Consider the following 57671-nt stretch of genomic DNA (forward strand, 5'->3'; position numbering starts at 1 on the left):
GTGTCCGAGTGTTTGAACAAGATGTTGTCATCTTCTGACAACTGCCATTCTCGACTAACAATTTTTCCTCTTACGGCAAAGGTCAATCGCTTGAAGTATTTGTTTTTAATCCATTTTGTGTTCTTGTTGGAATGTCTCCTTTTACACCAAGCCCATAGCTTTATCCATATCATGTGGTCAAGTTTTCCAAAGATGACCTTGGAACATACCCATTAGACATCTCCATAATACTATAAAATCGACAAATATGCTATAATCATAGAAATTTAGACAGGAGTAACTATGCCTGAATACATCTGTATGTGGGCTTATATTCAAAAACAGCCTCAAGAAACAAAGAGGTTGTTAGGAATAGAGTACACAAAATTATTAGAGCTTATAACCTATGGCAAATTACTTAAAAAAGAATTTGAAGAAAGCAAAACCACACTGATTAAAGCAGGTGGTGGAAATAAACCGAAATTATCAGAGGAGGAGCAAATAGTTTTAATGCTAGTTTACTTAAGGCATTATCCGACCTTTCAGCTACTAGGAATAATGTTTGAAATAAGTGAATCGTCTGCCCATAATATATTCAATTATTGGCAGTCACTATTCGGAGAAAATTTACCAGCAAGTCTATTTGAACAACTAAAAAAGTTGCCAGAAGAAATAGAAAAAGTTAAAGAGGAGCTAATCCAACATGAACTAATAGTGGATGCGACAGAACAACCAGTAGAAAGACCTTTAGGGCAGGAGGCACAAAAACCATACTACTCAGGTAAACAAAAAAGGCATACCTCAAAAAGCCAAATAATCATTTGCCCAAAAATCAAGGAGATTGTGGATGTTGTGATAGGAGAAATAGGTTCAAAGAGCGATGTACAAATATTACGTCAAAGATTGGCTAAATTCCATCAAGAACAAGGCTTTCTAGGTGATAAAGCCTACGAGGGAGAATTCCAATTAACAACACCAAAAAAGAAACCAAAGGGGCGAGAATTAAGCAAAGAAGAAAAAGAAAGAAATAGTTGGTTATCGTCTCGACGAGTAGTGGTTGAACATATGATTCGATTGCTCAAAGTATTCAAAGTGATGCAAGAAAAATTTAGACTAAGAAAGGGAAGATATAAGTCATTAATCTCAACAGTATGTGGATTGGTGAGACTAAGGATAAATGCGCTGATATTAAGCATTATAAAATGTAGCGAATCAGGGCAGGTAATTGAGGTAAAGATGAGTCATTGTTTTTTGCCAGAATTGAATTTGGAGGTCTGAAAGCCCTGTAAACTCGTCTATGTACCAAGAAGTCTACTGAGTCTAGATTTAGCTACACTGCTTGCTAGACTAGGCTTTCCAGTTTTTGGAGATGTCTATTGATAGTAGTTGCACCAGCCAGTGATGACTGGATTAAGTTCTTTGATAAGCGGCTCTCCTGAATAAAGAGTTATAATCAAAACTTATCACGAAAAGCAAGCTAAAAAGCGACTTCGCATATTATCAAAGTTAACAAATCCATAAGCTTGACGCTTAATTAGCTTCAGACGATTATTAATTCCTTCCATCGCCCCATTCGTTGTTCGACTTAAAAAGTAATTAGGGCTTGCTGAAAAAGTCAAAAAACGAAAGAAATGTGGGTTAGGGAAGTATGGACTGAAAAAGCATAGATAACTTATCCTTATGGAAACAAATCAAAATACAGATTTTGTTTAATATATTGTTCCTTTCTGTCTAAAAAGGTCAACACAAATCACTCCTCACAAAAGAGAGGAAAATTAACACCATTTTTCACAAGAAAAACGACTCTACAACTTTTTACTTTTTGTTTTCTGAAGTAGAGTATACCTCGCACGGTGATAATTTGCGTTTTTTAGTTCAGCCCCCCTAGCCCCCCAAGTTTTGGGGGAACCATTCTCTATTTAGGGCTTGCTGAAAAAAGCTGAAACCTTTACGGAGAAAAATAGTAGGCGAATTAAGAACCGCTAGAATGCACGAAAATAGGGTAGAATGCCTCAAAACCATTGCATTAAGAAGAGAGAAAGCAGATGTACCGAAAGCAACAGTACTCAATTGAAACACCAGAAAACTTGAAAAATCTGTTCGGCGGGCAGTTAGACGAAGAAAATCGTTGGATAGAAATGTCAAAAATGATTCCCTGGGAAGAATATGAGGAAGAATATGCAAAAAACTTCACAGAAAAAAAAGGAGCCCCAGCCAAATCATTTAGAATGGCATTAGGAGCATTAATTATCAAAGAAATTTCAGGAAAAAGTGACAGAGAAACAGTAGAACAAATAAAAGAGAACCCTTATTTACAGTACTTTATAGGAATGGAAAGCTATAGTAGCAAAGAAGCATTTAATGCGTCAATGATGGTTCATTTTCGTAAAAAAATAGGAATGGAATTAATAAATAAATAAAATTAATAAAGAAATAGAAAAAAAAGCGACGGGTGTAGCGTCAGAAAAAAAAGAAAATGAAGGAAAGTTATTGTTAGATGCGACTTGTACACCAGCAGATATAAAATATCCAACGGATATAGGAATATTGAATGATGCCAGAGAAAAAACAGAAAAAATAATAGATAAGCTGTATGAAGAAATAAAAGAGAAAAGGAAAGAAAAGCCGAGGACTTATAGGGAAGTGGCAAGAAAAGAGTACTTAGCCATAGCAAAAAAACGTCGTGTGTCAAAAAAAGAAAGAAGAAAAGGAACAAAAAAACAACTAGGATATATAAAAAGAAACTTGTCTCATATAGAAAAAATGATAGAAGAGGGAGCAAAGTTAGAAAAACTAACGAAAAAAGAGCAAGAAGAGCTTGTAACGATAGGAAAAGTGTATGAGCAACAGTTAGAAATGTATGAAAAAAAGACAAATAAAGTAGAAAACAGAATCGTGAGTGTAAGCCAACCTCACGTGCGTCCAATAGTGCGTGGAAAAGCGGGAAAAGCAGTAGAGTTTGGAGCTAAAATATCGGCAAGTAATGTGAATGGCTTTGTCTTCTTAGACAAATTAAGTTGGGATAATTACAACGAATCGGGAGATTTACAAGCGCGAATAGAAGAATATAAAAGGGAAACAGGATGTTATCCGGAATCGGTTCATGTGGATAAAATCTATCGAACAAAAGCGAATCGAGCTTATTGTAAAGAAAGGGATATAAGAATGAGTGGTCCCCGATTGGGAAGACCGCCGAAAGAGGTGAGCAAAGAAAAAAAGAAAGAGGCACGCTCAGATGAAAGAGTGCGTAATGCCATTGAGGGTAAATTCGGACAGGGAAAGAGGAAATTTAGTCTTGGTCGAGTGATGGCCAAACTACCTGAGACCTCGGAAACGGTAATTGCGATGAACTTTTTGGTAATGAATCTTTCTACTCTACTTCAGAAGACAAAAAGTAAAAAGTTGTAGAGTCGTTTTTCTTGTGAAAAATGGTGTTAATTTTCCTCTCTTTTGTGAGGAGTGATTTGTGTTGACCTTTTTAGACAGAAAGGAACAATAGATTAAACAAAATCTGTATTTTGATTTGTTTCCATAAGGATAAGTTATCTATGCTTTTTCAGTCCATACTTCCCTAACCCACATTTCTTTCGTTTTTTGACTTTTTCAGCAAGCCCTATTTATCGGTTTCAAAGTCCCCCAGCATTGGGGGATTCAGGGGGCGAAAATCTCAATCCATGACCGTGCCAAGTATAGAAAGATTCATTACCAAAAAGTTCACCGCAATTACCGTTTCCGAGGTCTCAGGTAGTTTGGCCATCACTTGACCAAGACTAAATTTCCTCTTTCCCTGTCCGAATTTACCCTCAATGGCATTACGCACTCTTTCATCTGAGCGTGCCTCTTTCTTTTTTTCTTTGCTCACCTCTTTCGGCGGTCTTCCCAATCGGGGACCACTCATTCTTATATCCCTTTCTTTACAATAAGCTCGATTCGCTTTTGTTCGATAGATTTTATCCACATGAACCGATTCCGGATAACATCCTGTTTCCCTTTTATATTCTTCTATTCGCGCTTGTAAATCTCCCGATTCGTTGTAATTATCCCAACTTAATTTGTCTAAGAAGACAAAGCCATTCACATTACTTGCCGATATTTTAGCTCCAAACTCTACTGCTTTTCCCGCTTTTCCACGCACTATTGGACGCACGTGAGGTTGGCTTACACTCACGATTCTGTTTTCTACTTTATTTGTCTTTTTTTCATACATTTCTAACTGTTGCTCATACACTTTTCCTATCGTTACAAGCTCTTCTTGCTCTTTTTTCGTTAGTTTTTCTAACTTTGCTCCCTCTTCTATCATTTTTTCTATATGAGACAAGTTTCTTTTTATATATCCTAGTTGTTTTTTTGTTCCTTTTCTTCTTTCTTTTTTTGACACACGACGTTTTTTTGCTATGGCTAAGTACTCTTTTCTTGCCACTTCCCTATAAGTCCTCGGCTTTTCTTTCCTTTTCTCTTTTATTTCTTCATATCGCTTATCTATTATTTTTTCTGTTTTTTTTCTTGCATCATTCAATATTCCGGTTCTACCAGAGTTGCTAGGTAAAATTAAGAAACAGAAGCAAAACTTAGCTCACATCGTAGCACAAAGTTGTCGAAGTTTCTAAACCCATAACTGCGTCTCTTAATTACCTTTAGCTTATTATTTATTCCTTCTACAACCCCTTGAGTTGTTCTATTATCAAAATAAGCCACTATCTCCCCTAACCATCTTCTTATTACCCCACAACTCTTCGGTAAATAGTATATCGCTTTTCGCATCCAGTTGGTTATTCTTAATAAACCATCCGCCCAGTTTTCACAGGTGTTAAATATCTGTCTTAGCTTTTCTTTTAGGCGATACGTACTCCCCAGCTCCTCATAATTTTTTAGGATATCATCCATTTTTTTCACCTCTTCTTCTTCCAAGTCTTCCCGATTTTTCAGTAAGACATATTTGCTATTTTTAAGTATTTCTAACTGGCTTTTTAATTCCTGTTTCTTCTTTTTGTTTTTTGCTTTTTTGATCCTTAATTCCATTTCTCTTTTCGCACTTCTTCTCGCTTTATCTAACTCCTCATTAATCTGCTTCATTACATGAAATCTATCCACCACTACCTCCGCTTCTGGCATCATTTCTTCCGCCACTTTTTGATAGGGTCTCCACATATCTATGCTTACCTCCTCAATACCTAAAAGCACTTCTTCCCCCCATTCTTTCATGTATTTTATCAATTCTTCCTTGTTTCGCTTTTCTAATATCCCTAACAGCTCGGAACTGGTATCGTCTGATCAAAGTTGGAAAAAGTTATGGTGTAAGGCTTTGAGAAAATAGAAAAATAGTTTAAGACTAGACATCGGCCCGTTTTTATTATACTATTATTATTGTCATTATATCAAAGAAGAAGGAAACAGAAAACAATGTCAATATTAAAGAAAAGCTCTATGGAAATCCTGAATGATGTTGGCTTGTGCCAAGAGAAAGAGGATGCCTTATTCAAGAAAAACTGTCCTCATTGCTATAGTGAAAAAGTAAAAATACATTCTCATTATCAAACGAAAGGTAACGGGGAACGTAAAATGTTCATTTGTCAAGAATGTAGTTCTTGTTTTGCTGAGACTTATGGTAGCGTAATCGCTGGCTTAGAAACCCCATTAAGTGAAATTGTAAAAGTATTAAAAGCCAGAATGGAAGGAATAGGATTAAATGCAGCAGCCCGAGTATTCGGCTACGCGAAAACAACAATATTGAATTGGGAAAAGAAATTATCAGGATTACAAGAGACATTATTTTTATACGCCTTAGTGAATGAATTTGTTAAATTAGTAATAGAAGGGGATGAACTATACACAAAAGTTGGAAAAAATAAAGAAGCAAGTGCCTCTGAGGGGTGGACAATCGTCCTCATGGACAGGGCTAGCCGCTTTATTTGGCATTTAAAATGTGGTCGAAAAGAGCAGAAATTATTTCTAGAAGCAATGATGACGGTAGCGGAATTATTTGAAAGGAGTGCAGAATCTCTCCAGTTATTTACAGATGGAGAAAAGCGATATAGTCAACTGCTATTTAATATTTGTCACGAAGTATTAAGGACTGGAAAGCGAGGTCGTCCCACCAAAGTATTACCGAAGGGTCTTGTGGTAAGACTAAAAAATAAGAGTAGTAAACGTCGAGATTCTGAGGGTAAACTAAAGAAAGTAGAAACTCCGAAACCAGAACATCCAGAGACAACAGAAAAACCAGAGAAAAGGACATCCATGCCAACCACGTTGAGGCATTTAATAGTGCTATCCGACGCTATTTAGCCGCCTTTCGTCGTCGTACAAATACTTATGCTAAATCTGTTGTGGGATTACAGCGAGTCCTAGATATTTTCTGGATGGTTCATAACTTTGTTCGCAGCCATTTTACGACTAGAGAAGTTCCTGCTGTAGCTCTCGGTATAATTGAAAAAGGGTTAACTTGGGAGGACTTACTCCAAATTCGCCTGATTTCTTGAACCTCTCGTATTGCAACGTTTGTAGCTTCTAGCTAGACGATACCAGTGCCAACAGCTCCCCCGTTTCTATATTTACTAATACTGCACAATAATTCTGCTTACCTTTTTCTAACGCTATTTCATCTATCCCTAACTTTTTCAGCCCTACTGGCTTCCCCTTTTTTAGTTCTTCTCCTTTGTCTTTTAGCATTGTTTGAATTTCTTGCTCACTCACTTCATTATTGAGCGCTGTATTTTTTATGTCACTATTGATGACTTCTTTGATAATCTTCTCTACCATTCTATTGGTAAATTTTCTGTTTTTCTTCACATAGCTTAATTCTTCGACAAATTTATGACCGCACTTTTGACATCTCATTTGACGACGATTAATATTTAAATGAACCATTTTACCCATCATCGGTAAATCTCTAATCAACTGGCTATCATTTCTATTTACTCTACCCGTTTTGCTTTAACATTTAGGGCATTCTACTATTGGACATTTATTCTCCACTGAAATGACTAGACCGAACTCAGGTATGAATCCAAAATTGATGACTTTTACATCATCTAAGTCTAAACATTTAGTTAAAAGGCTTAATTCACTATTAGAAGGCATAGGTTAACTTTATTAAAATACAATGATAACTGAAAGGCAATAAAATGCTTTTGGAGAAAATCCAAAACTTTATATTATGCTTTAAAACCATTTCTGAGAAAGGATTACAGCAATTATAGCATAAACTTCCCCTAAGTACAGGACAAAAGGCTTGAAAAGTATACGAGAAAGGGGTTTCATGGAAGATGAACGTAATGTAAGAAAACCCATGAACCAATATAACGCATTGAAACAAGCCCTAAAACCCCATTTGGGATGGCATGGTGCCAGACTCTCCTTCCTAGCCTTGTTCTTACTCGCCCTCCTCAAAGTGAAAACGGTTAACCTTAAAGAATTGGCCCTGGGTTTTGAAGGTCGGGCATTGGTGGATTCTCATTACAAACGCTTACAACGCTTTTTCTCAGGATTTGAGCTGGATTACCATCACATTGCCCGTATTGTAGTCAGTTGGCTGGATATCCCTCAACCTTGGGTATTAAGTATTGACCGCACAACCTGGGAGTTTGGCAGTCATGGTTATAATATCCTCACTGTCGGCATTGTCCATGAAGGAGTAGCCATTCCCATCTTGTGGTGGATGCTTAGCAAGAAAAAGGGCAATTCTAACAGTGATGAACGAATGCGTTTTATCGAGGAGATGCTCAAGATTTTTCCCACCGCCCTGATTCGTTGTTTATGTGGCGACCGTGAGTTTATTGGTCAGGCTTGGCTTCGCTATCTTCTGCTCGAACCGCTACTGGCTTTCTGTCTGAGAATTCGGGCTACGGACAAGATTGAGCACAATGGCAAGCTTTTGGCCGCCAAAGTCATTTTTGCCCATCTTGCAAAAGAGTGAATCTCAACGTCTTCAAGGGAGTTGTCGGGTTTGGGGATATCCTGTTTCTGTAGAGGCTCTTCGCTTGCCTGATAATTCTCTACTCATCGTCATTGGACATCCCGATTCCCAAGGTCTTATTCACGATTATGCCCTGCGTTGGGGCATTGAAACCCTTTTTGGCATCTTTAAGACTCGTGGCTTTTGCTTGGAATCTACTCACTTTACTGACCCCAAGCGTCTTCGTAAGCTTTTGGCTTTACTGACTTTAGCTTTGGCTTGGTCTCTCAAAACTGGTCTAGCAATTCATCATCTTCATCCCATTCCCCTCAAGAAACATGGTCGCCTAGCGCAGAGTCTTTTTCGTCTTGGTTTTGACCATCTTCGTCATCTTGTTCTTAATCCTTCTCTACCCAATTTTTCTCTTTTTCTCGACTCCCTACATTTTTTGTCCTGTACTTAGAAACTTCCCATGAACTTTATTGAAGTTTTATAATCTAGTTTTACCTCATAAGTTCGGTAGAGCCAATATTCCTATATCCGTTGGATATTTTATATCTGCTGGTGTACAAGTCGCATCTAACAATAACTTTCCTTCATTTTCTTTTTTTTCTGACGCTACACCCGTCGCTTTTTTTCTATTTCTTTATTAACTGGACAGTGGGAAGTTCTCGAGCAGGGTAAGTGAGAAAAGAAAATCGGACATGCGATACCCAAGAGTGCCGTTATGTCCGAAACTGGCTGATATAGAAAATCGATAGCCAGTGCTATCTATCAATTATGCAACTATGTCAGCGACTAGAGCAAATCCTAGAGAATCTCCGTCCCGCCTTTAGCCGAGAAGCAACGTACCAATGGTTTATCCTATTAGCCTGGGGAGTAGTGCTCAACAGCCAACCGAGCGCAATAACAAGCTATGTCAATGCCTTAGGGTTAACAGAGAGCTACTACCATCAGGCACTACATTGGTTTGAATCCAAGGCATTTAACGTCAAAGGACTGACCTTGGGATGGTCGAAGTGGGTAAGTCAGCATGAAAATCTATATCGAATCAAGGAAAAACGAGTGTATGTGGGGGATGGAATCAAAGTGGGGAAAGAAGGGCGCAAGATGCCAGGGGTAAAACGACTACACCAAGAATCCGGAAATGTGGCGAAGCCAGAATGGATAAGGGGGCATTACTTCAATGCCTTGAGTGTTTTGGTGGGAGCAGGAAAAGCCTGCTTTGCCTTGCCCTTAGTGTTGCGGCTAGACGATGGCATCAAGTCCAAAGCAACGGCAAAGGAAGGGAAAAAAGGCAGCAAAAAAGAGAAGACTACTCTAGTCACGAAAATGGGGGAGCTTTGCACTACCTACGCAGAGGCGGGAAGCTATGTGATTTTGGATGCTTACTTCGCTTGTGGAGCAGTGCTCAAAAGTTTTCGCCAAAATGCCTTGCATCTCATCACCCGAGTGCGTTGCTCTACAGTGGCATATGCTCCCTTTTCTTCCGTTCCGACCTTGAGGGGGAAAGGACGACCACGGCTTTGGGGGAGTTCAATAAAACTAGAAAGCCTGTTTGCTCTTGTGGAGGATTTTCCCACCGCTAAAGTCTGGCTCTATGGTCAACAAGTCTCCGTTTCTTATCAGTGCTTTGAGTTCCACTGGGATAGTCCCCATCAGCTCGTTAAGTTTGTCCTCACCCAATTGCCCAACGGACAAAGACTGATTCTGCTTTCTACTGACCTCTGTTTGACTGGACCTGAGATTATTGCCGCTTACGGTCTCCGATTTAAGATTGAAGTCACTTTTCGTCAATTAATCCATCTTTTGGGCGGCTTTGCCTATCGTTTTTGGCTTAAGGCTCTTCCTACTTTACCGACCTGGCCTAGCAATCTTATCCTCCCTGACTATCCCCAAACTGTTCAGACTCAGATTTTAAACAAAGTAGAAGCCTTTGAGCGTTTTGTTAATCTTCATGTCATTGTTCTCGGCTTACTTCAAATTCTTTCCTTAGAGTTACCCCAGGGGATTTGGGCTAATTTCCCTCGCTGGTTTCGGACTCTACCCTCCCATGGCTATCCTAGTGAACGCATTGCTCAACTAGCCATCCAACATCAAGCCCCAATGATTTTTCCTCAAAGTCCACCTAGTCTGCTTTTGCCTAAATTCCTTGCCGCTAAACTTGACCCTTTTCCAAGTCCTGATAGACTTACTTTGGCCGCATAGTCATTACCTTCTCTGCCATCCATAAACTTCCCACTGTCCAGTTTATTAATTTTATTTATTAATTCCATTCCTATTTTTTTACGAAAATGAACCATCATTGACGCATTAAATGCTTCTTTGCTACTATAGCTTTCCATTCCTATAAAGTACTGTAAATAAGAGTTCTCTTTTATTTGTTCTACTGTTTCTCTGTCACTTTTTCCTGACTGGACAGTGCGAAGTTCTAGGAAAATCAACGAGTTTACTAGGGTTTCAGCCCCCAACGTCCTTCACCCCTCTTCCAGACTCACAATCGCTGAAAGGCTTTCAATGCAAGGCTTTTAGGCATTTTGTCAAAATGTCTGACAGAGAACTTCGCACTCTCCAGTTTCCTGAAATTTCTTTGATAATTAATGCTCCTAATGCCATTCTAAATGATTTGGCTGGGGCTCCTTTTTTTTCTGTGAAGTTTTTTGCATATTCTTCCTCATATTCTTCCCAGGGAATCATTTTTGACATTTCTATCCAACGATTTTCTTCGTCTAACTGCCCGCCGAACAGATTTTTCAAGTTTTCTGGTGTTTCAATTGAGTACTGTTGCTTTCGGTACATCTGCTTTCTCTCTTCTTAATGCAATGGTTTTGAGGCATTCTACCCTATTTTCGTGCATTCTAGCGGTTCTTAATTCGCCTACTATTTTTCTCCGTAAAGGTTTCAGCTTTTTTCAGCAAGCCCTAATTACAAATAGAGTCTAAATGACTCCGAATTGTGCTAATTACATCTGTATAAATGCTTTTAGCATTCTCTAGCCATTCTGTGAATTTTAAACGTCCTTCCTCCTTGTCCTTTACTTTTTCATATATCTCTCGAAATGATTCTTTATACTCATAGGCTTTTCGTAAACGATTTGATTGCTTTAACACCAATTCTAGTTTTTGTAATTCCTCCTCTGTCAGGTGGCTCTTCTGGATTGACGTTGAAAAATGTATAATAAGATACCCTATATGAGATGGCATCAATGTTATTTTTTCTAGAAAATCTGGTAGATTTGCCAAAGGTAAAAATAAGAAATGTTATTCAAGAAGGAACAGAGGCTTTTTTGATACTGAGTTGTCAAGAGGAAGAAGTCAAATGTAATTACTGTGGAAGATTAACCGATGAATTACATCATACCAACAATCTACTCATAAGGGATTTGCCCATTTCTGGTCAAACGGTGTACCTACAAGTCCCTCGTCGTAAGTTTTATTGTAAAAAATGTCAAAGGTTTTTTACAGAAAACCTAGAATTTATGGAAGCACGTAGAAAATATACAGTGCGGTATGAAGAATATGTGTATAATCGAGTAAATGTGAGCAGTGTGGAACAAGTAAGCCGAGAAGAAGCCCTATCTTGGGATAAAGTTCATGGAATTTATCAACGTCAATGTGAAAAGAAAAAAAAAGATTGGCAAGGGATAAAAAAAGTAGGAATAGATGAAATATCGAAACGAAAAGGTCATAAGAATTTTGTAACAGTGGTAGGAGACCTAGAAAAAGGAGAATTAATAGAAGTAATTGATAGTCATCAAAAAGATGAAATAATTGAAGCCCTGATGGAGAAACCATTAGAGGTAAGAGAAGCTGTCGAGGAAGTGAGTGTGGATAGGGTGCATCCCACTTAAGATAATACATTGACACTCAAAAGAGGAGAGTGATTGAGATAAGCACATCGTAGCCGAAGAATACGAGAAACATTATGAAGATGCCAACGTGCTCCCGACAATTTAACCCTAGCTCCCACCTGTTTAATCTTAGACTCCACATCACCAGAACCAATCACAATACCAAGCTGTTGATAGTATTGGTAATCAGGGATACGCTGATAATGCTTCGTCAAATAGGCTTGAAAATTCTTTGCCCTCTTGCTTTTGACTCCATCAAACGCATCTATTGCCTTGTTCACAAAACCCCGCCACAGTAAATGCTCCACTGCTTCTAGCCGTTTGAGAGAGCCACCCACTTTGAACAGATTCTCCTTGAGATGATACCAATCCAACACCTCTCGTCGTATCAGCCACGATTGAGTGGCGAAACTCTCTACCGCATTCCAGATTCCGGGATGACCATCTCCCAAAAAGGTCACTATTGGAGACAAAGGTTGAACATTGCTCCAATTCTTTAAGCCCTCTGGGTCTTGGAAAAAGGCTTCACAGACATTGCCATGAAGACTCACCAGTTTATAATCTCGCCACTGTCCCCCTTCCTTCTCCTCGCCCCGCAGACAAATCTTTCCCCCATCTATACTGACCCCCGCACTCTCTGACTGAGCTTGAGCTAAGGGCAGTTCTGTCCGTTCTACCAAGCGATGTAAACTGCTATGTCCTACTTTTATCCCCATCAACTCCTCTATATCTTCTTCTGCTTGTTGGTAGGATGTTTTCGCACGGGTGCGACTTTTAGTTGATGAAGGAAAAGAAAAGTGTTAACATGAGATGAAAAGTGACAAAGAGGAAACAATGATGACAGCAAAACTAATTAATGTAGAGGGTTCAAAGATAAAAATAGAACTAACATTAGAACTCAGTCGTTCAATGTTGGATACAGAAATAAATATTCAAAAAGGCTTAAACGAAGTAGGTTGCATCGCCAGCAAAGAAGCCTTGAAATATTTAGATACAGATGGTTCACCCTTAAAAATCGGTGAAGAAATCTGGAAGAGTAAGGGAGAGCAACCGAAAGAATATCAAACACCTTATGGTGAGGTTATAGTGAATCGTCATGTATATCAGCGTTCAGTAGGAGGAAAAACGTATTGCCCCTTAGAAAGAGAAGCAAGGATAATCATAACATCAACGCCATTATTGGCAAAACAGGTATCCTCAAAAATGTCAGGGATGGCAGGCAAAGAGGTGAAAAATGATTTATTAGAAAATCATGGTAGAAAAGTAGCGCTATCCTATATCCAAAGATTGAGTGAAGCAGTAGGAAGTGTGGTACAGGCAAAAGAAGAAGCGTGGAGTTATGCCCCGCCCAAGGAGGATAGCCAAATTGCAACAGTGGGAATAGGATTAGATGGAACCTGTATGCTGATGTGTGAGGATGGCTACCGTGAAGCAATGGTGGGAACCGTTTCCCTATACGATAGTGAGGGAGAACGTCAACATACAATCTATCTAGGTGCGGCACCAGAGTATGGAAAAAAGAGTTTTCTAGAAAGATTAGAAAGAGAAATTGAGCGAGCGAAAAAACGTTATCCAGAGGCAACATTGGTCGGGATAGCAGACGGGGCAGAATCAAATTGGAAGTTTTTAGAAAAGCAAACGGAAGAACAGATATTAGATTTCTATCATGCCTCTGGTTACTTAGGTGCCTTGGCAGAAGCGTTGCATCCGAATACAGTGTCAAAACAAAAAGAATGGTTGACTGAAAATTGTCGAGAACTCAAGCATGAAAAAGGAAAAGCAGGAGAACTGCTAAATCTGATGAAAGAAGTCAAAGAAGAAAAAAGTCATTCTAAGAATCTTACCGAGAAACTACAAGCGGCGATTACTTATTACGAGAATCATCAGCATCAAATGGATTATGCTGAATACTTAGAGAAAAAGTATCCGATTGGTTCAGGTGTTACGGAAGCAGCTTGTAAGACGTTGGTCAAACAACGATTATGTTGTTCAGGGATGCGATGGAAGGAAAAAGGAGCAGGAATTATTTTGAGCCTACGAGCTTTGGTATTGACCAAGGAACGATGGAGTCAATTTTGGGCAAAACTTGATCAATATGGGTTCCCTGTAGAACCCTGATTACAACAGCTTTTATCAACTAAAGGTCGCACCCTTTCGCACTGGCTCTTAGACAGCATTTCTCTAAACCTGGACTTAAGACGATTTTTGGCGACACCTTTAGTTTTCTGGCTTGTTTTTGGCTTATTTCCACTTCTCCGACTAGGGTTTTGATTTTTCGCTTGTTTCCAGACCGTTTTTTTCCCCCTTCTGAAAAAAAAACTCCCCCATTGTTGGCCCCACAATTTCTAACATCTGGGTTCTGACTTCTATACTAAACACGGTCACAGGTTGCGAATTCTAAAAATAAGAGATAATATAATAAAAATAGAAAAATTAGTCAAGAGGCTGAGAAATGATTAAGTTAGAATTTACAGAAGAAGACAAAAGACTGTTGTCTTACGGTCGGTTTAATCACCCGCATCCTAGAGTGCAGCTAAAGATGGAAGTTTTATGGCTAAAAAGTCAGGGATTGTCTCATCAAAAAATTGCTCAATTCGCAGGAGTTTCAGTAAATACGGTGACAAGCTATATCCGTGATTATCAAGAGGGCGGGATAGAAAAACTAAAAGAAATAAAATTTAATCGCCCGAAAAGCGAGTTAACAGAGCATCAAGGGACAATTGAGGCATATTTTGAGTCAAATCCACCAGCAACAATAAATGAAGCAGTAAAAAGAATAGAAGAATTAACAGGAATAAAAAGAAGTCCGACGCAAGTCAGAAAATTTTTAAAGTCAATAGGAATGAGGTGTCTAAAGGTGGGAACAATTCCATCAAAAGCAGATGTAGAAGCTCAGGATAGCTATAGAGAAAAAGAGCTAGAACCAAGGCTAGAAGAGGCAAAAGCAGGAAAAAGGGCAGTTTTCTTTGTAGATGCCTCTCATTTTGTAATGGGAGCATTTGTAAATTTTATATGGTGCTTCAAGAGGATTTTTATTAAGTCACCATCAGGGAGAAAACGTTTTAATGTGTTAGGAGCATTAAATGCAATTACCCATGAAGTAATTATGGTAACGAACAGTTCTTATATTACGGGAACTCAGGTTTGTGAACTCCTAGAAAAGATAGCAGAATTAGGACTATTAATACCGATTACGTTGGTATTAGACAATGCTCGTTATCAAAAATGCCGAATTGTGCAGGAGTTGGCAGAATCATTAGGAATAGAGTTACTGTACTTACCTCCTTATTCTCCTAACTTGAATTTAATTGAAAGACTGTGGAAGTTTGTGAAGAAGAAGTGTTTATACGCAAAATATTATGAAGATTTTACGCAGTTTTCTGCAGCAATTTCAGGATGTCTTGAGGATGCTAACGTAAAATATAAGGAGGAGCTTGATTCTCTGCTCACCTTACGATTTCAACGCTTTGATAAATCTCAGATTATGAACGTTTGAAGTATACTTCGATGCTTCCAAAGTCCTTCTGTTTCTCTGGTTCCGTATATTTGCGCAGGATACGGGCTGATTCGGTGAGATGCTGTTTTAACAGTGCTTTTTCTTCTGGGGGAATCGGTAACATACTTTTTTCGCTCATCAGTTTTTTTCCATTTTACCCCAGATTCTATGTACTACTTTATCCGGGATGTACCCAATTTAATACCCTATCTCTCATCATTTTCTCATGAGTTCCCTGTAAATATTTTAATGGTGTAAACATTGTGGGTTCTAGTAATTCAAACAACTCTTTTGTTATTTCAGGGATTTCTACCCCTGGCTGATTTGTCTTACGACGTAAGTCTGGGTTTCCTTTTCTCCGAGGATGTTGTCTTGCCATTTGTTTTTTGCTCACTTTTTTATATACTAACCTTTTTTTCAGCCTACTCTTACTTCCGCCTGCTTTTAGGCTAATCTTTTGTGAGTAGGCATTTTGGCTTAAGTTGACACCAATGATGGCGTGCGCCCAGAGGTTAATTGTTTCCAATTAATCCGATAAACGCGATCGGTAGGAATCACAGGAAATCTATCAATCAAGGTGATCAATATTCAGTTTCCAACTAATCCGATTTAACCCAATCGGTAGGGCGTGCTGGTGAGTTCGCAGACGGTATCGCTAAAGTTGACACGTTTCCAACTAATCCGATTTAACCCAATCGTTAGGGATTTTGGAGACTGGGAGAGGGGGAGACTGGGAGATTTTAAAAAGGGTTTTAAGCAATCAGAAAAAATAATTAATCGCCATTCGCCCCGTCACCAAGTCACCCCGTCCCCTTGCGTTTCCAACTAATCCGATTTAACCCAATCGGTAGGGTCGGCTCTCCAAGAGTTTACCCTGATTGCTGCCTCCGAGCAGTTTCCAACTAATCCGATTTAACCCAATCGGTAGGGTCATCGTTCTTAACGATTAAAGCAAATGAAAAACTTGTTTCCAACTAATCCGATTTAACCCAATCGGTAGGGTGTTAAGTGATTTTCGATCCAATATTACTACCGTAAAATCATCGTTTCCAACTAATCCGATTTAACCCAATCGGTAGGGAGTCGCTTCTTAGAAGCCCTGTCCAGAGCATCTTAGAGATAGCCAATTCGACGTATGTGACAATTGTACTGTCATTTTACCTCCTAAAATCTGTCAAAACAGAAAAAAGTGAGTTCTAGAACCCTTACACCGTCAGCATTCGACCCATCTCAACGATAGATCAAGGCTTTCAGCGATCAGGCGAGGTGCGTCGAAACAAGAGAGAAGAACAGCCCCAGTAAATACGCTCTAACCCTAGAAAATATAGGCATTTGGAGACGGTTCAGGGGAAGGACTGCCAATCACTAGTACTCTAGAAACGGCTTCTTACGAAATCCAATAGAATCTTACACCATCTTCCTGGGGTTTGACCTGTTTCTTAACCTTTTGAAACAAGATAATCGCTAAATCCCTCAATACCGAGAGGACTTTGAAAGCCATAAATAGAGAACAGTTCCCCCCAAAGTTGGGTAGTTAGGGGGCTAAACTTAGAAACGCAAATTATCACCGTGCTAAGTATTTAGGAATGAAAATCTATTAAGTTGTGCATTTGAAGTTCTAAAGTAAAAGCTTCATATCTGTTTAACAGCAAAATGCCCAGGTTATTTATTTTTCATTCCTTACGACTTTTAAGGCACAATTTCTTCCTTGCTAGGGCTATTCAATTCTTCATGCCGAAAAACAATTTCTGTCTCTATCGCTTTAATCTCTGTATTCAGGTTAGGCAAGATAGGAAAGAAGGGTTGATGAAGACCAATCAATTCGGCAAGGATTCGTTTTAATTGGGGACGAGGCACGATCGCATCGACAAAGCCATGTTGTAATAAATATTCAGAGGTTTGGAAGTCATCGGGTAACTTTTCCCGCAGGGTTTGTTCGATTACCCGTCGTCCGGCAAAACCAATGGTGGCCTTGGGTTCTGCAATAATGACATCTCCCAGCATCGCAAAACTGGCCGTAACGCCTCCCGTCGTAGGATGGGTCAGCACCGGAATATAGAGTAACTTGGCATCATGGTGACGTTGCAATGCGCCAGAAATCTTGGCCATCTGCATCAAACTGAGCATTCCCTCCTGCATTCTGGCCCCCCCAGAGGCACAAATGATAATGACAGGTAAACCCTCTAGGGTGGCATATTCAATCAGCCGACAAAGTTTTTCGCCGACCACAGATCCCATGCTTCCTCCCATGAAACGAAAATCCATTACCCCTAAAGCGACACGTAGACCATCCAGTCTGCCGATACCCGTTTGTACAGCATCACTGAGCTTTGTACTTTTTTGAGTCTCTTTAATCCGGTCTTTATAGGCTTTGCGATCGCGGAACTGAAGGGGATCGGTGGGGCGTAATTGTTCATTGAGAGGTTGCCAGGATTTAGGGTCAATCAATTGACGAATGCGTTCATCACTATCCACCCGCAGATGATGGTCACATTCTCCACAGACCATCTGATTCCCCTGCAAGTCCTTGGTATAGGTTAAAACCCCACAGGCGGGACATTTTGTCCAGAGACCATCGGCAATTTCCCTTTCCTGTTGCGGTTGAATGGTCGGGGGTTCGGCCTTTTCGCGGTTGGCAAACCAATCAAATAGAGACATAGATATAGGTTGTTTTATAAACGTTCTGATAGCTTGGCCTTTCCTTAGAAGCACCGGCTGGGAATCCAAGCGAATGCTGCTATTCTAGCAAAAATGATGCAGCCTACCCCACCATCAGCAAAAATGCCTAGTCTCCTACCTTTTTTTGTAATTGTTTAATGGCTTGATACATCTCTGGTAAACGCTTATAGATAGCCGAAACTTTTAAATATAATTTATTAGGAACCGCAGGACTACTGGAAACAATTTCTCCCGCCGCAACATCACTGTGCAAGCCACTTTGGGCCGTGGCGATCGCTCCATCCCCAATACTGACTTGATTGGCCACTCCCACCTGGCCCGCCAGAATAACGCGATTTCCCACTTTCACACCACCGGCCAGACCCACCTGGGCTGCCATCGCACAGCCTTGACCCACCTGACAACCATGCGCCACATGAATTAAGTTATCGAGTTTTGTTTGTTGAGCAATACGGGTTTCTCCCACGGCCGGACGATCTACCGCACTGTTACAGCCAATTTCCACTCCCTCCTCTAGCACCACGCGCCCTGATTGTTCCATTTTGAACCAGCCTTCAGCCGTCGGTACAAAGCCAAATCCTTCGGCTCCAATTACGGCTCCACTATGAATCACACAATTAGCTCCGATCGCCGTCCGTTCATGAATGGTGCAATGGGAATGTAGTGTCGTTCCGGCCCCAATGCTCACCTCTGGATAGATCACGACCTGGGGATGAATACAAACGCGATCGCCGATAGTCACACCCCCTTCAATCACTACCTGGGGGCCAATATAGACATCCTGACCCAGTTGAACAGAGGGATCAATGACGGCAGTTGCATGAATACTGCCTTGAGGACGAAAGGGTTGATAAAAGAAACGAATTACCTGGGCAAATCCCAATTTTGAATCCGATAAGGCGATCCAAGCAATTCCCCTTTGATTGGCTTGGGACTGTAAACCTTCATCCATGGGTAGGATTAAAGCCTTAGCCGCAGTGGATTGGAGTTTAGCGGCAAATTTTACCCCCTCAATATAGCTGATGGTCTGGGAAGTAGCCTCTTCAACGGCGGCCACACCTTGAATGTCTGGGTTGAGGTCGGGCTGAACTGTCAAACTAGAGGCTTTGACGACCGTACCCAATTTCTCCACAATCTCGCTAAACTGCATAGGAATTTCTCAAGTTTTAATGCTCTTTAAACCCCATCCTAAGACTATTTCTCTCGGTTTCAAGTTTCGTTTTCTCCCACTCCTAGACTGACTAGACTTAAAATTTGTTCGGCGATCGCCGTTGGCACTGGTAAAACAGATAAACGATTGCCCTTTTTGACGACCCCTAATTCCTCTGGACTAAAGCGGGCCTTGAGTTCGGTGAGGGTAATGATCCTGGGAAATTTTTGTGTAAATGCAACTTTAACAGTGTGCCAACGGGGAGCATCGGGGAAAGATTTGGGGTCATAATAGTCACTTTGGGGATCAAATTGGCTCGGATCAATCACCTGGTTGGCAACAATCTCCGCTAAGCCCACAATGCCAGGAATGGCGGTATTGGAATGATAAAAAAAGGCGCGATCGCCGATCTGCATTTGCTTGAGAAAATTACGAGCTTGATAATTGCGTACACCATCCCACAGGGTTTCCCCTTCAGTTTTTAAGGTGTCAATACTATAGGTTGTTGGCTCCGATTTCATTAACCAATAATTCATCTTGTTTTAAGATATTTAAGATATTTATTTTAAATGTATTTATTTTAAAGTTCACTTATTTACCTAATTTAATGATAATTGGGCATGGCTCATCATGGCCTTAACCACATCGGGCATCATCCATTTCGCTTGCCAACCTAATTTTTCCTTAGCCTTTTGGGGATTACCCCAGTTAATCGATAAATCTGAAGGACGCAATAAACTAGAATCTGTGAGCACATAATCTCGCCAATTTAAGCCAACGGCAGTAAAAGCTTGATCCACAAAATCCTCTAAACGAGAGGTGACTCCTGTGGCAATAACAAAATCCTCTGGCGTTTCCTGTTGCAACATTAAATACATTGCCTCCACATATTCAGGAGCCCAGCCCCAGTCCCGTTGAATCTTCAAATTTCCCAAGGATAATTGCTGTTGCTTGCCCTGGGAAATGCGACAAACGGCTTGAACAATTTTTTGCGTAACAAAACGATTAGGGCGTAGCGGAGATTCATGATTAAATAAAATACCTGAACAAGCAAATAAATTATAGGCTTCTCGATAATTAGCAACTTCCCAAAAAGCCGTTGCCTTGGCCACACCATAGGGACTACGGGGACGAAAAGGGGTTTGTTCATCGGCGGCAAGATTACCAATATTGCCAAAACATTCGCTCGATCCAGCATTATAAAATTTAATGGGTTTTCCCAAAAAACGAATCGCTTCTAATAGGTTTAAGGTTCCCGTACCAATACTTTCTAGGGTTTCAACAGGTTGCTCAAAGGAAAGTCCGACGGAGGTTTGCCCTGCCAAATTATAGATCTCATCAGGATCACTTTTAGTAATGACTTGAATCACACTGCGAAAATCATTTAAGGACATTGATTCTAATTTAATCTGCTCTCGAATTCCTAAATAGTTGAGATTACGGAAAGAGGACATCTGAGCATCTCTAGAGGTTCCATAGACTTGATAGCCTTTACTCAGTAATAATTGCGCCAGATAGGCTCCATCTTGTCCAGAAATACCACAAATCAACGCTTTTTTAGTAATCATTTTAAATCTTGTTAAACCTTGTCTAACTTGAAAACTGTAGTTTTTGGAATTGCTCCCTAAATCCCCCAATACTGGGGAACTTAAACAGTTAATCTGTCTCGCTAATATTTTAATATTCTAAGATATTTGGGTTAATTTATCGTTGAAATACACTCATTTTCAACCATTGACTAAGATAACCGATTTGTCCGTAGGCGTAGAGAAAATTCTCAAATCTTAAGCCAGTATCTTGCCAATATTTTAAGGCTTTATAGATGCCTCTGATCATATTCTCTAACCCCTTCTGCAAAGGAGATATCGTTGCCGATCCGGTCAAGCTTTCGCGTTGGCATTCACTTATACCCTGCCACCAAGCTCGTCGCAAAAACCATTGATATTCTAGCCGCTCAGGAGCCACCTGATGATAGACCAGAGCATCGGGAAGATAGGCCACTGTTAGGCCTTGATGGAGAGCTAATTCGGTCATATAGAGTTCTTCATTCGATAACAATTGAGTACCCATTCTCCCTAAGCCTTGATTAAAGCCACCAACTTGTTCTAAAAAACGGCGACGTAGGGAATAATTGAGTCCTCTAGGGGTTAGTCCCGGTTGGCTAATCTGGAGAGTTTCTGTTCCTAAGTCATAATGCCCCAAGGCTCCCATCATTTCTAAGGATAACCATTGAGGAATCTTCACATCATCGGGCCAGCGTAGAATAATTTTTCCACCGGCGATCGCTAATTGTTCGTTTTCCTGATAGGCTTTTTGGAGCGTGCTTAACCAATGGGGCGTGGCGATCGCATCATCATCAAGGTAGGCTAAAATCTCTGACTGACTGTGATTAGCACCACAATTCCGCGCTAGGGATAGGCCTAAACGAGGTTCATAGAGATAGGTTAAACGCTGATCGTGTGAACGTGATGCTACAACCTGTTGAGTTTGATCAGTGGAGGCATTGTCAACGACCAAGACCTCAAAATTCTCAGAATCCTGGGCTAATAAACTATCAATCGCTTCCCCCAAATAGCGATCGCGGTTGTGAGTACAAATAATAGCGGTAATAGAAGGGGAAATCATCTCAGGAAAGGCTATGCTAAAGATATTGCTTAAGGTTTGTATGGAGAGAATATCATGAATCCGCGAGGTATTTATACCTTAGCCAATGACGTTGTTTATGATCAACTGATTGCCTTACTCAATAGTATTGAAAAAAATGTCGGTGTAGAAATACCGATCTGCGTTATCCCCTTCGATGACCGTTTAGATAGAATTATTACCGAAATTCAGCAAAGACCGCAAGTTAGCCTATTTGAGCAAAGTCAGGTTATCCAAGCCTGGGAAAATTTTGCCGAAAAAGTCTGGGATAGCTATCCCGCCGCTCGAAAAAAACAGCAGCCACGACCTCCCTGGGGAAAAGGCCATCATCGCAAATTTGTCGCCTTCGACGGTATTTTTGAAGAGTTTGTCTATTATGATGCCGATAGTTTGGCCATGAAGCCCCTAGAGCCATTATTTGAACGATTAAAAACCGTTGATTTTGTTTTTGATGATTGGGAACATCGCAAACCAGAGGGTAAAACTGCCTTAGATTTGGGATTAATACAAGCCAATCCCATCTATGACCGTGAAGTTGTGCAGAAAAGTCTTCATTGTTCTAGTTTTTTCGGTTCCAAACGAGGCATTTTTTCGGCCCCAGAATTAGAAAAATTCAGTCAGAAATTAATTCAAGAGCAGGAAATTAACTGGCTTCCTAAATGGTGGGATGATGCTTTTTTGTTTAATTATCTAACCCTTCGCTCTGGGCGACCTTGTTATAATTTCACCCTCAGTTCTAATCCCCAGGATCGAACGGGCAATTGTGCTGATGCCGATCCCTTTGTGGAGATTGATCAGGTACTTTATAACGAGCAAGGTTTAAAGCCTATTCATCGTCTTCATTATATGAATTATCCTGCTCAGGATTTTAGGCGGTTATGTCAGGGAGAGGATGTGGGCATTCGCTATCAAGCTATTTTTCTCTATTATCGTTTTTTGAAAGACAGCGATCGCGCCCCTCAAAAGCTAACTCGCGCCTCTCCCTTACAAAAATTAGGACGTAAACTCAAAAGCGGGTTAAAAAAAGTTCAATTATTGACTCGTTAACGGTGGGATACCGGCTAAGTCCAGGATTTGCGGAATCAGATCTTCCCGTTTAATCGCCATTAAATGCACCCCCTGACAGAGATCTTTGGCCAATTTAACCTGTTCGGCGGCAATTTTAACGCCTTCCTGTAGGGGATCACTGGCTTGGGCTAAACGGTCAATCAAATGTTGGGGAATGTCAACCCCTGGCACATTACGGTTAATAAATTGAGCATTCTTAGCCGATTTCAACAAAAATATCCCTGCTAAAATTGGCTTACCACAACCCGCCGCAACCTGGGTCATAAATTTATCTAAACAATCGAAATCGGTAATTAATTGACTTTGAAAAAATTGCGCTCCGGCTTTTAATTTTCGTTCAAAACGGGATTGTAAACCAGACCAACTTTTGGATTGAGGATCCACAGCCGCCCCCGCCAAGAGATCGAGCGCACCATCGGTTAACGGTTTTTCGTTGGCATCCACACCTAAATTCAGTTTTTCAATTAATTTCAACAGTCTTACCGATTCTAAATCATAGACCGCCTTAGCCTGGGGATGATCGCCTGCCTTGAGCGGATCGCCCGTAAGAGCTAAAATCGTTTGGATTCCTAAGGCTGAAGCTCCCATTAAATCGGCTTGCAGACCAATCAGATTGCGATCGCGGCAGGTTACTTGGCAAATAGACTCAATGCCTTGCCGTTGCAGCAAAATACAGGCCGCCAGAGAGGACATTCGCAGAACCGCTCTACTGCCATCGGTAATATTAATGGCATGAACCCGCCCCTTAAGGGCTTGAGAGACCGCTAACATCCGTTGAGGATCATGACCCTTGGGAGGAGTGACTTCTGCCGTGAGTAGAAAATCTTGGGATTGAACCGCTTGACGAAAATGAGTCAGCATTATGAAGTAACCAAAAAATAGCTCAATAGTTCGGAATAGGGTAGCAAACTTACGATACGAATGACACCAGATTATCTAAAACACTAAGTCGAGATCAAAACAAAGTAATCTTTAGAGTCATTCAGATATCTCTATAATACCTTTTAAGGAATATGAAAATAGCAGGACATTAGATCCTACTCTGAATTTAAACTAACGCAACTTCGGTAATGTGCTAGATCGGTGGATCGCTTTTCTAGAACGTTGTCAGCGCAATAACTGCGATTGGTCTTATCCACAGATTCAGAACACTACCCAAATTATGTCATCTCTGACTCTTTGCCAACCGCCTCTAGGATTAGAATAGAGAAGGTAAGCCTAACGAAGGATTTGTCCATGACCTCCACTCTGCTCCGCACACCAGCCCTTAATTCTCCCACGATCTATACCCTTCCCAATGGCTTAACGATTATTGCAGAACAGATGCCCGTCGCGGCAGTCAATTTGAATATTTGGTTTCAAGTCGGTTCCATTCAGGAAAATGATGAGATCAATGGCATGGCCCACTTCCTAGAACATATGGTATTTAAGGGGACTCCTCGCTTGGAAAGTGGAGCGTTTGAAAAGGCGATCGAGGAACGGGGAGCAGTAACGAATGCGGCCACCAGTCAGGAATATACCCATTACTATATCACTACTGCACCACAGGATTTTACCAGCCTGGCCCCCCTACAGTTAGAAGTTGTTTTAAATCCCAGCATTGCGGCGGCAGCCTTTGAGCGGGAAAAGTTAGTGGTTTTAGAGGAAATTCGTCGCTCAGAGGATAACCCCCAACGTCGTATTTTTATAGAGGCGATCAAAATTGGTTTTGAGAATTTACCCTACCAGCGTCCTGTTTTAGGAGAAACGACCATTATTGAGCAACTCCAGCCTCAACAGATGCGCGATTTTCACGCCCAATGGTATCAACCCTCTCGCATGACCGCCGTGGTGGTGGGAAATTTGCCTGCTCAGGAGTTAATTGCCACAGTTGCCGATAGTTTTTCTCAGACCTACACCATCAAATCACCCTCCCAGGTTCTTCCCGCCCCAAAATTAGTAGCAGAACCTTCTTTTTCGGAAATTATCAGTCGCGAGATCGTGAATGAGACTCTTCAGCAATCTCGTTTGATTATGTTATGGCGTGTGCCAGGATTGCAAAATCTTTCCCAAACCTACGCGCTAGATGTGTTGGCGGTGATTCTTGGTAAAGGAAAAGTGTCTCGTCTATTTCGAGATTTACGGGAAGAAAAGGAATGGGTGAACAGTATTCATGTCAGTAATATGAACCAAGATGTTCAGGGCTTATTTTATTTTGTGGCCCAGTTACCCAAGGAGAATATTGAACGGGTCGAAGCAGCTATTTTGGAACATATTCGGAAAATCCAGTTAGATTCTATTACGGACAATGAGTTAGCTCGCATTCGGACTCAGGTGGCTAACCGTTTTATCATGGGTAATGAGCGACCCAGCGATCGCGCCAATCTCTATGGCTATTACTATTCTCATCTAAGAACTTTAGAACCAGCACTAGGTTATCCCCAGGCTATTCAATCTCTAACTTCCCAGGATTTACAACAGGCGGCCCAAAGGTACTTACCGACCAATGCCTACGGTCGGGTTGTGGTGCGGACGGCTTAGGGGAGATGGGGGAGGTGAGGGAGACAGGGAGACGGGGGAGGTGAGGGAGACAGAAATCTTAACAACTTGTAAGAAAATGTAAAAATTTTGTTAAGATAGAAGATTGTTCTGTTTTTACGTCATTCCCCTATGCGCTTGCTCCAAACTCATGAATACTACTGCTCACGCTGCTTTACTGCTTGTAGATGGCTATAACATTATCGGTAGTTGGTCATCACTCAAATTAACCCGCGATCGCTTTGGGTTAGAAATGGCCAGGGATGAACTCATCGAAACCCTGATTAACTTTACGACTCACCAGGGCTACCAAACCCAGATTGTCTTTGACTCCCAGTATCAAAAAACACCTAGCAGCCAAGAAATGCACGGCCCCCATTTGTCTGTCTATTTCACTGATTGGATGCAAACGGCGGATACCTATATTGAAAAACGCTGTGCTTCCTATGCTCGCAAAACCGAAGTTATTCCGGCTCGTTTGATTGTGGCCACCTCGGATCGGGCCCAACAGTTGACGATTCTAGGGTATGGAGCAGAATGGATGTCCGCTAAACATTTAGCCCAGGCAGTAGAGTCCAATACCTACCAACGCCAAAAACAGCATCGTACCCGTCCGAATAAACAGGGTCGTTTGTTGGCCCATAGTTTAGATGAAAAAGTAAAAGAAAAGTTTAGCCAATGGCGACATGGTTAAGGACTGAGCCATTTCGCAAAAAAAATTATCAAAAATGATTGACAAGTTTTGGGCTTCTCGCTATATTAATAAAGGTCTAAAGCAAGGTTAACACCTGCAACGGGCAATCATGCCCCCATCGTCTAGAGGCCTAGGACACCTCCCTTTCACGGAGGCGACAGGGATTCGAATTCCCTTGGGGGTATAATAATTTTTAAATTGCACTCAGTCTTCGTCAGGATGCCCATTTCTGTATAGCAATAGGTTTTATTCTCCTCTCTGTGGAGAATAGCTTTTGCCTCAGCTTTCTAGGGGTAGGCTTTTCAATCTCCCCGAATGTTCCTATAATCTCATTCAAGACTAATGAATAGACAACTAGCAAAACATTGATATTTTTTAATCGTGTCTGCTAAATTCTACCCATCCGCTTTTTTGAGTCTCGTTGGTAGGCTTGTCTCTAGTCTTGCTATCCCATTCCATCCCAACGAATGTCTTCTGTTGCCCTTGAACTGTTCCTGATTCTCTGTCTGATTATTGCTAATGGGGTTTTTTCGGGATCGGAAATTGCGATCGTTTCTGCTCGTAAAGTTCGCCTTGAACAATTAGCCAAGCAAGGCAATAGAAAGGCGCGATTAGCCTTGAAGTTAGCCAATTCTCCGAATGATTTTCTGTCGGCAGCGCAAATTGGCATTACACTCATTGGCATTCTCAGTGGGGCCGTTGGGGGAGCTACCGTAGCCCGCCGCTTGGAAGAAGTTTTAGTCTCTATTCCCCTTTTGTCTCCCTATAGCAATGCGCTCAGTATTGTTTTAGTGGTCACGCTGATTACCTATGTTTCCCTCGTGGTCGGGGAATTAGTCCCTAAACGCATTGCCCTCAGTCATCCTGAAGAGTTAGCCTGTTCTGTCGCTCCTTCGATGAGTTGGTTGGCTAAGTTTACCTCTCCTCTTGTGCAATTGTTAGGTGTTTCAACGGATGGTTTACTCCGCCTGATGGGAGTTCGTACTAATGAACTTAGCCCAATTACGGAAGAAGAAATTCGCGTTTTGATTGAGCAGGGAACCCAAGCCGGAATGTTTGAGGAGGCGGAACAGGAGATGGTGGAACGGGTTTTTCGGTTAGGCGATCGCCCTATTAAAACTTTGATGACTCCACGCACTTCCATTATTTGGTTAGATGTGGATTCGCCTTGGGAAGAAAATCAACGGGAAATTTTAGAAACGCCCTATTCTCGTTTTCCAGTCGGTCAGGATAGTTTAGATAATTGTCTGGGATTTGTGCGGGTTAAGGATATTCTCAATACCCAATTGTCGGGAGCCGCCCTCAGTTTGCAAGCCTTGGCCCAACCGCCGCTTTTTGTTGCGGAGAGTACGCGATCGCTGAATGTGTTAGAAATGTTTCGACAGTCAGGAACCCATATTGCTTTGATTACGGATGAATATGGCGGGATTGAAGGTTTAGTGACTCTCAATGATTTAATCGAAGCGATCGTAGGGAATATTCCCAATGATGATGAAATTGAAGAACCACAAATTATTCAACGAGAAGATGGCTCCTATTTACTGGATGGTTTGTTATCCATTGATGAATTTAAAGAACTGTTTGAGAAAGAAACCTTACCCAATGAAGAGGAGGGAAATTATCATACCCTGGGGGGATTTATTATTGAAAGTCTTGGTAAAATTCCTCAATCTGGCGATCACTTTGAAACGAAAGGGTTACGCTTAGAAGTGATGGATATGGATGGCATTCGTATTGATAAGGTTTTAGCTGCAATTATTGTCTCCGAGGGAGATGATGTGGGAGCCAGTTTGGAGCGATTAACCGAAGAAGATTAAATTTCCCCTATTTTTTTAGCTAGGGCTTGCTGAATAAGTATAGAACCCTTGCCAGACAATGCTTTCAAGCATTTTAAAAACGATCAGGTGCAAGGTTATGGCCTTTGGAGGCTCAAAGCCCATGCAGGTCGTTGGAAAACTGGAGGTTGAAATTGGAAACAACTTTCTGAAGTCACTATTTTTCGCGTCCTGTGGCATCTAGGTTCGTTTTGTGGACTTTTTCAGCAAGCCCCAATTAGCAAAGGCTTAAGCTGCCACCACTACTATCGAATCACTACCCAAAAAAGATGGCCTTAGCCATCCTCCATCTTATCATTCTCATTGAGGGTGATTATAAGCCTAATTTAAGCCTAACCAGGCCAGTACGCCTTCCCCTGTGAGGTATTCAATCAGTAGGATCAATAGAAAACCAATCATGGCAGCCCGACCATTCAAACGCTCTGTATAGTCATTAAAGCCAAATTTGGGGTCTTCGAGTTTAGGAGTTTGGGTCGGTTGGGTTTCAGTCATGGCCGAAGAGAAAAATAGTTTACATTTCTTTAACTAACTTAACTGATTATTGATATTTTTTTACTTTTTAGACGGCATTCTATGTTAGAAAGCATCTAGGGGAAAACGCGAAAGCAGGGAAATCACCCCAAAACCAATCAGTAGGGTTCCACTCAGGGAATTAATCCAACCTGACCATTGCCGCAAGGACAACAATTGTTTTAAAGTTCCCGTAAAAGTTCCAACGAGAATCAAGGGCAGAACATAGCCACAGGTATAAGCCAGCAATAGACCGCCACCGAGGACTGCATTCTGGGTTCCAGCAATCCAGGCGAGTAAGCTGGCCAGGACGGGAGTGCTACAGGGAGAGGCAATTAAACCAAAGGTTAGCCCAATCAAAAAAGCGCGAGGAGCAGTGGGTAATTCGCTCTTGATCCAGTCGGTTGTGCCTAAGCTGGGAAGACGTAGAGAAATTAATTCTAATTGGTTCAGTCCCATGATAATGGCGATCGCACTCACCAGTAAGGGTAGTCCTAGACCAATTTGCCCATATATTTTACCAATAGAGGCTGCCAGAATTCCTAGTCCGGCTAAGGTGGTTGCTAACCCCAAAGCAAACCAGAAGGATTGCCAGAGAGATTGCCACCGTCCCGATTCTGCTTTGCCCCCGATATAGGCGATCGTCAGGGGTAACATGGATAACATACAGGGGGTTAAACTGGTCAATAATCCTGCTAGAAAAATAATGCCAAGACTTAGGGCATTGAGATGATTTAATTGCCAAGCCACCTGATCATTAGCAAATTGTTCAATGGCATAAAGTTGAGTTTGAAGGGTATCTAGCATCAGTGGGATAGTCTAGGTCAGAATTCAAATCGGTACATTTTTCTAGCATAGACAATTTTAGAACGCGATCGCTTTTTGGAACTTCTAAGCAACTTAATTTGCAAGCTTGGTAACAAGGGGTTGAAACCCCTTGCCGGTGGGAGTTTTAGGGGATGAACTGCTTATTGGGTGGCAATTTGGAGAATTTCATGAACTAGGCTCATGCTCTCATCATAAAGCACATCCCGTCCCCAGCGTTGCAGTTGGCGACCTAAAAGTTGTTCTGTTTTTTGATCTTCCAAGGCAGTCACCTGTTGAATACGATAGGATTGGGCTCCCCCCCCTGCTTCCATCCGCATACATCCCATAGTGCCGGAGCAAAGTACGGTTCCGCAATCGGCCTGAAGATTAGTAGAGCCTAATTTTAAGCTGATCAAATCGCCTAAAACTGACCCTGTATCGGCGATCGGTAAACCGGCTAGTTCAGCTTCGATCAAGCGTTGATCCACAGAGGTGAATTGAATGCGCCGAATGTCATAATCCCCAGGTTCATGTTTATAGGAAAGGGGTCGCCATTGCAAACGACTTGCAACCCAACTGAGATACATGAGGGCTTGAGCATGATTGCCTTTTTCGTAATCAATGGAAATTTGATCAATTTCTCGCACCGCAAATCGCCGTTCGGGAGAATCAAAGGCCTCGGCTGTCAGTTCTTGCCAGGGAGCCAGACGGGCCCAGTTTAAATCTGCGATCGCTAAACCCTGGTTAAGCAGTTGAGTCACTTGTTCCATATCCGTTTGGGGTTCGGCAAAAATACTGGAATCAATGATCACCGTATTGGCCACAGACGCTAAACGACGGAAGAGATTATAGTCAGCATCGGGACTGGCTTTCCACCAAATAAACTTGGGTAATTCTGGGATCATTAACTCAACAATGATGCCCCCCACTCGCTCTAAAGCTTCCGCCGTGCCTCGCAAAGTAATATACTCACAGCAGATCAGGGCATTTTTATTGCGTTTTTGGAGCGGGCAGTAGGCAGAGACTTGAGCCTGTACACCTTCATCTTCCTCGGCAGTAGGACAGAGGGTAATGATACGGCAAGGATTAGAAGCGGCGATCGCGTCGGCAATGCCACTTCCCTCTAAATCAGGAGAATAGGGTTGGGCCAAACGTTGAGCAGCAGTGGTTAGAGTTCCGGCGGCCTTGGCCTGCTCAAATTCCTGGCGGACTCGTTGCGTAAACTCAGGAGTAGATTGACCTGTAATGGTTAACCCATAGGCTTTCTGGGCTGATTTAATTGCTGAATTCATGCGTGGCCCAGCAATACCATCAATGGGGCCGGTATAAAATCCTAGAGCAGCGAGTAGGGATTGAATGGAATCCGGTTCATAGACGACAAAACTAAAGGTTGTGGCTCTGGTTGCCGCTAGACCATCTTCGTTTTGTTGATAGCTATTCCAAATCTGGGATAACTCGGCTCCAATGACATCAATGGAAACATCCTTTGGGTCTTGTAGGGAAACAAGCGGTGGGGCTTGGGTTGTACTCATGATTGCTTTCCTTTTATCCAATGGGTCAGGGCAAGGTCATCTGCCCCAATATTAGAAGAGATCTCTAAAAATCCCCAGTTATTGCAGATTTTTTTTAGGTCTGCTCACCCCTGTCAAGCTCTGTCAAATGCTTTTAGAGATCTAGGCTAGGAATTAAAGAGCCTATTTGGAAGCAGGGCAAACGCATCTTATCCGAGTAAAACCTTAAGGAGATAGTCCTCGTCCCAACCAGCGCGTAGCCGTTTATTCTTGATACCAAGTTTCAGAGTATTTTCCTTTGTGAGCAAGTTAAGAGCGATATGGCGTAAGACGGCTAAATTCTCAGGAGCAAAATCCTTACGAATGCGACAAGCATCCTCATTGAAGGCCAAGTCTAGAACCCAATGTAAAGAGTTTTCTATCAACCAATGACTACGAACAGATTGGGATAATTTTTGAGCATTACTCGGCAGGCTACTGATATAGTAGCGAGTCTCATACTCTGTTTTGTCTTTCAATCGTCTCTCCGCTTGAATCATCAGCAATTCCAAATTCAGAATGTAGTCAAAGAGACAAAAGGCTCGATGTATTTACTGGCAAGGGTTTTGCTATGAAAATTGCCAATTAATCAACTAGGAAGAATTCGAGACAGCGAGAGAAACTGAGTCGTCAAGCATAAAATCTAAAAGATGATGCCAGCTTTCAAAGAACAGATATTTGGTCAAAGAGAGAATATCTTGAAAGAATCCCTTACGAGTGCCGCGTTGGACGCGAATTCTCTGGTAACGTTCATCAACCAAACCTAAAACCGTGTGCAAGAGAAAAGCCAGCAAATTCAGGGTAAGCAAAACAGAGGCGAGGTGTTGTTTACCATGCCCAAAATTATGCTCTAAGTGATAGCCTCGATTTTTGAGAATATTGTGATTCTCGTTCTCAGTACGCCAACGAGTCCGTCCAGCACGACAGACATCAAGAACGATGTGAGGGGTGAGAAAATGATTGGTAATCCAACTCTTGTGATAAAGAAGTTGAGCATCGGATTCGCGGTGGATTTTTAGCTCACACCAGTTAACCAACAAAGCAGGCTGTTGGTCTCGCAGGGGAATCTGATTGAGATAACGGCAGTGCCAAATCTCGAAATACTTCCCATTCCAACGTCGGTGTTGAGTGGTTTTGACTTCTCCATTAGCTTCTAAATAGTTTAACCATTCATAGAGTGTGGGATGAGAAGTCGGTAAACAGACGAAGATAAAGTTGAAATCGTGGTCGAGACAGTGCTGACAAGTGGGCTGACGACTGTACAAGTCATCCCCTAGCAGAGTTATCTTCTGTCCCGCAAACAAACTAGCATGGTTACTTATCCAACGTTTCGCCGCATTTTGCTCACAATCTTGCTTTTCAGAACCGTCTTGAGGGGTAATAAATTCAGGGGGTAAGGAAAAAACTGAGTAATTAGTCACCGCAATAAAGAAGGAAATTATTGAGAATGAGAAGCAAATGAAAAAAGTAAAGAATAATGAAGAAAGGAAAGGCGGTTAAAGAGATAGGTTAGAATAGGGAGACTATGAAAAAACTAGACCCAGTTCCAGACTTAAACCAAGAAGAAGTGAAAATGCCATGGCAAAAAGAAGTGGCAAAAGATTGGTATGAAGATTATCAGAAAGAAAAAGAAGAGAACGAAAAGCTGAGAAAAGAATTGGTAGAGTTAAAGAAAGAGATAGAAAAGTTGAAAGAAAAGCTGAAAAAGCTTAACCAAAGAACGAGTGAAAATAGCTCTCAGCCCCCAAGCAGTGACGGTTACAAAAAGAAAGTCGCCAAAACCTTCGGTCAAAAAGGAAAAAAAAGAGGTCCAAAGTACGACCATGTGGGTAAAACCAGAAACGGGTTTGGTCGGGTAGATGAAATAGTAGATTTAAGGATGGAAAAATGCCCAAAATGTGGTGCGTCAGTGGAAAAGCAAAAGGAGACTATCATCAAAAAAAATCAAATAGCTGAATTAGTCAGTAAACCAGTAGAGGTAAGGGAATATGTTAGGGAAAAGTATCAATGCTCAAAATGTGATTGGGAAGGTTATGCCCCACTTCCTTTGGGATGTCGTGAAGATTTTAGCTACGGTGCAACCTTATCCAGCTTAGTGGGATGGCTGGGATATGGGGGAAATTTGACTTGGCTAAAACAACGATACTTGGTAGAAACGGTCTTTGGCATTCCTCTGTCTCAAGGGAGTTTAGCTAAAATGCACCGATGGTTTTGCGAAAGCTTGTATCCTAGTTATGAACAGTGGTGGACTTACATACAGGAGCCTGGAGTCCGTTGTGTGGACGAAACCAGCTATCGCGTCAATGGGGTTAACTATTGGATGTGGGTGGCTACTTCCTCCTCTGTTTGTGTTTTGTTTCTGGCTCCCAGCCGGAGTTCCGATGAGGTTCATTCCCTATTAGGTAAAGATTTTCATGGGCTTCTCAGTACGGACTGTTGGGGGGCTTACCATCGCCAAAATGCCCAGCATAAACAGAAATGTCTGGCTCATATTGGGCGGGAATTGAAGGCCTTGGAAACTTCCCACTTTTCTGAAAATAAACTTTTTGCTCAGAGAGTTTTTCCTATTCTAGAGCAAGCTCGTCAATCCCATCGAGATTATCATCAAGGCAAACTGAGCTTAGAAGCTTTACAACAACAGCGACCCCTAGTTGAAGCTCAACTTCAAGAGGTTCTGGATAATCCGCCGCCCACGGGATGGGCAAGTGATTCCCAATTGTTATCTAATCGCTTTCGACGTTATTGGCATGATTGGTTTACTTTTCTTACTTTTCCTGAAGTTAAACCTGATAACAATGATGCCGAGAGAGCCTTGCGTCCTGTTGTTATTCATCGTAAGGTTAGTGGCGGTGCTAGAAGTCATTGGGGCGGACAACTTGTTGCCATGATGTTTAGTTTTCTTGAAACCATGAGACTTCAAGGTAAAAGTGCGGTCGAACAGTTATCTCTTATTTTATCTTCCTCTGGTCTTTCTCCTTCTTCCATTGATGACTTTCTTCCTCTCTAGTATTTTTGGGGCTTAATGAGAATTAAGCCCCACTTATTGCTGTGACTAATTACCCTTTTTATTTATATCTATCACTGTTGTAATAAAGTCTTTTTTTCCTTTTCTATTACTAAATTCGTCTAAACTTATCTTTTCTGGTAATTCCCATTCCTTCTTTTCTGCCTGCTTTGCATACTCTTCAAATATTGATTCCAATGTTCCCCAACTTATTTCTTCTTCTTGCCTTACCTCTTCTACATTTTTCTTTTTTACTTGCTCATAAATCTTTTCTTCATAACGAATTGTATAATGTTTTCTTAGCCGCATAAAGTCCAGTCTTTCTGTTATGTATTTCTGACATTTTTCACAATGGAACTGGCGGCGGGGCACTTCCAGATATACTTTCTTTCCCAATAGGGATAAATCCCGAACCAAATTATATTCTATTTGATTTATATCTTCCAATTCTTTATGACAATTTGGACATTCCATTACTTCGTTTTTCATTTTTAATTTTAAGAACAAAGCACCATCTATTTCTCGATAGTTTACGACTGTTACCTTTGGCAAACCTAGTAGCTCATCCAAGTTTATCCACATACTCCACCTCCTACTGTGATATTACTATTATACACTTTCCACACAGTTGGGGGAAGAGCCAAATTCCTACAAATAAACGACTGATGCCAGCCATAAAAATTAAATCTAATACTCTTCCCAGACGGTCATCATTCAGGTCGCTGGCTTTTATTCCTTTTCCTAAGAGATGTTCTAGGGGTTTATCTTCAAAAAAACGACTGAATAAATACAAGGGAGAATTAATAAATCCTAAGCCATTGAGAATCATGGCTTTAACCACCAGACCCGCACTGATTTTCGCACGGTCATTTTCTTGTAACTGTTCATTGATATAATCCACTAGACCTAGTTCATCAACGGGTGTGACCTTTAGTTGATGAAGGAAAAGAAAAGTGTTAACATGGGATGAAAAGTGACAAAGAGGAAACAATGATGACAGCAAAACTAATTAATGTAGAGGGTTCAAAGATAAAAATAGAACTAACATTAGAACTCAGTCGTTCAATGTTGGATACAGAAATAAATATTCAAAAAGGCTTAAACGAAGTAGGTTGCATCGCCAGCAAAGAAGCCTTGAAATATTTAGATACAGATGGTTCACCCTTAAAAATCGGTGAAGAAATCTGGAAGAGTAAGGGAGAGCAACCGAAAGAATATCAAACACCTTATGGTGAGGTTATAGTGAATCGTCATGTATATCAGCGTTCACCTTTGAGGAAAAACGTATTGCCCCTTAGAAAGAGAAGCAAGGATAATCATAACATCAACGCCATTATTGGCAAAACAGGTATCCTCAAAAATGTCAGGGATGGCAGGCAAAGAGGTGAAAAATGATTTATTAGAAAATCATGGTAGAAAAGTAGCGCTATCCTATATCCAAAGATTGAGTGAAGCAGTAGGAAGTGTGGTACAGGCAAAAGAAGAAGCGTGGAGTTATGCCCCGCCCAAGGAGGATAGCCAAATTGCAACAGTGGGAATAGGATTAGATGGAACCTGTATGCTGATGTGTGAGGATGGCTACCGTGAAGCAATGGTGGGAACCGTTTCCCTATACGATAGTGAGGGAGAACGTCAACCTACAATCTATCTAGGTGCGGCACCAGAGTATGGAAAAAAGAGTTTTCTAGAAAGATTGGAAAGAGAAATTGAGCGAGCGAAAAACCGTTATCCAGAGGCAACATTGGTCGGGATAGCAGACGGGGCAGAATCAAATTGGAAGTTTTTAGAAAAGCAAACGGAAGAACAGATATTAGATTTCTATCATGCCTCTGGTTACTTAGGTGCCTTGGCAGAAGCGTTGCATCCGAATACCGTGTCAAAACAAAAAGAATGGTTGACTGAAAATTGTCGAGAACTCAAGCATGAAAAAGGAAAAGCAGGAGAACTGCTAAATCTGATGAAAGAAGTCAAAGAAGAAAAAAGTCATTCTAAGAATCTTACCGAGAAACTACAAGCGGCGATTACTTATTACGAGAATCATCAGCATCAAATGGATTATGCTGAATACTTAGAGAAAAAGTATCCGATTGGTTCAGGTGTTACGGAAGCAGCTTGTAAGACGTTGGTCAAACAACGATTATGTTGTTCAGGAATGCGATGGAAGGAAAAAGGAGCAGGAATTATTTTGAGCCTACGAGCTTTGGTATTGACCAAGGAACGATGGAGTCAATTTTGGGCAAAACTTGATCAATATGGGTTCCCTGTAGAACCCTGATTACAACAGCTTTTATCAACTAAAGGTCGCACCCTCATCAACTACGGCCGCGATTATTCCTAAATGGTCGAGATTTTTAACGTTTAATTGGGTCATTTTCTCCTCGGTTTGTTAGCTTTTTTATTTTAACTATTCTGTTGCTATTTTTGAATCTATTTTTATTTTTTCAAAATTAGTACGGAATATGGGATTCAATATTCCTATATCCGTTGGATATTTTATATCGGCTGGTGTACAAGTCGCATCTAACAATAACTTACCTTCATTTTCTTCTTTTTTTTTCTACTCCCTCAACCTTCTTTACCATTTCTTTATTGATTTTATTTGTTAATTCCATCCCTATTCTTTTACGAAAATTAACCATCGTTGATGCTTCAAACGGCTCCTCGCTACTGTAGCTCTCTATTCCGATAAGGTATTGTAAATACGGATTTTCTTTTATTTGCTCTACTGTTTCTCTATCACTTATTCCTAACATTTCTTTAATGATTAATGCCCCTAATGCTATTCTAAATGACTTTGCTGGTGCTCCTTTTTCTTCTTTGAAATTTTTAGCATATTCTCCTTCAAATTCCTCCCAGGGAATCATTTTTAGCATTTTTATCCAACGATTTTCTTCGTCCAATTTCCCCTCAAACAGGTTTTTGAAGTTTTCCAGTGTTTTTTCTGTGTACTGTTCTTTGCGATATGTACTGTTGAGGGGAGGGATGCAACCCACATTCCGCAGGTTGTCGAAGAGGAGCACTAGTTCACGCGAGCTAGTATCGGTACTTGTGCATTGATTTCGGGCAAGGATAAAAAATGTCAATAAAGTTCTAAAATGGAGTCTTGTCTTAGATAGAATCAACAGTAAAAATGAATAACCTAAATAGGGTCTGCTGAAAAAGTCCACAAAACGAACCTAGATGCCACAGGACGCGAAAAATGGTGACTTCAGAGAGTTGTTTCCAATTTCAACCCCCAGTTTTCCAACGACGTGCATGGGCTTTGAGCCTCCAAAGGCCATAACCTTGCACCTGATCGTTTTTAAAATGCTTGAAAGCATTATCCGGCAAAGGTTCTATACTTATTCAGCAAGCCCTAAATAGGGCTTGCTGAAAAAGTCAAAAAACGAAAGAAATGTGGGTTAGGGAAGTATGGACTGAAAAAGCATAGATAACTTATCCTTATGGAAACAAATCAAAATACAGATTTTGTTTAATCTATTGTTCCTTTCTGTCTAAAAAGGTCAACACAAATCACTCCTCACAAAAGAGAGGAAAATTAACACCATTTTTCACAAGAAAAACGACTCTACAACTTTTTACTTTTTGTCTTCTGAAGTAGAGTAGAAAGATTCATTACCAAAAAGTTCATCGCAATTACCGTTTCCGAGGTCTCAGGTAGTTTGGCCATCACTCGACCAAGACTAAATTTCCTCTTTCCCTGTCCGAATTTACCCTCAATGGCATTACGCACTCTTTCATCTGAGCGTGCCTCTTTCTTTTTTTCTTTGCTCACCTCTTTCGGCGGTCTTCCCAATCGGGGACCACTCATTCTTATATCCCTTTCTTTACAATAAGCTCGATTCGCTTTTGTTCGATAGATTTTATCCACATGAACCGATTCCGGATAACATCCTGTTTCCCTTTTATATTCTTCTATTCGCGCTTGTAAATCTCCCGATTCGTTGTAATTATCCCAACTTAATTTGTCTAAGAAGACAAAGCCATTCACATTACTTGCCGATATTTTAGCTCCAAACTCTACTGCTTTTCCCGCTTTTCCACGCACTATTGGACGCACGTGAGGTTGGCTTACACTCACAATTCTGTTTTCTACTTTATTTGTCTTTTTTTCATACATTTCTAACTGTTGCTCATACACTTTTCCTATCGTTACAAGCTCTTCTTGCTCTTTTTTCGTTAGTTTTTCTAACTTTGCTCCCTCTTCTATCATTTTTTCTATATCAGACAAGTTTCTTTTTATATATCCTAGTTGTTTTTTTGTTCCTTTTCTTCTTTCTTTTTTTGACACACGACGTTTTTTTGCTATGGCTAAGTACTCTTTTCTTGCCACTTCCCTATAAGTCCTCGGCTTTTCTTTCCTTTTCTCTTTTATTTCTTCATACAGCTTATCTATTATTTTTTCTGTTTTTTCTCTGGCATCATTCAATATTCCTATATCCGTTGGATATTTTATATCTGCTGGTGTACAAGTCGCATCTAACAATAACTTTCCTTCATTTTCTTTTTTTTCTGACGCTACACCCGTCGCTTTTTTTTCTATTTCTTTATTAATTTTATTTATTAATTCCATTCCTATTTTTTTACGAAAATGAACCATCATTGACGCATTAAATGCTTCTTTGCTACTATAGCTTTCCATTCCTATAAAGTACTGTAAATAAGGGTTCTCTTTTATTTGTTCTACTGTTTCTCTGTCACTTTTTCCTGAAATTTCTTTGATAATTAATGCTCCTAATGCCATTCTAAATGATTTGGCTGGGGCTCCTTTTTTTTCTGTGAAGTTTTTTGCATATTCTTCCTCATATTCTTCCCAAAGAATCATTTTTGACATTTCTATCCAACGATTTTCTTCGTCTAACTGCCCGCCGAACAGATTTTTCAAGTTTTCTGGTGTTTCAATTGAGTACTGTTGCTTTCGGTACATCTGCTTTCTCTCTTCTTAATGCAATGGTTTTGAGGCATTCTACCCTATTTTCGTGCATTCTAGCGGTTCTTAATTCGCCTACTATTTTTCTCCGTAAAGGTTTCAGCTTTTTTCAGCAAGCCCTAAATATTAAAGACCTCGACCACTTAGGAATCGTAGCGGGAATTATAGATGAAATGGGTTTAGTAGAAATTATCGATGAGGAAGTGGGAACTCATCCTCAAGAAAAGCTCAGTGTAGGTACAATAGTAAAAGCAATGATATTAAACTGCTTAGGATGTATCAATGCTCCGTTATATTTGTTGAGTGAATTTTTTAAAGGAAAAGCATTAGAACACCTATTAGGAGAAGGAATAAAAGCAGAAGATTTAGGTCGTGTTCTAAACCTGTGGAAAAGAGTAATAATAAATAAATGTAAATCTTAAAATTGGTGTGCCATGCTATTCAAAGCAATTGTTTGCCCAAGTTGTCAAAGTACGGATATTGTGAAACACGGCCCCTCTGGGGAGGGGAAAGAGCGTTACAGATGTCGTAATACAGAATGTAAGCGTTGCACATTTATCTTAAACTATACTTATAAAGGTTATTTGCCAGAAGTAAAGGAAAAGATTGCCGAAATGGCAATGAATGGTAGTGGCATAAGGGATACAGCCCGTGTGCTGAGGATTAGTCCATCAACAGTGATTAGTGAACTAAAAAAAAAGAGTCTAGTTTAGTATTCGTCAACGAAAAAAAACTAGCAGAACTGGAACCCAGTCAGAGTATTGTAACGCTCTGCCAATGGAATGACGTGGAAGCAGAACTCGACGAAATGTGGGGTTTTGTGAAGAGCAAAAAAGAGTAAAGATGGTTATGGCACGCTATTGATCATAAGACAGGTGAGATATTAGCTTATGTTTTGTCTGGTCACAAAGACGAAGCATTTCTAAGGCTAAAAGAGTTGTTAGAACCTTTTGGTATTACTCAATATTATACAGATGGATGGGGGGCTTACGAACGACATATTGAGCCAGCATTGCATGAGGTGGGTAAGTATAATACTCAAAAAATCGAACGAAAGCACTTGACATTGAGAACTCGAATAAAGAGATTAGCGAGAAAAACGATTTGTTTCTCCAAATCTATTGTGATGCACGATATTGTCCTTGGATTATTTATCAATCGCTTTGAATTTGGATGTCTTATTTAGATGTGCTTCCACAGATTCAGAACACTACCTTCTTCCTCATATTCTTCCCAGGGAATCATTTTTGACATTTCTATCCAACGATTTTCTTCGTCTAACTGCCCGCCGAACAGATTTTTCAAGTTTTCTGGTGTTTCAATTGAGTACTGTTGCTTTCGGTACATCTGCTTTCTCTCTTCTTAATGCAATGGTTTTGAGGCATTCTACCCTATTTTCGTGCATTCTAGCGGTTCTTAATTCGCCTACTATTTTTCTCCGTAAAGGTTTCAGCTTTTTTCAGCAAGCCCTAAATATTTTCTGGATGGTTCATAACTTTATTCGCAGCCATTTTACGACTAGAGAAGTTCCTGCTGTAGCTCTCGGTATAATTGAAAAAGGGTTAACTTGGGAGGACTTACTCCAAATTCGCCTGATTTCTTGAACCTCCCGTATTGCAACGTTTGTAGCTTCTAGCTAGACGATACCAGTGCCCGAATTATTTACAGGTAGAAAAAAGTTGCAGTTCATTGAGCTATTGAAACACAGCTTGTTCTAGGTATTGTTGATTCTCGGACAAAAAAGCTTGATAACGAGGGGTTTCCCGTAACCCCATTAACGCTGTTTCAGCTTGGGCTAAGGCCAAATAGGTACGAGGAGCAAGATCGACGGCTCGCTCTAGACAATACAAGGATTCGTCCAAATTGCCCAATAAGGCCTGACATAGACATTGGTCGTACCAGGAATAATCATCGTCGGGGTTACAATCTAGGGCCTTTTGATAACAATGAATGGCTTCTTGCCAACGATTAATTTTTTGGAAAATTTGCCCCTGTTGATACCAGGCCCAATAATCATGGGGTTTAATTTCTAAGGCCTTTTGGTAATTTTTGAGAGCTTCGGCAAAACGCCCCCAATGGCGCAAACAGTCAGCCCGCCGATACCATGACCAAAAATCATGGGGACGAACGGCCAAGGATTTATCCAGGGCAACCAAGGCTTTTTCGTAACGGCCATCCAAACGGTAAGCTTCTGCCATTCGATAATAGGCCCAGTAATCATCGGGTAAAACGGCTAGAGCTTGCTCAAAGGCTTGAATAGCTTGGGGATAATCCTTTAATTCCTGAAGGTAAATACAACCTTGATCGTACCAAGCCCAATAGTTATTGGGCTGAATTTGGGTGGCATTGCTATAACTTTCGGTGGCTTCCTGGTAACGTCCCAATTGTTCTAGGGTAATACCTCGTTTGTACCAAGCCCAGTAATCATTGGGATAATATTCTAATGCTCTGTCATAACTCATCAAGGCTTCGGCAAAACGGCCCTGTTCCCAAAGTCCATTGCCCTGCTGATACCAACCTTGATAACTGTCAGGACGACATTCGAGTGGATTAAAAATAGGTAGTGACTGTGTTCTGGTCATAATGCAGGTGTGGGGCAGGGTAAAGAAGCAAGAGAAATGAAATTAGGATTCACCTAGGGATTCACCTATAAACTGTAAGTAATATAAAATCCATCTAAATCGCTTAAAGAGCTTTTCTTATCACCTTTCAGGACTTCCCTTATCCTATGTTACCCTCAGATCTCCTCATTTATCGTCGCAATGGAGACACAATTATTCCCAAAAAGTTAGCTTTAGATGATAATGCGATCGCCTTAGCCCTGGAGCAAATCAGCTGTTTTCACAGTGCTGTAGGAGAAACCCAGGGGCAATTAGACAGTAAATTAGGAGAATTAGAAGGGGATAGTCCCCAATATCGCATTAAACGAGGGTTGGCCCATCTCCTCAAAAGTCATTTTTCCACCTTTGAAATTATTAGTCCTTTAGAGCCGATCGCTTTACGTCAAAAAGTCTTTGGGGAAGCCGCCACCCATCTGATTATTCCCCTAACTCGACAACCTGTATTAGAACGAATTGCCCACCATTTTTCGACGGAATTGGGACGGGAGGTTTTACCAGAGGAAATAGAACGGGGGCTGTATGCCGACTTACCCGAAAACCGGATTATGACTGATTTTGTCGCTCCGACTCCTGAAGCTCTATTACATCGTTATAATTTGTCCCAGGTGCAAGGGGTTTTCTATCGCGCTCATCATCTAATTATCCATGCCCATCGTAATGATCCAGGAGAGTATAAATTACTATTTCGTTATCTGAAATTATTCCAACTGATGGCCTATATTGAAGGCGATGCCGACACCGGTTTTACGATTACCATTGATGGCCCCACCAGTTTATTTAAGGCCAATACCCGTTATGGTTTGTCCCTAGCTAAAATGATTCCGGCTCTCCTGCACGTTAGCAAATGGAATCTGAAAGCTAGTCTGCAAGATCGGGATAGTTATTCAGGAGAAACGAAAAATACTCGTTTTGAACTCAGCGATCGCTGTGGCCTAGTCAGTCACTATGCGGCAGGCAAAACCTACGACAGTATGTTAGAGGAATCCTTTGCTCAGGGTTGGGAAAAACTCAAATCTGAATGGCAATTAGAAAGAGAAGTGGATCTGATTCCCATTCCAGGAAGTGTGATGATTCCCGATTTCCGTCTAGTTCACCCCGATGGACGAGTTTATCTATTAGAAATTGTGGGCTACTGGCGACCGGAATATTTACAAAAAAAGTTTGCTCAAGTCAGAAAAGCCCAGGTAAATAATTTAATTTTGGCAGTATCGGAACGGTTAAATTTGGAAAAAGCAGGTGTGAATATTAACCAAACTCCAGCCCAGGTCATTTGGTTTAAGGATAAGTTGATTCCTAAATCAGTTTTAGCAGTTCTTGATGAAATATGAAGATTTGTGTAATTTCCTGACGGATTGACTTAATCCGTGATTTTGGCATTAGTATATAGCCATAGAGAATTCTACAATATTCTTGTCAATTTACTGTGTTTTGTGGAATTTATAGTGAATTGCGTTTACCGGTCTTGAATGCTGGGAGTTACCAAGTGGTTTACAGACTAATAGTTTATCCATTGGACGAACGCCTTTGGTTCGTTTAAATCGCGTGGTTGGCGATACCAGGGCGATCGTTTTGGCCAAAATTGAAGGTCGCAATCCCGCTTATTCGGTGAAATGTCGAATTGGTGCGGCCCTGATTTGGGATGCAGAACTTATTCCCAAGGGAAAGCCATTTTCGCCATTTAGTACTAGCGTCGGATGCAGAAAAAAGCCTATGTCTCGGTTATTTCCCACTACTCCCTGCCCTTCTGTCTTCAGTCGTCCTCTGTGTGCCTCCAAGTTAATTTCACTCGTATCATTTACTGCTAATACGTGTAAGCCTTCTACTTGCTGCTCACAATGCTCTGATAAGCTTTGTATTAGCTCTGATACTGTCACCTTGTCATTCTCCAAAAAGCGGTAGTAACCTACTTGCTCGGCACGGTTTTTGCTCATTTGACGGATGTTTACCGATTGCTTCCGTAACATTGCTTCATCCCACATTCCGCAGGTTGTCGAAGAGGAGCACTAGTTCACGCGAGCTAGTATCGGTACTTGTGCATTGATTTCGGGCAAGGATAAAAAATGTCAATAAAGTTCTAAAATGGAGTCTTGTCTTAGATAGAATCAACAGTAAAAATGAATAACCTAAATATTAAAGACCTCGACCACTTAGGAATCGTAGCGGGAATTTATAGATGAAATGGGTTTAGTAGAAATTATCGATGAGGAAGTGGGAACTCATCCTCAAGAAAAGCTCAGTGTAGGTACAATAGTAAAAGCAATGATATTAAACTGCTTAGGATGTATCAATGCTCCGTTATATTTGTTGAGTGAGTTTTTTAAAGGAAAAGCATTAGAACACCTATTAGGAGAAGGAATAAAAGCAGAAGATTTAAATGATGACAAGCTAGGAAGGTCATTGGATAAGGTATTTGGAGTGGGGGTAAAAAACCGGTTCACGAAAATAGTCCTAAAAGCGGCAGCAATCTTTGGAATAGAACAAAAGTCAAAGCATTTAGACTCAACCTCAATGTCTGTACAAGGGAAGTATAAGGAAAGGATAGAAGATGAGGAAGACGAGCAGACAAAAGCCATAAAAATAAAATTTGGTTATTCCAGAGATAAACGACCAGACCTAAAACAGTTTATGTTAAATATGATATGTAGTGGAGATGGTGGTGTCCCTCTCTTTATGCAATTAGGAGATGGCAATGAATCGGATAAAAAGGTGTTTCCCCAGATAATCAAAGACTGTCAAGAAAGGTTGAATATGGAAGGTTTATCGGTGATGGATGGAGCTTTTTATACGGCGGAAAATGTGGGCATGGCGAGGTCAATTCAATGGTTAAGTCGTGTCCCTCTGAAAGAAGCCACTGAGACTTTGGCAAATATATCAGAAGACCAATGGCAGCAGGGTGAACAGGACGGTTATCGTTGGCAAGTGAGGGCTTCGGAATATGGGGGTGAACAGCAACGATGGCTTGTGGTCGAAAGTGCTCAACGTCTCCAGTCCGATAATAAAGCTATAAGTCAAAAAATTGAGAAAGCCGATAAAGTTGTCAAAAAAGAATGGCAGAAACTTTGTGGACAGAATTTTGCTTGTGAGGCCGATGCTCTTACTGAGGCTCAACTCTGGCCAAAAACCTTGACTTATCATCAACTCAGTCAAGTTGAGGTTCAGACTATTCCTTACTATGCCAAGGGAGGAAGACCGAAACAAGGGGCTACCCCTCTCGGTTTTCATTACCGCTTAACTGGGCAATTAAGCCTTGATTCCTCTTGCTTGGAAGCCGCATCTAAACGGGCTGGACGTTTTATTTTAGCTACTAATGTTCTTGATTCTCAGGTTTTGAGTCCCGACCAGATGTTGGCTGAATATAAGGCTCAACAAAACACCGAGCGCGGCTTTCGCTTTCTCAAAGACCCTTTCTTTTTTGCCTCTGCTCTTTTTCTCAAGAATCCTCAACGCATTATGGCTTTGATGATGATTATGGTTGTCTCTTTATTGGTTTATACTTTGGCACAACGTCGCCTACGACAGGCTTTGGCTCTTGCCCATCAGACTATTCCTAATCAAAAGGGTAAACCGACCGCCATTCCCACTCTGCTTTGGGTCTTTCAGTCTTTTCTGTTTATCCGTTGGTTAGAGATTGACGGCATTCAAACTATCGTTAATTTGACCTCCAAACACAAACATATTCTTTCCTTTCTTGGCTCTTCATGTCAAAAGTACTACTTTGTCTCTTGACTTACCTGCGGAATGTGGGCTTCATACAATTCCGCCCCCTTTTTACTAAGCGGGTCGTGTTCTAAACCTGTGGAAAAGAGTAATAATAAATAAATGTAAATCTTAAAATTGGTGTGCCATGCTATTCAAAGCAATTGTTTGCCCAAGTTGTCAAAGTACGGATATTGTGAAACACGGCCCCTCTGGGGAGGGGAAAAAGCGTTACAGATGTCGTAATACAGAATGTAAGCGTTGCACATTTATCTTAAACTATACTTAGGGCTTGCTGAAAAAAGCTGAAACCTTTACGGAGAAAAATAGTAGGCGAATTAAGAACCGCTAGAATGCACGAAAATAGGGTAGAATGCCTCAAAACCATTGCATTAAGAAGAGAGAAAGCAGATGTACCGAAAGCAACAGTACTCAATTGAAACACCAGAAAACTTGAAAAATCTGTTCGGCGGGCAGTTAGACGAAGAAAATCGTTGGATAGAAATGTCAAAAATGATTCCCTGGGAAGAATATGAGGAAGAATATGCAAAAAACTTCACAGAAAAAAAAGGAGCCCCAGCCAAATCATTTAGAATGGCATTAGGAGCATTAATTATCAAAGAAATTTCAGGAAAAAGTGACAGAGAAACAGTAGAACAAATAAAAGAGAACCCTTATTTACAGTACTTTATAGGAATGGAAAGCTATAGTAGCAAAGAAGCATTTAATGCGTCAATGATGGTTCATTTTCGTAAAAAAATAGGAATGGAATTAATAAATAAAATTAATAAAGAAATAGAAAAAAAAGCGACGGGTGTAGCGTCAGAAAAAAAAGAAAATGAAGGAAAGTTATTGTTAGATGCGACTTGTACACCAGCAGATATAAAATATCCAACGGATATAGGAATATTGAATGATGCAAGAGAAAAAACAGAAAAAATAATAGATAAGCTGTATGAAGAAATAAAAGAGAAAAGGAAAGAAAAGCCGAGGACTTATAGGGAAGTGGCAAGAAAAGAGTACTTAGCCATAGCAAAAAAACGTCGTGTGTCAAAAAAAGAAAGAAGAAAAGGAACAAAAAAACAACTAGGATATATAAAAAGAAACTTGTCTGATATAGAAAAAATGATAGAAGAGGGAGCAAAGTTAGAAAAACTAACGAAAAAAGAGCAAGAAGAGCTTGTAACGATAGGAAAAGTGTATGAGCAACAGTTAGAAATGTATGAAAAAAAGACAAATAAAGTAGAAAACAGAATTGTGAGTGTAAGCCAACCTCACGTGCGTCCAATAGTGCGTGGAAAAGCGGGAAAAGCAGTAGAGTTTGGAGCTAAAATATCGGCAAGTAATGTGAATGGCTTTGTCTTCTTAGACAAATTAAGTTGGGATAATTACAACGAATCGGGAGATTTACAAGCGCGAATAGAAGAATATAAAAGGGAAACAGGATGTTATCCGGAATCGGTTCATGTGGATAAAATCTATCGAACAAAAGCGAATCGAGCTTATTGTAAAGAAAGGGATATAAGAATGAGGGGTGCGACCTTTAGTTGATAAAAGCTGTTGTAATCAGGGTTCTACAGGGAACCCATATTGATCAAGTTTTGCCCAAAATTGACTCCATCGTTCCTTCGTCAATACCAAAGCTCGTAGGCTCAAAATAATTCCTGCTCCTTTTTCCTTCCATCGCATCCCTGAACAACATAATCGTTGTTTGACCAACGTCTTACAAGCTGCTTCCATAACACCTGAACCAATCGGATACTTTTTCTCTATGTATTCAGCATAATCCATTTGATGCTGATGATTCTCGTAATAAGTAATCGCCGCTTGTAGTTTCTCGGTAAGATTCTTAGAATGACTTTTTTCTTCTTTGACTTCTTTCATCAGATTTAGCAGTTCTCCTGCTTTTCCTTTTTCATGCTTGAGTTCTCGACAATTTTCAGTCAACCATTCTTTTTGTTTTGACACTGTATTCGGATGCAACGCTTCTGCCAAGGCACCTAAGTAACCAGAGGCATGATAGAAATCTAATATCTGTTCTTCCGTTTGCTTTTCTAAAAACTTCCAATTTGATTCTGCCCCGTCTGCTATCCCGACCAATGTTGCCTCTGGATAACGTTTTTTCGCTCGCTCAATTTCTCTTTCTAATCTTTCTAGAAAACTCTTTTTTCCATACTCTGGTGCCGCACCTAGATAGATTGTATGTTGACGTTCGCCTTCACTATCGTATAGGGAAACGGTTCCCACCATTGCTTCACGGTAGCCATCCTCACACATCAGCATACAGGTTCCATCTAATCCTATTCCCACTGTTGCAATTTGGCTATCCTCCTTGGGCGGGGCATAACTCCACGCTTCTTCTTTTGCCTGTACCACACTTCCTACTGCTTCACTCAATCTTTGGATATAGGATAGCGCTACTTTTCTACCATGATTTTCTAATAAATCATTTTTCACCTCTTTGCCTGCCATCCCTGACATTTTTGAGGATACCTGTTTTGCCAATAATGGCGTTGATGTTATGATTATCCTTGCTTCTCTTTCTAAGGGGCAATACGTTTTTCCTCAAAGGTGAACGCTGATATACATGACGATTCACTATAACCTCACCATAAGGTGTTTGATATTCTTTCGGTTGCTCTCCCTTACTCTTCCAGATTTCTTCACCGATTTTTAAGGGTGAACCATCTGTATCTAAATATTTCAAGGCTTCTTTGCTGGCGATGCAACCTACTTCGTTTAAGCCTTTTTGAATATTTATTTCTGTATCCAACATTGAACGACTTAGTTCTAATGTTAGTTCTATTTTTATCTTTGAACCCTCTACATTAATTAGTTTTGCTGTCATCATTGTTTCCTCTTTGTCACTTTTCATCTCATGTTAACACTTTTCTTTTCCTTCATCAACTAAAGGTCACACCCAGAATGAGTGGTCCCCGATTGGGAAGACCGCCGAAAGAGGTGAGCAAAGAAAAAAAGAAAGAGGCACGCTCAGATGAAAGAGTGCGTAATGCCATTGAGGGTAAATTCGGACAGGGAAAGAGGAAATTTAGTCTTGGTCGAGTGATGGCCAAACTACCTGAGACCTCGGAAACGGTAATTGCGATGAACTTTTTGGTAATGAATCTTTCTACTCTACTTCAGAAGACAAAAAGTAAAAAGTTGTAGAGTCGTTTTTCTTGTGAAAAATGGTGTTAATTTTCCTCTCTTTTGTGAGGAGTGATTTGTGTTGACCTTTTTAGACAGAAAGGAACAATAGATTAAACAAAATCTGTATTTTGATTTGTTTCCATAAGGATAAGTTATCTATGCTTTTTCAGTCCATACTTCCCTAACCCACATTTCTTTCGTTTTTTGACTTTTTCAGCAAGCCCTACTTATAAAGGTTATTTGCCAGAAGTAAAGGAAAAGATTGCCGAAATGGCAATGAATGGTAGTGGCATAAGGGATACAGCCCGTGTGCTGAGGATTAGTCCATCAACAGTGATTAGTGAACTAAAAAAAAAGAGTCTAGTTTAGTATTCGTCAACGAAAAAAAACTAGCAGAACTGGAACCCAGTCAGAGTATTGTAACCCATATTCCGTACCAATTAGAAGAAAATAAATAATTTAAAATTTACACGCTATATGCAGGCATCATTAGCCATCACAACACTAGATAGGGCTTGCTGAAAAAGTCAAAAAACGAAAGAAATGTGGGTTAGGGAAGTATGGACTGAAAAAGCATAGATAACTTATCCTTATGGAAACAAATCAAAATACAGATTTTGTTTAATCTATTGTTCCTTTCTGTCTAAAAAGGTCAACACAAATCACTCCTCACAAAAGAGAGGAAAATTAACACCATTTTTCACAAGAAAAACGACTCTACAACTTTTTACTTTTTGTCTTCTGAAGTAGAGTAGAAAGATTCATTACCAAAAAGTTCATCGCAATTACCGTTTCCGAGGTCTCAGGTAGTTTGGCCATCACTCGACCAAGACTAAATTTCCTCTTTCCCTGTCCGAATTTACCCTCAATGGCATTACGCACTCTTTCATCTGAGCGTGCCTCTTTCTTTTTTTCTTTGCTCACCTCTTTCGGCGGTCTTCCCAATCGGGGACCACTCATTCTTATATCCCTTTCTTTACAATAAGCTCGATTCGCTTTTGTTCGATAGATTTTATCCACATGAACCGATTCCGGATAACATCCTGTTTCCCTTTTATATTCTTCTATTCGCGCTTGTAAATCTCCCGATTCGTTGTAATTATCCCAACTTAATTTGTCTAAGAAGACAAAGCCATTCACATTACTTGCCGATATTTTAGCTCCAAACTCTACTGCTTTTCCCGCTTTTCCACGCACTATTGGACGCACGTGAGGTTGGCTTACACTCACGATTCTGTTTTCTACTTTATTTGTCTTTTTTTCATACATTTCTAACTGTTGCTCATACACTTTTCCTATCGTTACAAGCTCTTCTTGCTCTTTTTTCGTTAGTTTTTCTAACTTTGCTCCCTCTTCTATCATTTTTTCTATATCAGACAAGTTTCTTTTTATATATCCTAGTTGTTTTTTTGTTCCTTTTCTTCTTTCTTTTTTTGACACACGACGTTTTTTTGCTATGGCTAAGTACTCTTTTCTTGCCACTTCCCTATAAGTCCTCGGCTTTTCTTTCCTTTTCTCTTTTATTTCTTCATACAGCTTATCTATTATTTTTTCTGTTTTTTCTCTGGCATCATTCAATATTCCTATATCCGTTGGATATTTTATATCTGCTGGTGTACAAGTCGCATCTAACAATAACTTTCCTTCATTTTCTTTTTTTTCTGACGCTACACCCGTCGCTTTTTTTTCTATTTCTTTATTAATTTTATTTATTAATTCCATTCCTATTTTTTTACGAAAATGAACCATCATTGACGCATTAAATGCTTCTTTGCTACTATAGCTTTCCATTCCTATAAAGTACTGTAAATAAGGGTTCTCTTTTATTTGTTCTACTGTTTCTCTGTCACTTTTTCCTGAAATTTCTTTGATAATTAATGCTCCTAATGCCATTCTAAATGATTTGGCTGGGGCTCCTTTTTTTTCTGTGAAGTTTTTTGCATATTCTTCCTCATATTCTTCCCAGGGAATCATTTTTGACATTTCTATCCAACGATTTTCTTCGTCTAACTGCCCGCCGAACAGATTTTTCAAGTTTTCTGGTGTTTCAATTGAGTACTGTTGCTTTCGGTACATCTGCTTTCTCTCTTCTTAATGCAATGGTTTTGAGGCATTCTACCCTATTTTCGTGCATTCTAGCGGTTCTTAATTCGCCTACTATTTTTCTCCGTAAAGGTTTCAGCTTTTTTCAGCAAGCCCTAGATATAGACGGAGAAGGAAAGACTATAGTAGTGCGTTTATCAGTGCTTTTGTACTGCATAAAGAGGCGTACTTTTGTTGATCAGCAGATTGTGATTCCTGAAACCTTTGTGGGGAAGCACTTCTGCTAATCTAGACTTGTTCGTATTAATTAAAATTCTTGTTGCCAAGTACGGAATGTGGGTTGTAACGCTCTGCCAATGGAATGACGTGGAAGCAGAACTCGACGAAATGTGGGGTTTTGTGAAGAGCAAAAAAGAGCAAAGATGGTTATGGCACGCTATTGATCATAAGACAGGTGAGATATTAGCTTATGTTTTGTCTGGTCACAAAGACGAAGCATTTCTAAGGCTAAAAGAGTTGTTAGAACCTTTTGGTATTACTCAATATTATACAGATGGATGGGGGGCTTACGAACGACATATTGAGCCAGCATTGCATGAGGTGGGTAAGTATAATACTCAAAAAATCGAACGAAAGCACTTGACATTGAGAACTCGAATAAAGAGATTAGCGAGAAAAACGATTTGTTTCTCCAAATCTATTGTGATGCACGATATTGTCCTTGGATTATTTATCAATCGCTTTGAATTTGGATGTCTTATTTAGATGTGCTTCCACAGATTCAGAACACTACCAACATGAGATTGTTCCTCAATTGGGATAGATTTTGGAAAGTGGGTCTCGACTATTATACTCTCATTTCTTTTTTTGATAAAGTTCGATAAAGTTCAAAGTCTTATTTTTCTGCCCCATAAGTATTAATACTTATTGCGTAAGTGAGATGCTCCCAATCCCTTATGAGTAGATTGTTGGTCTGATGTAATTCATCGGTTAATCTTCCACAGTAATTACATTTGACTTCTTCCTCTTGACAACTCAGTATCAAAAAAGCCTCTGTTCCTTCTTGAATAACATTTCTTATTTTTACCTTTGGCAAATCTACCAGATTTTCTAGAAAAAATAACATTGATGCCATCCTCATATAGGGTATCTTATTATACATTTTTCAACGTCAATCCAGAAGAGCCCCTAATTTTTACCAACAAGCAACGGCTCAAGAGGCTCAAATTTATCATCACCATCGCTGTTTATTAAATGACTTGATGGAATCGGTCGGTTTTCTGCGACATCCTGGGGAATGGTGGCACTTTTCCCTCGGTGATCAACTGTGGGCTTGGCAATACAATCAACGCAATGCGATCACTTTTTGATGAGAATTGATAACGCGATCACTTTTCTAAAACTTTATTGTCTATGCTCACCAACTCCTCATGACTCCAGATAATTACCGCTTATTTTTATCGAGTGGTAAACCGTTGGATTGCCTCCAGTCTGGAAGGCATCATTACGCATTCCTCCAGTAGTGCAATATCTAAATTCGGTAGTAATTTACTGGTTGGAGTTTTCTGGTAGCGATCACCTTCCAAAGTGTAAATCACCAATTTTTCAGCTTGCCAAATCCAAACTTCTCGAATACCAAGCCGTTGATATTTGTCCAGTTTTTGAGGACTACCACTAGTGATATTAACTTCAATCGCCAAATCAGGATGCTCTTGTTTTTCTCCTAGATAATAGGATTCATCTGGCTCAAAAGAGACGGATTTCTCTTTAGATTCACGGGTCGCACTACCCACAGGAAAAAATTCAATGCCTTGAGTGAACAGATAATATTCGATCAAAAATCCAATCAGCGTTTTAATAGATTCGTGGTATTCACCCAGGGTCATGAACTCAATTACTCCGTCTAGATAGGTCATACGCAGTCCGGGTTGCAGTTCTATCACTCCTTGAATCGTCTTAAAATCCTGCCAGGCATGGAGACCCGGTAAGACAAAACGTTGGTTTTCAGTAAGAATCGGCGGAGAAGTGGCAACGGTCATGGGGACTGCTCTCTGCTTAGATGGCAAATGCGACACTTCCTATCTTACTAACTTTTTACATGAACCGCGATCGCTCTTTTCCATCACCAGGGCAAACGCATCTTATTTTTGAATGATAGGCTAGGTAAAGGTTTCAGCAATCATTATTGATTTTTTATGAAATGCTAAAAGGCTTGTCAAATAAAGAGTCTAGAATTTTGATGCGTTTGCCCTGTTTCTATCACAAGTAGATTACCATCATTTGGTAGATACTGTGTTAAGTGTCAAGGGGAAGCAGGCAAAAAATCAGTTTCCTCCTCTAAAACAACGTTAGGAAGAGCCAACTTAGTCTGGTCAAACGGTTTCCCTGACTTGAGAACCCCGTAAACAATCCGAATGAGTTTGTGCATCACGACCCCAACTATCTGCATCTTGTTTTTTCCTGCCTCTAAAAACCGTTCTCGCAAATCCTTCATGGGAGAACAATGACGCATAGAACTCAAGGCAGGAAAATAAAGAGCCTTACGTAAATGAGGATTACCAATTTTACACAACCGAGTTTTCCCTTTAACAGAGGTTCCCGATTGATGCTCTTGAGGGGTTAAACCCGCAAATGCGGCTAATTGACGAGCAGAAGAAAACTGATTAATATCGCCAATTTCTGCCAGAATGGTCATTGCTGTCGGCTCACCAATTCCTACAATCGAAGTCAATAAATCTGCTTGACTTTTTAGAGAACTATATTCGTTCAACAATTCTTTTTGTCGCTTTTTTACATTGTCAATTTGAGTTTCTAGAAACACAAGATGAGCTTCAATATCTTCTATGAGACTCTCATCAACTGTTGTTTTTAAACGATTTTTTTCTTGAGTTGCCATCTGCTCTAAAGCTCTTAAACGACGACTATAGGACTGTAATTGCGCCATTTCTGGACTTGGGGGTGTCCAGGCTTGTGGTTTAAGTGCCAAACAGAATCGTGCAATAGTTGTGGCATCGGCTTGATCATTTTTTGTTCGACTCAAGCGACTTTGAGCAAATCCTTTAATTCGGGCAGGATTAACAATACTGACAATGTGATCTAAACTGTGTAAATAAGTTGCTACTGAATGGCCGTAGTTACTGGTGGCTTCTAAGCAGGCATGAACTTTTTCAAGTTGGTTTTGCTCCAACCATTTTTTGAGTTGCTCGAACCCTTCAAGGTTATTGGCAAATTCTTTAACCTGACTTTTTTTCTCTCCTTTGAGTAAGGCGGCTGAGAATTTTTCTTTACTAATATCTATGCCGAGAATGGCTTCTTTTTCGCTCATGGTTTAACTCCTTGTGAGTCAGAAAAATAGTTGTCACTCTGCCGCGCTATCCTTGCAAATACTAGGTTTTTTGAGAAAAGCCACGTTGATACTGTCCAGTCTGCGGAAGGTGACATTCCGAAGAACAAATAAGAGGCTCTTTATCTACGAAGCAAGCTTTTTGCTTTAGGTTGGGTTCAGAGTCACTCTTTTTCTTGTTCTTCTTGAGATTAGGATAACTCCTATCCTCCATTCCCAACATACAAGGTTGGATTAAGGCAGGCAACCCAACAAATTAAAAAAAAGAAAGCAACCCAACAAATTAAACAAGAATGATGTTAATTAATTTTGGAAGGGAATATTGTTTGTGTGGAAATGTTGGGTTTCCTTATTATAACGATTGGCCATCTATTTAATTTATAGGGCCAACCTTCTAGGCTTTTTCTAATACTAATCTTTGAGTTTCATTGAGCTTTATGGGCGCAAGTAACTGTTCAAGCCAGAGCGGCACTGGTATCGTCTAGCTAGAAGCTATAAACGTTGCAATACGGGAGGTTCAAGAAATCAGGCGAATTTGGAGTAAGTCCTCCCAAGTTAACCCTTTTTCAATTATACCGAGAGCTACAGCAGGAACTTCTCTAGTCGTAAAATGGCTGCGAACAAAGTTATGAACCATCCAGAAAATATCTAGTACTCGCTGTAATCCCACAACAGATTTAGCATAAGTATTTGTACGACGACGAAAGGCGGCTAAATAGCGTCGGATAGCACTATTAAATGCCTCAACGTGGTTGGCATGGACGTCCTTTTCTTCTGGTTTTTCTGTTGTCTCTGGATGTTCTGGTTTCGGAGTTTCTACTTTCTTGAGTTTACCCTCAGAATCTCGACGTTTACTACTCTTATTTTTTAGTCTTACTACAAGACCCTTCGGTAATACTTTGGTGGGACGACCTCGCTTTCCAGTCCTTAATACTTCGTGACAAATATTAAATAGCAGTTGACTATATCGCTTTTCTCCATCTGTAAATAACTGGAGAGATTCTGCACTCCTTTCAAATAATTCCGCTACCGTCATCATTGCTTCTAGAAATAATTTCTGCTCTTTTCGACCACATAGTACTAGTGGTCAGTCATCCTTGATTTGATGGGTAAAAAGTGTGAGAATGGGGAAGACCTAAACATTCAAGAGAAATCATGGCTAAAAAAAAAATACATAGTTGCTCTGGAGCAAGAAGAAAGAAAAGAATTGGAAAGTATAACAACCAAAGGAAAATCTCTTGCGTATAGAGTCAACCATGCTCGTATTCTGCTAAAAGCAGACATAAATCAGGAAAAAGGAGGATTAAGAGATAAAGAAATCAGTGAAGCGCTGGATATCAGTGTTAGCACTATAGAAAGAGTACGACAAAAGTTTGTAGAAGAAAGCGTAGAATCAGCTCTATACTAAACACGGTCACAGGTTGCGAATTCTAAAAATAAGAGATAATATAATAAAAATAGAAAAATTAGTCAAGAGGCTGAGAAATGATTAAGTTAGAATTTACAGAAGAAGACAAAAGACTGTTGTCTTACGGTCGGTTTAATCACCCGCATCCTAGAGTGCAGCTAAAGATGGAAGTTTTATGGCTAAAAAGTCAGGGATTGTCTCATCAAAAAATTGCTCAATTCGCAGGAGTTTCAGTAAATACGGTGACAAGCTATATCCGTGATTATCAAGAGGGCGGGATAGAAAAACTAAAAGAAATAAAATTTAATCGCCCGAAAAGCGAGTTAACAGAGCATCAAGGGACAATTGAGGCATATTTTGAGTCAAATCCACCAGCAACAATAAATGAAGCAGTAAAAAGAATAGAAGAATTAACAGGAATAAAAAGAAGTCCGACGCAAGTCAGAAAATTTTTAAAGTCAATAGGAATGAGGTGTCTAAAGGTGGGAACAATTCCATCAAAAGCAGATGTAGAAGCTCAGAATAGCTATAGAGAAAAAGAGCTAGAACCAAGGCTAGAAGAGGCAAAAGCAGGAAAAAGGGCAGTTTTCTTTGTAGATGCCTCTCATTTTGTAATGGGAGCATTTGTAAATTTTATATGGTGCTTCAAGAGGATTTTTATTAAGTCACCATCAGGGAGAAAACGTTTTAATGTGTTAGGAGCATTAAATGCAATTACCCATGAAGTAATTATGGTAACGAACAGTTCTTATATTACGGGAACTCAGGTTTGTGAACTCCTAGAAAAGATAGCAGAATTAGGACTATTAATACCGATTACGTTGGTATTAGACAATGCTCGTTATCAAAAATGCCGAATTGTACAGGAGTTGGCAGAATCATTAGGAATAGAGTTACTGTACTTACCTCCTTATTCTCCTAACTTGAATTTAATTGAAAGACTGTGGAAGTTTGTGAAGAAGAAGTGTTTATACGCAAAATATTATGAAGATTTTACGCAGTTTTCTGCAGCAATTTCAGGATGTCTTGAGGATGCTAACGTAAAATATAAGGAGGAGCTTGATTCTCTGCTCACCTTACGATTTCAACGCTTTGATAAATCTCAGATTATGAACGTTTGAAGTATATCGCGTCGAACGCCCTTAAAGGCAAGACCACGATTGTTAGATGGAGAAAAAGAAGCCTGTTTGATTGCAATTGCCTGCACAGAAGCACCAGAAGGAAGAGGGGCATGGACATTGGGATTGTTAGCAGACAAGATGGTGGAGTTGGGTCATGTAGAAGGCATTTCCCATGAAACAGTGCGTCAAACTCTAAAAAAAACGAACTAAAGCCTTGGTTAAAGGAATGTTGGGTGATTCCCCCCGAAGCCAATGCAGAATTCGTCTGTTGCATGGAAAATGTGCTGGATATTTAGGGCTTGCTGAAAAAAGCTGAAACCTTTACGGAGAAAAATAGTAGGCGAATTAAGAACCGCTAGAATGCACGAAAATAGGGTAGAATGCCTCAAAACCATTGCATTAAGAAGAGAGAAAGCAGATGTACCGAAAGCAACAGTACTCAATTGAAACACCAGAAAACTTGAAAAATCTGTTCGGCGGGCAGTTAGACGAAGAAAATCGTTGGATAGAAATGTCAAAAATGATTCCCTGGGAAGAATATGAGGAAGAATATGCAAAAAACTTCACAGAAAAAAAAGGAGCCCCAGCCAAATCATTTAGAATGGCATTAGGAGCATTAATTATCAAAGAAATTTCAGGAAAAAGTGACAGAGAAACAGTAGAACAAATAAAAGAGAACCCTTATTTACAGTACTTTATAGGAATGGAAAGCTATAGTAGCAAAGAAGCATTTAATGCGTCAATGATGGTTCATTTTCGTAAAAAAATAGGAATGGAATTAATAAATAAAATTAATAAAGAAATAGAAAAAAAAGCGACGGGTGTAGCGTCAGAAAAAAAAGAAAATGAAGGAAAGTTATTGTTAGATGCGACTTGTACACCAGCAGATATAAAATATCCAACGGATATAGGAATATTGAATGATGCCAGAGAAAAAACAGAAAAAATAATAGATAAGCTGTATGAAGAAATAAAAGAGAAAAGGAAAGAAAAGCCGAGGACTTATAGGGAAGTGGCAAGAAAAGAGTACTTAGCCATAGCAAAAAAACGTCGTGTGTCAAAAAAAGAAAGAAGAAAAGGAACAAAAAAACAACTAGGATATATAAAAAGAAACTTGTCTGATATAGAAAAAATGATAGAAGAGGGAGCAAAGTTAGAAAAACTAACGAAAAAAGAGCAAGAAGAGCTTGTAACGATAGGAAAAGTGTATGAGCAACAGTTAGAAATGTATGAAAAAAAGACAAATAAAGTAGAAAACAGAATTGTGAGTGTAAGCCAACCTCACGTGCGTCCAATAGTGCGTGGAAAAGCGGGAAAAGCAGTAGAGTTTGGAGCTAAAATATCGGCAAGTAATGTGAATGGCTTTGTCTTCTTAGACAAATTAAGTTGGGATAATTACAACGAATCGGGAGATTTACAAGCGCGAATAGAAGAATATAAAAGGGAAACAGGATGTTATCCGGAATCGGTTCATGTGGATAAAATCTATCGAACAAAAGCGAATCGAGCTTATTGTAAAGAAAGGGATATAAGAATGAGTGGTCCCCGATTGGGAAGACCGCCGAAAGAGGTGAGCAAAGAAAAAAAGAAAGAGGCACGCTCAGATGAAAGAGTGCGTAATGCCATTGAGGGTAAATTCGGACAGGGAAAGAGGAAATTTAGTCTTGGTCGAGTGATGGCCAA

Annotated in this window: 41 protein-coding genes, 1 tRNA gene, 24 pseudogenes and 1 CRISPR repeat array (1 of these 67 only partly in view); of the genes and pseudogenes, 32 read left to right on the forward strand and 34 right to left on the reverse strand. The window is 40.3% G+C overall.

The genetic code is table 11. From position 1 onward, the window contains the following. Nucleotides 1-300 precede the first annotated feature (300 nt). Complete coding sequence (locus KA717_00545) at nt 301-1257, forward strand: transposase (protein UXE61540.1); 957 nt, start codon at nt 301-303, stop codon at nt 1255-1257. Nucleotides 1258-1442: 185 nt separating this feature from the next. Here the strand turns inward: KA717_00545 and KA717_00550 are convergent. Next, nucleotides 1443-1574, reverse strand: a pseudogene (locus KA717_00550) (transposase). A gap of 450 nt (nt 1575-2024) precedes the next feature. Here KA717_00550 and KA717_00555 point away from each other — a divergent pair. Continuing rightward, nucleotides 2025-3366: pseudogene (locus tag KA717_00555) on the forward strand (IS5 family transposase). Nucleotides 3367-3664: 298 nt separating this feature from the next. On the opposite strand, the pseudogene KA717_00560 reads toward KA717_00555, so the two are convergent. Next, nucleotides 3665-4501 (reverse strand): annotated as a pseudogene (locus tag KA717_00560) (transposase). Between the two features lie 26 nt (nt 4502-4527). After that, nucleotides 4528-5181 carry a transposase gene (locus KA717_00565; GenBank protein UXE61541.1) on the reverse strand — a complete coding sequence of 218 codons (654 nt, stop codon included), beginning with the start codon at nt 5179-5181 and terminating at the stop codon, nt 4528-4530. A 198-nt stretch (nt 5182-5379) separates the two neighbouring features. Here KA717_00565 and KA717_00570 point away from each other — a divergent pair, with 198 nt between their 5' ends. Then, nucleotides 5380-6264, forward strand: a complete 885-nt coding sequence (locus KA717_00570) for an IS1 family transposase (protein UXE61542.1) — start codon at nt 5380-5382, stop codon at nt 6262-6264. Nucleotides 6265-6305: 41 nt separating this feature from the next. Next, nucleotides 6306-6458 carry a hypothetical protein gene (locus tag KA717_00575; protein UXE61543.1) on the forward strand — a complete coding sequence of 51 codons (153 nt, stop codon included), beginning with the start codon at nt 6306-6308 and terminating at the stop codon, nt 6456-6458. 28 nt (nt 6459-6486) lie between these two features. On the opposite strand, the gene KA717_00580 is transcribed toward KA717_00575, so the two are convergent. After that, nucleotides 6487-6876, reverse strand: a complete 390-nt coding sequence (locus KA717_00580; protein UXE61544.1) for a transposase family protein — start codon at nt 6874-6876, stop codon at nt 6487-6489. A 391-nt stretch (nt 6877-7267) separates the two neighbouring features. On the opposite strand from KA717_00580, the pseudogene KA717_00585 reads away from it, so the two are divergent. Further along, nucleotides 7268-8336 (forward strand): annotated as a pseudogene (locus KA717_00585) (IS4 family transposase). A gap of 317 nt (nt 8337-8653) precedes the next feature. Continuing rightward, the gene (locus tag KA717_00590; protein UXE61545.1) at nt 8654-10081 is read left to right on the forward strand and encodes a transposase; all 1428 of its coding nucleotides are present in this window, start codon (nt 8654-8656) and stop codon (nt 10079-10081) included. Nucleotides 10082-10122: 41 nt separating this feature from the next. On the opposite strand, the pseudogene KA717_00595 reads toward KA717_00590, so the two are convergent. The 3 genes and pseudogenes from KA717_00595 to KA717_00605 all read right to left on the reverse strand — a co-directional run bounded on the left by KA717_00595 (nt 10123) and on the right by KA717_00605 (nt 10983). Further along, nucleotides 10123-10290, reverse strand: a pseudogene (locus KA717_00595) (transposase). A 169-nt stretch (nt 10291-10459) separates the two neighbouring features. Next, nucleotides 10460-10672, reverse strand: a pseudogene (locus KA717_00600) (IS5/IS1182 family transposase). A gap of 122 nt (nt 10673-10794) precedes the next feature. Next, nucleotides 10795-10983 carry a transposase gene (locus KA717_00605; protein ID UXE64931.1) on the reverse strand — a complete coding sequence of 63 codons (189 nt, stop codon included), beginning with the start codon at nt 10981-10983 and terminating at the stop codon, nt 10795-10797. A 95-nt stretch (nt 10984-11078) separates the two neighbouring features. On the opposite strand from KA717_00605, the gene KA717_00610 reads away from it, so the two are divergent. Continuing rightward, nucleotides 11079-11723 carry a transposase family protein gene (locus KA717_00610; GenBank protein ID UXE61546.1) on the forward strand — a complete coding sequence of 215 codons (645 nt, stop codon included), beginning with the start codon at nt 11079-11081 and terminating at the stop codon, nt 11721-11723. Here the strand turns inward: KA717_00610 and KA717_00615 are convergent. Then, nucleotides 11720-12439, reverse strand: a complete 720-nt coding sequence (locus KA717_00615) for a hypothetical protein (protein ID UXE61547.1) — start codon at nt 12437-12439, stop codon at nt 11720-11722. The two genes, KA717_00610 and KA717_00615, sit on opposite strands and share 4 nt — an antisense overlap. 121 nt (nt 12440-12560) lie before the next feature. On the opposite strand from KA717_00615, the gene KA717_00620 reads away from it, so the two are divergent. Beyond that, nucleotides 12561-13841 (forward strand): ISKra4 family transposase, encoded by a 1281-nt coding sequence (locus KA717_00620; protein UXE64932.1) that lies wholly within the window; start codon nt 12561-12563, stop codon nt 13839-13841. 334 nt (nt 13842-14175) lie between these two features. Then, the gene (locus KA717_00625; GenBank protein ID UXE61548.1) at nt 14176-15219 is read left to right on the forward strand and encodes an IS630 family transposase; all 1044 of its coding nucleotides are present in this window, start codon (nt 14176-14178) and stop codon (nt 15217-15219) included. Here KA717_00625 and KA717_00630 read toward each other — a convergent pair. From KA717_00630 to KA717_00660, 7 genes are all read right to left on the reverse strand, one after another. Continuing rightward, entirely contained in the window at nt 15206-15358 is a 153-nt protein-coding gene (locus KA717_00630; protein ID UXE61549.1) for a hypothetical protein, read from the reverse strand. The two genes, KA717_00625 and KA717_00630, sit on opposite strands and share 14 nt — an antisense overlap. Nucleotides 15359-15397: 39 nt before the next feature. Beyond that, nucleotides 15398-15613, reverse strand: a complete 216-nt coding sequence (locus KA717_00635) for a hypothetical protein (protein ID UXE61550.1) — start codon at nt 15611-15613, stop codon at nt 15398-15400. A 423-nt stretch (nt 15614-16036) separates the two neighbouring features. Next, nucleotides 16037-16301: direct repeats of the CRISPR family, unit length 37 nt; unit sequence GTTTCCAACTAATCCGATTTAACCCAATCGGTAGGGT. A 607-nt stretch (nt 16302-16908) separates the two neighbouring features. Further along, the gene (gene accD, locus KA717_00640; GenBank protein UXE61551.1) at nt 16909-17877 is read right to left on the reverse strand and encodes an acetyl-CoA carboxylase, carboxyltransferase subunit beta; all 969 of its coding nucleotides are present in this window, start codon (nt 17875-17877) and stop codon (nt 16909-16911) included. A 127-nt stretch (nt 17878-18004) separates the two neighbouring features. Next, on the reverse strand, nt 18005-19048 hold the full coding sequence (lpxD, locus tag KA717_00645; GenBank protein UXE61552.1) for a UDP-3-O-(3-hydroxymyristoyl)glucosamine N-acyltransferase: 1044 nt from the start codon (nt 19046-19048) through the stop codon (nt 18005-18007). Between the two features lie 59 nt (nt 19049-19107). After that, complete coding sequence (locus tag KA717_00650) at nt 19108-19584, reverse strand: EVE domain-containing protein (GenBank protein ID UXE61553.1); 477 nt, start codon at nt 19582-19584, stop codon at nt 19108-19110. Between the two features lie 63 nt (nt 19585-19647). Beyond that, nucleotides 19648-20616, reverse strand: a complete 969-nt coding sequence (locus tag KA717_00655) for a GDP-mannose 4,6-dehydratase (protein UXE61554.1) — start codon at nt 20614-20616, stop codon at nt 19648-19650. A 136-nt stretch (nt 20617-20752) separates the two neighbouring features. Further along, a complete protein-coding gene (locus KA717_00660) occupies nt 20753-21673 on the reverse strand; it encodes a glycosyltransferase (protein ID UXE61555.1) in 921 nt (306 codons plus the stop codon). Nucleotides 21674-21727: 54 nt separating this feature from the next. Here KA717_00660 and KA717_00665 point away from each other — a divergent pair, with 54 nt between their 5' ends. Next, the gene (locus KA717_00665; GenBank protein UXE61556.1) at nt 21728-22738 is read left to right on the forward strand and encodes a hypothetical protein; all 1011 of its coding nucleotides are present in this window, start codon (nt 21728-21730) and stop codon (nt 22736-22738) included. On the opposite strand, the gene KA717_00670 is transcribed toward KA717_00665, so the two are convergent. Continuing rightward, nucleotides 22724-23620, reverse strand: a complete 897-nt coding sequence (locus tag KA717_00670) for a methylenetetrahydrofolate reductase (protein UXE61557.1) — start codon at nt 23618-23620, stop codon at nt 22724-22726. The genes KA717_00665 and KA717_00670 overlap by 15 nt on opposite strands. Nucleotides 23621-23995: 375 nt before the next feature. On the opposite strand from KA717_00670, the gene KA717_00675 reads away from it, so the two are divergent. From KA717_00675 to KA717_00690, 4 genes are all read left to right on the forward strand, one after another. After that, nucleotides 23996-25279, forward strand: coding sequence for an insulinase family protein (locus KA717_00675; GenBank protein UXE61558.1), 1284 nt, complete (start codon nt 23996-23998; stop codon nt 25277-25279). 148 nt (nt 25280-25427) lie between these two features. After that, entirely contained in the window at nt 25428-25970 is a 543-nt protein-coding gene (locus KA717_00680; GenBank protein UXE61559.1) for an NYN domain-containing protein, read from the forward strand. A 111-nt stretch (nt 25971-26081) separates the two neighbouring features. Beyond that, nucleotides 26082-26154: transfer RNA gene (locus KA717_00685), tRNA-Glu, on the forward strand. A gap of 283 nt (nt 26155-26437) precedes the next feature. After that, nucleotides 26438-27787: a hemolysin family protein gene (locus tag KA717_00690; GenBank protein UXE61560.1), complete on the forward strand. Its 1350-nt coding sequence runs from the start codon at nt 26438-26440 to the stop codon at nt 27785-27787. A gap of 339 nt (nt 27788-28126) precedes the next feature. Here KA717_00690 and KA717_00695 read toward each other — a convergent pair whose 3' ends face one another. From KA717_00695 to KA717_00715, 5 genes and pseudogenes are all read right to left on the reverse strand, one after another. After that, on the reverse strand, nt 28127-28297 hold the full coding sequence (locus tag KA717_00695; GenBank protein ID UXE61561.1) for a hypothetical protein: 171 nt from the start codon (nt 28295-28297) through the stop codon (nt 28127-28129). Nucleotides 28298-28381: 84 nt separating this feature from the next. Beyond that, nucleotides 28382-29122, reverse strand: a complete 741-nt coding sequence (locus tag KA717_00700) for a cytochrome c biogenesis protein CcdA (GenBank protein UXE61562.1) — start codon at nt 29120-29122, stop codon at nt 28382-28384. Nucleotides 29123-29283: 161 nt separating this feature from the next. Further along, a complete protein-coding gene (gene opcA / locus KA717_00705) occupies nt 29284-30654 on the reverse strand; it encodes a glucose-6-phosphate dehydrogenase assembly protein OpcA (GenBank protein ID UXE61563.1) in 1371 nt (456 codons plus the stop codon). A gap of 188 nt (nt 30655-30842) precedes the next feature. Beyond that, a pseudogene (locus KA717_00710) lies at nt 30843-31154 on the reverse strand (ISAs1 family transposase). Nucleotides 31155-31265: 111 nt separating this feature from the next. Beyond that, nucleotides 31266-32093 (reverse strand): hypothetical protein, encoded by an 828-nt coding sequence (locus KA717_00715; GenBank protein ID UXE61564.1) that lies wholly within the window; start codon nt 32091-32093, stop codon nt 31266-31268. A 182-nt stretch (nt 32094-32275) separates the two neighbouring features. Here KA717_00715 and KA717_00720 point away from each other — a divergent pair. After that, nucleotides 32276-33679, forward strand: a pseudogene (locus tag KA717_00720) (IS66 family transposase). A 54-nt stretch (nt 33680-33733) separates the two neighbouring features. On the opposite strand, the pseudogene KA717_00725 reads toward KA717_00720, so the two are convergent. Next, nucleotides 33734-34258 (reverse strand): annotated as a pseudogene (locus tag KA717_00725) (transposase family protein). Nucleotides 34259-34268: 10 nt separating this feature from the next. Beyond that, the gene (locus KA717_00730; protein ID UXE61565.1) at nt 34269-34577 is read right to left on the reverse strand and encodes a DUF4277 domain-containing protein; all 309 of its coding nucleotides are present in this window, start codon (nt 34575-34577) and stop codon (nt 34269-34271) included. 92 nt (nt 34578-34669) lie between these two features. Between KA717_00730 and KA717_00735 the strand changes: the two are divergent. Then, nucleotides 34670-35951 (forward strand): annotated as a pseudogene (locus KA717_00735) (ISKra4 family transposase). Nucleotides 35952-36098: 147 nt separating this feature from the next. On the opposite strand, the pseudogene KA717_00740 reads toward KA717_00735, so the two are convergent. Next, nucleotides 36099-36609, reverse strand: a pseudogene (locus KA717_00740) (transposase). A gap of 656 nt (nt 36610-37265) precedes the next feature. After that, nucleotides 37266-38603: pseudogene (locus KA717_00745) on the reverse strand (IS5 family transposase). 176 nt (nt 38604-38779) lie between these two features. On the opposite strand from KA717_00745, the pseudogene KA717_00750 reads away from it, so the two are divergent. From KA717_00750 to KA717_00760, 3 genes and pseudogenes are all read left to right on the forward strand, one after another. After that, nucleotides 38780-38989 (forward strand): annotated as a pseudogene (locus KA717_00750) (DUF4277 domain-containing protein). A 201-nt stretch (nt 38990-39190) separates the two neighbouring features. Continuing rightward, entirely contained in the window at nt 39191-39319 is a 129-nt protein-coding gene (locus KA717_00755) for an IS1-like element transposase (GenBank protein ID UXE61566.1), read from the forward strand. A 182-nt stretch (nt 39320-39501) separates the two neighbouring features. Next, nucleotides 39502-39792: an IS1 family transposase gene (locus KA717_00760; GenBank protein ID UXE61567.1), complete on the forward strand. Its 291-nt coding sequence runs from the start codon at nt 39502-39504 to the stop codon at nt 39790-39792. Here KA717_00760 and KA717_00765 read toward each other — a convergent pair. Then, nucleotides 39789-39953, reverse strand: coding sequence for a hypothetical protein (locus tag KA717_00765; protein ID UXE61568.1), 165 nt, complete (start codon nt 39951-39953; stop codon nt 39789-39791). The genes KA717_00760 and KA717_00765 overlap by 4 nt on opposite strands. 347 nt (nt 39954-40300) lie before the next feature. After that, entirely contained in the window at nt 40301-41188 is an 888-nt protein-coding gene (locus tag KA717_00770; GenBank protein UXE61569.1) for a tetratricopeptide repeat protein, read from the reverse strand. 146 nt (nt 41189-41334) lie between these two features. Here KA717_00770 and KA717_00775 point away from each other — a divergent pair, with 146 nt between their 5' ends. After that, on the forward strand, nt 41335-42555 hold the full coding sequence (locus KA717_00775) for a DUF790 family protein (GenBank protein UXE61570.1): 1221 nt from the start codon (nt 41335-41337) through the stop codon (nt 42553-42555). Nucleotides 42556-42673: 118 nt separating this feature from the next. Continuing rightward, a pseudogene (locus KA717_00780) lies at nt 42674-42874 on the forward strand (hypothetical protein). Here KA717_00780 and KA717_00785 read toward each other — a convergent pair. Continuing rightward, nucleotides 42871-43191 (reverse strand): annotated as a pseudogene (locus KA717_00785) (IS4 family transposase). The pseudogenes KA717_00780 and KA717_00785 sit on opposite strands and share 4 nt — an antisense overlap. 214 nt (nt 43192-43405) lie before the next feature. Between KA717_00785 and KA717_00790 the strand changes: the two are divergent. The 3 genes and pseudogenes from KA717_00790 to KA717_00800 all read left to right on the forward strand — a co-directional run bounded on the left by KA717_00790 (nt 43406) and on the right by KA717_00800 (nt 46459). Further along, nucleotides 43406-44953, forward strand: a complete 1548-nt coding sequence (locus KA717_00790) for an IS1634 family transposase (protein UXE61571.1) — start codon at nt 43406-43408, stop codon at nt 44951-44953. Nucleotides 44954-45071: 118 nt separating this feature from the next. Next, a complete protein-coding gene (locus KA717_00795) occupies nt 45072-45212 on the forward strand; it encodes a hypothetical protein (protein ID UXE61572.1) in 141 nt (46 codons plus the stop codon). A 122-nt stretch (nt 45213-45334) separates the two neighbouring features. Further along, nucleotides 45335-46459 (forward strand): annotated as a pseudogene (locus KA717_00800) (IS5 family transposase). A gap of 30 nt (nt 46460-46489) precedes the next feature. On the opposite strand, the pseudogene KA717_00805 reads toward KA717_00800, so the two are convergent. After that, a pseudogene (locus KA717_00805) lies at nt 46490-47771 on the reverse strand (ISKra4 family transposase). 74 nt (nt 47772-47845) lie between these two features. Here KA717_00805 and KA717_00810 point away from each other — a divergent pair. Together KA717_00810 and KA717_00815 are read left to right on the forward strand one after the other, a co-directional pair. Further along, a pseudogene (locus tag KA717_00810) lies at nt 47846-48091 on the forward strand (transposase). Between the two features lie 252 nt (nt 48092-48343). After that, nucleotides 48344-48430 (forward strand): annotated as a pseudogene (locus KA717_00815) (IS1-like element transposase). A gap of 381 nt (nt 48431-48811) precedes the next feature. Here the strand turns inward: KA717_00815 and KA717_00820 are convergent. Then, nucleotides 48812-50149, reverse strand: a pseudogene (locus KA717_00820) (IS5 family transposase). A gap of 231 nt (nt 50150-50380) precedes the next feature. Between KA717_00820 and KA717_00825 the strand changes: the two are divergent. Then, nucleotides 50381-50881 (forward strand): IS1 family transposase, encoded by a 501-nt coding sequence (locus KA717_00825; protein UXE61573.1) that lies wholly within the window; start codon nt 50381-50383, stop codon nt 50879-50881. Nucleotides 50882-51011: 130 nt separating this feature from the next. Here the strand turns inward: KA717_00825 and KA717_00830 are convergent, their stop codons facing one another. Further along, on the reverse strand, nt 51012-51242 hold the full coding sequence (locus KA717_00830) for a hypothetical protein (protein ID UXE61574.1): 231 nt from the start codon (nt 51240-51242) through the stop codon (nt 51012-51014). A 103-nt stretch (nt 51243-51345) separates the two neighbouring features. Between KA717_00830 and KA717_00835 the strand changes: the two are divergent. After that, nucleotides 51346-51486, forward strand: a pseudogene (locus KA717_00835) (D-alanyl-D-alanine dipeptidase). An 87-nt stretch (nt 51487-51573) separates the two neighbouring features. Here KA717_00835 and KA717_00840 read toward each other — a convergent pair. The 3 genes from KA717_00840 to KA717_00850 all read right to left on the reverse strand — a co-directional run bounded on the left by KA717_00840 (nt 51574) and on the right by KA717_00850 (nt 54498). Then, nucleotides 51574-52155, reverse strand: coding sequence for a Uma2 family endonuclease (locus KA717_00840; GenBank protein UXE61575.1), 582 nt, complete (start codon nt 52153-52155; stop codon nt 51574-51576). A 263-nt stretch (nt 52156-52418) separates the two neighbouring features. Then, complete coding sequence (locus KA717_00845) at nt 52419-53441, reverse strand: IS110 family transposase (protein ID UXE61576.1); 1023 nt, start codon at nt 53439-53441, stop codon at nt 52419-52421. 535 nt (nt 53442-53976) lie between these two features. Beyond that, nucleotides 53977-54498, reverse strand: a complete 522-nt coding sequence (locus KA717_00850) for a hypothetical protein (protein UXE61577.1) — start codon at nt 54496-54498, stop codon at nt 53977-53979. A 66-nt stretch (nt 54499-54564) separates the two neighbouring features. On the opposite strand from KA717_00850, the pseudogene KA717_00855 reads away from it, so the two are divergent. From KA717_00855 to KA717_00870, 4 genes and pseudogenes are all read left to right on the forward strand, one after another. Then, nucleotides 54565-54861: pseudogene (locus KA717_00855) on the forward strand (helix-turn-helix domain-containing protein). Between the two features lie 83 nt (nt 54862-54944). After that, the gene (locus tag KA717_00860) at nt 54945-55988 is read left to right on the forward strand and encodes an IS630 family transposase (protein UXE61578.1); all 1044 of its coding nucleotides are present in this window, start codon (nt 54945-54947) and stop codon (nt 55986-55988) included. A gap of 39 nt (nt 55989-56027) precedes the next feature. Next, a pseudogene (locus KA717_00865) lies at nt 56028-56281 on the forward strand (IS630 family transposase). Between the two features lie 125 nt (nt 56282-56406). After that, nucleotides 56407-57671: pseudogene (locus KA717_00870) on the forward strand (IS5 family transposase); it runs 73 nt beyond the window's last position.

Origin of the sequence: Woronichinia naegeliana WA131 (genome assembly GCA_025370055.1) — a bacterium.
Classification (GTDB): domain Bacteria; phylum Cyanobacteriota; class Cyanobacteriia; order Cyanobacteriales; family Microcystaceae; genus Woronichinia; species Woronichinia naegeliana.

Bases quoted from the DNA above. Each gene is read 5' to 3' on its own strand.
- KA717_00665 (UXE61556.1), top strand. From the start codon at position 21,728: ATGAATCCGCGAGGTATTTATACCTTAGCCAATGACGTTGTTTATGAT.
- KA717_00590 (UXE61545.1), top strand. From the start codon at position 8,654: ATGCAACTATGTCAGCGACTAGAGCAAATCCTAGAGAATCTCCGTCCC.
- KA717_00615 (UXE61547.1), bottom strand. From the start codon at position 12,439: ATGGGGATAAAAGTAGGACATAGCAGTTTACATCGCTTGGTAGAACGG.
- KA717_00630 (UXE61549.1), bottom strand. From the start codon at position 15,358: ATGAGCGAAAAAAGTATGTTACCGATTCCCCCAGAAGAAAAAGCACTG.
- KA717_00840 (UXE61575.1), bottom strand. From the start codon at position 52,155: ATGACCGTTGCCACTTCTCCGCCGATTCTTACTGAAAACCAACGTTTT.
- KA717_00545 (UXE61540.1), top strand. From the start codon at position 301: ATGTGGGCTTATATTCAAAAACAGCCTCAAGAAACAAAGAGGTTGTTA.
- opcA (UXE61563.1), bottom strand. From the start codon at position 30,654: ATGAGTACAACCCAAGCCCCACCGCTTGTTTCCCTACAAGACCCAAAG.
- KA717_00860 (UXE61578.1), top strand. From the start codon at position 54,945: ATGATTAAGTTAGAATTTACAGAAGAAGACAAAAGACTGTTGTCTTAC.
- KA717_00850 (UXE61577.1), bottom strand. From the start codon at position 54,498: ATGATGACGGTAGCGGAATTATTTGAAAGGAGTGCAGAATCTCTCCAG.
- lpxD (UXE61552.1), bottom strand. From the start codon at position 19,048: ATGCAGTTTAGCGAGATTGTGGAGAAATTGGGTACGGTCGTCAAAGCC.
- KA717_00695 (UXE61561.1), bottom strand. From the start codon at position 28,297: ATGACTGAAACCCAACCGACCCAAACTCCTAAACTCGAAGACCCCAAA.
- KA717_00610 (UXE61546.1), top strand. From the start codon at position 11,079: ATGTTATTTTTTCTAGAAAATCTGGTAGATTTGCCAAAGGTAAAAATA.
- KA717_00680 (UXE61559.1), top strand. From the start codon at position 25,428: ATGAATACTACTGCTCACGCTGCTTTACTGCTTGTAGATGGCTATAAC.
- KA717_00570 (UXE61542.1), top strand. From the start codon at position 5,380: ATGTCAATATTAAAGAAAAGCTCTATGGAAATCCTGAATGATGTTGGC.
- KA717_00765 (UXE61568.1), bottom strand. From the start codon at position 39,953: ATGTACCGAAAGCAACAGTACTCAATTGAAACACCAGAAAACTTGAAA.
- accD (UXE61551.1), bottom strand. From the start codon at position 17,877: ATGTCTCTATTTGATTGGTTTGCCAACCGCGAAAAGGCCGAACCCCCG.
- KA717_00670 (UXE61557.1), bottom strand. From the start codon at position 23,620: ATGCTGACTCATTTTCGTCAAGCGGTTCAATCCCAAGATTTTCTACTC.
- KA717_00700 (UXE61562.1), bottom strand. From the start codon at position 29,122: ATGCTAGATACCCTTCAAACTCAACTTTATGCCATTGAACAATTTGCT.
- KA717_00690 (UXE61560.1), top strand. From the start codon at position 26,438: ATGTCTTCTGTTGCCCTTGAACTGTTCCTGATTCTCTGTCTGATTATT.
- KA717_00845 (UXE61576.1), bottom strand. From the start codon at position 53,441: ATGAGCGAAAAAGAAGCCATTCTCGGCATAGATATTAGTAAAGAAAAA.
- KA717_00790 (UXE61571.1), top strand. From the start codon at position 43,406: ATGGGTTTAGTAGAAATTATCGATGAGGAAGTGGGAACTCATCCTCAA.
- KA717_00660 (UXE61555.1), bottom strand. From the start codon at position 21,673: ATGATTTCCCCTTCTATTACCGCTATTATTTGTACTCACAACCGCGAT.
- KA717_00795 (UXE61572.1), top strand. From the start codon at position 45,072: ATGCTATTCAAAGCAATTGTTTGCCCAAGTTGTCAAAGTACGGATATT.
- KA717_00775 (UXE61570.1), top strand. From the start codon at position 41,335: ATGTTACCCTCAGATCTCCTCATTTATCGTCGCAATGGAGACACAATT.
- KA717_00655 (UXE61554.1), bottom strand. From the start codon at position 20,616: ATGATTACTAAAAAAGCGTTGATTTGTGGTATTTCTGGACAAGATGGA.
- KA717_00650 (UXE61553.1), bottom strand. From the start codon at position 19,584: ATGAATTATTGGTTAATGAAATCGGAGCCAACAACCTATAGTATTGAC.
- KA717_00565 (UXE61541.1), bottom strand. From the start codon at position 5,181: ATGAAAGAATGGGGGGAAGAAGTGCTTTTAGGTATTGAGGAGGTAAGC.
- KA717_00770 (UXE61569.1), bottom strand. From the start codon at position 41,188: ATGACCAGAACACAGTCACTACCTATTTTTAATCCACTCGAATGTCGT.
- KA717_00625 (UXE61548.1), top strand. From the start codon at position 14,176: ATGATTAAGTTAGAATTTACAGAAGAAGACAAAAGACTGTTGTCTTAC.
- KA717_00830 (UXE61574.1), bottom strand. From the start codon at position 51,242: ATGTTATTTTTTCTAGAAAATCTGGTAGATTTGCCAAAGGTAAAAATA.
- KA717_00620 (UXE64932.1), top strand. From the start codon at position 12,561: ATGACAGCAAAACTAATTAATGTAGAGGGTTCAAAGATAAAAATAGAA.
- KA717_00675 (UXE61558.1), top strand. From the start codon at position 23,996: ATGACCTCCACTCTGCTCCGCACACCAGCCCTTAATTCTCCCACGATC.